53 protein-coding genes and 1 tRNA gene (2 of these 54 cut by a window edge) are annotated in these 57,671 nt (G+C 39.5%); 10 read left to right on the forward strand and 44 right to left on the reverse strand.

Translation table 11 applies throughout. The features are described 5' to 3' along the window. The 5 genes in view from AC2IOM_RS02475 to AC2IOM_RS02495 are tightly spaced (at most 1 nt apart) and all read left to right on the forward strand, a layout consistent with a single transcriptional unit that may run on beyond the window. On the forward strand, window positions 1-564 hold the 3' portion of the coding sequence (locus AC2IOM_RS02475) for a DegT/DnrJ/EryC1/StrS family aminotransferase (RefSeq protein WP_486359023.1). 516 nt of this gene lie to the left of the window's left edge; only the last 564 of its 1,080 coding nucleotides appear in the window; its start codon lies off the left edge, out of view; it ends in the stop codon at window positions 562-564. After that, window positions 564-1,229 carry an LbetaH domain-containing protein gene (locus AC2IOM_RS02480; protein WP_486359024.1) on the forward strand — a complete coding sequence of 222 codons (666 nt, stop codon included), beginning with the start codon at window positions 564-566 and terminating at the stop codon, window positions 1,227-1,229. Before AC2IOM_RS02475 ends, AC2IOM_RS02480 begins: the two co-directional genes overlap by 1 nt. A 1-nt stretch (window position 1,230) precedes the next feature. Then, window positions 1,231-2,760 (forward strand): class I adenylate-forming enzyme family protein, encoded by a 1,530-nt coding sequence (locus tag AC2IOM_RS02485; RefSeq protein ID WP_486359025.1) that lies wholly within the window; start codon window positions 1,231-1,233, stop codon window positions 2,758-2,760. Between the two features lies 1 nt (window position 2,761). Further along, window positions 2,762-3,904, forward strand: coding sequence for a Gfo/Idh/MocA family protein (locus tag AC2IOM_RS02490; RefSeq protein WP_486359026.1), 1,143 nt, complete (start codon window positions 2,762-2,764; stop codon window positions 3,902-3,904). Next, on the forward strand, window positions 3,894-4,130 hold the full coding sequence (locus AC2IOM_RS02495) for an acyl carrier protein (protein ID WP_486359027.1): 237 nt from the start codon (window positions 3,894-3,896) through the stop codon (window positions 4,128-4,130). Before AC2IOM_RS02490 ends, AC2IOM_RS02495 begins: the two co-directional genes overlap by 11 nt. On the opposite strand, the gene AC2IOM_RS02500 is transcribed toward AC2IOM_RS02495, so the two are convergent. The 23 genes from AC2IOM_RS02500 to AC2IOM_RS02610 form a co-directional block, all read right to left on the reverse strand. Then, complete coding sequence (locus AC2IOM_RS02500) at window positions 4,131-5,222, reverse strand: FkbM family methyltransferase (protein ID WP_486359028.1); 1,092 nt, start codon at window positions 5,220-5,222, stop codon at window positions 4,131-4,133. A gap of 3 nt (window positions 5,223-5,225) precedes the next feature. Continuing rightward, window positions 5,226-7,055, reverse strand: a complete 1,830-nt coding sequence (locus tag AC2IOM_RS02505) for a hypothetical protein (RefSeq protein ID WP_486359029.1) — start codon at window positions 7,053-7,055, stop codon at window positions 5,226-5,228. 9 nt (window positions 7,056-7,064) lie between these two features. Continuing rightward, window positions 7,065-8,144: a dTDP-glucose 4,6-dehydratase gene (gene rfbB / locus AC2IOM_RS02510; protein WP_486359030.1), complete on the reverse strand. Its 1,080-nt coding sequence runs from the start codon at window positions 8,142-8,144 to the stop codon at window positions 7,065-7,067. After that, the gene (rfbA, locus tag AC2IOM_RS02515) at window positions 8,137-9,015 is read right to left on the reverse strand and encodes a glucose-1-phosphate thymidylyltransferase RfbA (protein WP_486359031.1); all 879 of its coding nucleotides are present in this window, start codon (window positions 9,013-9,015) and stop codon (window positions 8,137-8,139) included. Before rfbA ends, rfbB begins: the two co-directional genes overlap by 8 nt. Window positions 9,016-9,020: 5 nt before the next feature. Then, entirely contained in the window at window positions 9,021-9,575 is a 555-nt protein-coding gene (locus AC2IOM_RS02520; protein WP_486359032.1) for a hypothetical protein, read from the reverse strand. Window positions 9,576-9,629: 54 nt separating this feature from the next. Next, on the reverse strand, window positions 9,630-11,036 hold the full coding sequence (locus AC2IOM_RS02525) for a hypothetical protein (RefSeq protein ID WP_486359033.1): 1,407 nt from the start codon (window positions 11,034-11,036) through the stop codon (window positions 9,630-9,632). 287 nt (window positions 11,037-11,323) lie between these two features. After that, entirely contained in the window at window positions 11,324-13,393 is a 2,070-nt protein-coding gene (locus tag AC2IOM_RS02530) for a type II secretion system protein D (protein ID WP_486359034.1), read from the reverse strand. Further along, window positions 13,380-13,865, reverse strand: coding sequence for a hypothetical protein (locus tag AC2IOM_RS02535; RefSeq protein WP_486359035.1), 486 nt, complete (start codon window positions 13,863-13,865; stop codon window positions 13,380-13,382). Before AC2IOM_RS02535 ends, AC2IOM_RS02530 begins: the two co-directional genes overlap by 14 nt. 1 nt (window position 13,866) lies before the next feature. Beyond that, window positions 13,867-14,415, reverse strand: coding sequence for a hypothetical protein (locus AC2IOM_RS02540; protein WP_486359036.1), 549 nt, complete (start codon window positions 14,413-14,415; stop codon window positions 13,867-13,869). Next, window positions 14,412-15,515: a hypothetical protein gene (locus tag AC2IOM_RS02545; protein WP_486359037.1), complete on the reverse strand. Its 1,104-nt coding sequence runs from the start codon at window positions 15,513-15,515 to the stop codon at window positions 14,412-14,414. The genes AC2IOM_RS02540 and AC2IOM_RS02545 overlap by 4 nt, the downstream gene beginning before the upstream one ends. Further along, entirely contained in the window at window positions 15,509-16,402 is an 894-nt protein-coding gene (locus AC2IOM_RS02550; protein ID WP_486359038.1) for a type II secretion system minor pseudopilin, read from the reverse strand. Before AC2IOM_RS02550 ends, AC2IOM_RS02545 begins: the two co-directional genes overlap by 7 nt. A 3-nt stretch (window positions 16,403-16,405) precedes the next feature. Next, window positions 16,406-17,098, reverse strand: coding sequence for a prepilin-type N-terminal cleavage/methylation domain-containing protein (locus tag AC2IOM_RS02555; RefSeq protein ID WP_486359039.1), 693 nt, complete (start codon window positions 17,096-17,098; stop codon window positions 16,406-16,408). Continuing rightward, the gene (locus tag AC2IOM_RS02560) at window positions 17,092-17,502 is read right to left on the reverse strand and encodes a type IV pilus modification PilV family protein (protein ID WP_486359040.1); all 411 of its coding nucleotides are present in this window, start codon (window positions 17,500-17,502) and stop codon (window positions 17,092-17,094) included. Before AC2IOM_RS02560 ends, AC2IOM_RS02555 begins: the two co-directional genes overlap by 7 nt. Next, window positions 17,489-17,899, reverse strand: a complete 411-nt coding sequence (locus tag AC2IOM_RS02565) for a type II secretion system protein (protein WP_486359041.1) — start codon at window positions 17,897-17,899, stop codon at window positions 17,489-17,491. The genes AC2IOM_RS02560 and AC2IOM_RS02565 overlap by 14 nt, the downstream gene beginning before the upstream one ends. Beyond that, entirely contained in the window at window positions 17,883-19,082 is a 1,200-nt protein-coding gene (locus tag AC2IOM_RS02570) for a type II secretion system F family protein (protein ID WP_486359042.1), read from the reverse strand. The genes AC2IOM_RS02565 and AC2IOM_RS02570 overlap by 17 nt, the downstream gene beginning before the upstream one ends. Then, window positions 19,082-20,740 carry a GspE/PulE family protein gene (locus AC2IOM_RS02575; RefSeq protein WP_486359545.1) on the reverse strand — a complete coding sequence of 553 codons (1,659 nt, stop codon included), beginning with the start codon at window positions 20,738-20,740 and terminating at the stop codon, window positions 19,082-19,084. Before AC2IOM_RS02575 ends, AC2IOM_RS02570 begins: the two co-directional genes overlap by 1 nt. Further along, window positions 20,740-21,135 carry a type II secretion system major pseudopilin GspG gene (gene gspG / locus AC2IOM_RS02580; protein WP_274760615.1) on the reverse strand — a complete coding sequence of 132 codons (396 nt, stop codon included), beginning with the start codon at window positions 21,133-21,135 and terminating at the stop codon, window positions 20,740-20,742. The genes AC2IOM_RS02575 and gspG overlap by 1 nt, the downstream gene beginning before the upstream one ends. Before the next feature lie 62 nt (window positions 21,136-21,197). Beyond that, window positions 21,198-22,349, reverse strand: a complete 1,152-nt coding sequence (locus AC2IOM_RS02585; protein WP_486359043.1) for a polysaccharide pyruvyl transferase family protein — start codon at window positions 22,347-22,349, stop codon at window positions 21,198-21,200. Window positions 22,350-22,353: 4 nt separating this feature from the next. Then, window positions 22,354-23,391, reverse strand: coding sequence for a nitroreductase family protein (locus tag AC2IOM_RS02590; protein WP_486359044.1), 1,038 nt, complete (start codon window positions 23,389-23,391; stop codon window positions 22,354-22,356). Window positions 23,392-23,444: 53 nt separating this feature from the next. Then, on the reverse strand, window positions 23,445-26,096 hold the full coding sequence (locus AC2IOM_RS02595; protein WP_486359045.1) for an SLBB domain-containing protein: 2,652 nt from the start codon (window positions 26,094-26,096) through the stop codon (window positions 23,445-23,447). 111 nt (window positions 26,097-26,207) lie between these two features. Beyond that, the gene (locus AC2IOM_RS02600) at window positions 26,208-26,984 is read right to left on the reverse strand and encodes a DUF481 domain-containing protein (RefSeq protein WP_100912542.1); all 777 of its coding nucleotides are present in this window, start codon (window positions 26,982-26,984) and stop codon (window positions 26,208-26,210) included. A 9-nt stretch (window positions 26,985-26,993) separates the two neighbouring features. After that, window positions 26,994-27,818, reverse strand: coding sequence for a mechanosensitive ion channel domain-containing protein (locus AC2IOM_RS02605; RefSeq protein WP_486359046.1), 825 nt, complete (start codon window positions 27,816-27,818; stop codon window positions 26,994-26,996). A 73-nt stretch (window positions 27,819-27,891) separates the two neighbouring features. After that, window positions 27,892-28,302 carry a YbaN family protein gene (locus AC2IOM_RS02610; RefSeq protein ID WP_336434386.1) on the reverse strand — a complete coding sequence of 137 codons (411 nt, stop codon included), beginning with the start codon at window positions 28,300-28,302 and terminating at the stop codon, window positions 27,892-27,894. 113 nt (window positions 28,303-28,415) lie between these two features. Between AC2IOM_RS02610 and AC2IOM_RS02615 the strand changes: the two genes are divergently transcribed. After that, a tRNA-His gene (locus tag AC2IOM_RS02615) sits at window positions 28,416-28,491 on the forward strand. Window positions 28,492-28,843: 352 nt separating this feature from the next. Here the strand turns inward: AC2IOM_RS02615 and lpxC are convergent. The 16 genes from lpxC to mraZ form a co-directional block, all read right to left on the reverse strand. Beyond that, window positions 28,844-29,755 carry a UDP-3-O-acyl-N-acetylglucosamine deacetylase gene (gene lpxC / locus AC2IOM_RS02620; RefSeq protein ID WP_010561162.1) on the reverse strand — a complete coding sequence of 304 codons (912 nt, stop codon included), beginning with the start codon at window positions 29,753-29,755 and terminating at the stop codon, window positions 28,844-28,846. Window positions 29,756-29,846: 91 nt separating this feature from the next. Continuing rightward, on the reverse strand, window positions 29,847-31,070 hold the full coding sequence (gene ftsZ, locus AC2IOM_RS02625) for a cell division protein FtsZ (RefSeq protein WP_100912539.1): 1,224 nt from the start codon (window positions 31,068-31,070) through the stop codon (window positions 29,847-29,849). Window positions 31,071-31,118: 48 nt separating this feature from the next. Further along, window positions 31,119-32,351 (reverse strand): cell division protein FtsA, encoded by a 1,233-nt coding sequence (gene ftsA, locus AC2IOM_RS02630; protein ID WP_010561164.1) that lies wholly within the window; start codon window positions 32,349-32,351, stop codon window positions 31,119-31,121. Between the two features lie 7 nt (window positions 32,352-32,358). Then, entirely contained in the window at window positions 32,359-33,147 is a 789-nt protein-coding gene (locus AC2IOM_RS02635; protein ID WP_010561165.1) for a cell division protein FtsQ/DivIB, read from the reverse strand. Then, on the reverse strand, window positions 33,148-34,062 hold the full coding sequence (locus AC2IOM_RS02640; protein ID WP_105171067.1) for a D-alanine--D-alanine ligase: 915 nt from the start codon (window positions 34,060-34,062) through the stop codon (window positions 33,148-33,150). Then, window positions 34,059-35,468 carry a UDP-N-acetylmuramate--L-alanine ligase gene (gene murC / locus AC2IOM_RS02645; protein WP_486359546.1) on the reverse strand — a complete coding sequence of 470 codons (1,410 nt, stop codon included), beginning with the start codon at window positions 35,466-35,468 and terminating at the stop codon, window positions 34,059-34,061. Before murC ends, AC2IOM_RS02640 begins: the two co-directional genes overlap by 4 nt. 34 nt (window positions 35,469-35,502) lie before the next feature. After that, complete coding sequence (gene murG / locus AC2IOM_RS02650; RefSeq protein ID WP_486359047.1) at window positions 35,503-36,561, reverse strand: undecaprenyldiphospho-muramoylpentapeptide beta-N-acetylglucosaminyltransferase; 1,059 nt, start codon at window positions 36,559-36,561, stop codon at window positions 35,503-35,505. Continuing rightward, entirely contained in the window at window positions 36,558-37,730 is a 1,173-nt protein-coding gene (gene ftsW, locus AC2IOM_RS02655; protein ID WP_336434382.1) for a cell division protein FtsW, read from the reverse strand. The genes murG and ftsW overlap by 4 nt, the downstream gene beginning before the upstream one ends. After that, window positions 37,727-39,034: a UDP-N-acetylmuramoyl-L-alanine--D-glutamate ligase gene (murD, locus tag AC2IOM_RS02660; RefSeq protein WP_486359048.1), complete on the reverse strand. Its 1,308-nt coding sequence runs from the start codon at window positions 39,032-39,034 to the stop codon at window positions 37,727-37,729. Before murD ends, ftsW begins: the two co-directional genes overlap by 4 nt. Beyond that, window positions 39,035-40,117, reverse strand: coding sequence for a phospho-N-acetylmuramoyl-pentapeptide-transferase (gene mraY, locus AC2IOM_RS02665; RefSeq protein WP_010561171.1), 1,083 nt, complete (start codon window positions 40,115-40,117; stop codon window positions 39,035-39,037). After that, on the reverse strand, window positions 40,111-41,496 hold the full coding sequence (locus tag AC2IOM_RS02670; RefSeq protein WP_100912533.1) for a UDP-N-acetylmuramoyl-tripeptide--D-alanyl-D-alanine ligase: 1,386 nt from the start codon (window positions 41,494-41,496) through the stop codon (window positions 40,111-40,113). The genes mraY and AC2IOM_RS02670 overlap by 7 nt, the downstream gene beginning before the upstream one ends. After that, complete coding sequence (locus AC2IOM_RS02675; RefSeq protein ID WP_486359049.1) at window positions 41,493-42,953, reverse strand: UDP-N-acetylmuramoyl-L-alanyl-D-glutamate--2,6-diaminopimelate ligase; 1,461 nt, start codon at window positions 42,951-42,953, stop codon at window positions 41,493-41,495. The genes AC2IOM_RS02670 and AC2IOM_RS02675 overlap by 4 nt, the downstream gene beginning before the upstream one ends. Then, a complete protein-coding gene (locus AC2IOM_RS02680; protein WP_486359050.1) occupies window positions 42,940-44,787 on the reverse strand; it encodes a peptidoglycan D,D-transpeptidase FtsI family protein in 1,848 nt (615 codons plus the stop codon). The genes AC2IOM_RS02675 and AC2IOM_RS02680 overlap by 14 nt, the downstream gene beginning before the upstream one ends. Next, entirely contained in the window at window positions 44,784-45,110 is a 327-nt protein-coding gene (gene ftsL, locus AC2IOM_RS02685; RefSeq protein ID WP_040641515.1) for a cell division protein FtsL, read from the reverse strand. The genes AC2IOM_RS02680 and ftsL overlap by 4 nt, the downstream gene beginning before the upstream one ends. Next, window positions 45,110-46,045, reverse strand: coding sequence for a 16S rRNA (cytosine(1402)-N(4))-methyltransferase RsmH (gene rsmH / locus AC2IOM_RS02690; RefSeq protein WP_054978926.1), 936 nt, complete (start codon window positions 46,043-46,045; stop codon window positions 45,110-45,112). Before rsmH ends, ftsL begins: the two co-directional genes overlap by 1 nt. Window positions 46,046-46,058: 13 nt before the next feature. After that, window positions 46,059-46,517, reverse strand: coding sequence for a division/cell wall cluster transcriptional repressor MraZ (gene mraZ, locus AC2IOM_RS02695; RefSeq protein ID WP_010561177.1), 459 nt, complete (start codon window positions 46,515-46,517; stop codon window positions 46,059-46,061). Window positions 46,518-46,906: 389 nt separating this feature from the next. On the opposite strand from mraZ, the gene AC2IOM_RS02700 reads away from it, so the two are divergent. Then, window positions 46,907-48,532, forward strand: a complete 1,626-nt coding sequence (locus AC2IOM_RS02700; protein WP_486359051.1) for a S41 family peptidase — start codon at window positions 46,907-46,909, stop codon at window positions 48,530-48,532. A gap of 90 nt (window positions 48,533-48,622) precedes the next feature. On the opposite strand, the gene AC2IOM_RS02705 is transcribed toward AC2IOM_RS02700, so the two are convergent. Continuing rightward, entirely contained in the window at window positions 48,623-49,510 is an 888-nt protein-coding gene (locus tag AC2IOM_RS02705) for a DMT family transporter (protein WP_486359052.1), read from the reverse strand. A gap of 94 nt (window positions 49,511-49,604) precedes the next feature. On the opposite strand from AC2IOM_RS02705, the gene AC2IOM_RS02710 reads away from it, so the two are divergent. Then, on the forward strand, window positions 49,605-50,345 hold the full coding sequence (locus tag AC2IOM_RS02710; RefSeq protein WP_486359053.1) for a ferredoxin--NADP reductase: 741 nt from the start codon (window positions 49,605-49,607) through the stop codon (window positions 50,343-50,345). A 20-nt stretch (window positions 50,346-50,365) separates the two neighbouring features. Here the strand turns inward: AC2IOM_RS02710 and pmbA are convergent, their stop codons facing one another. Continuing rightward, on the reverse strand, window positions 50,366-51,715 hold the full coding sequence (gene pmbA / locus AC2IOM_RS02715; RefSeq protein ID WP_486359054.1) for a metalloprotease PmbA: 1,350 nt from the start codon (window positions 51,713-51,715) through the stop codon (window positions 50,366-50,368). 175 nt (window positions 51,716-51,890) lie between these two features. Between pmbA and yjgA the strand changes: the two genes are divergently transcribed. Next, window positions 51,891-52,421 carry a ribosome biogenesis factor YjgA gene (yjgA, locus tag AC2IOM_RS02720; RefSeq protein WP_010561182.1) on the forward strand — a complete coding sequence of 177 codons (531 nt, stop codon included), beginning with the start codon at window positions 51,891-51,893 and terminating at the stop codon, window positions 52,419-52,421. A gap of 30 nt (window positions 52,422-52,451) precedes the next feature. Beyond that, window positions 52,452-54,992 (forward strand): Ig-like domain-containing protein, encoded by a 2,541-nt coding sequence (locus AC2IOM_RS02725; protein ID WP_486359055.1) that lies wholly within the window; start codon window positions 52,452-52,454, stop codon window positions 54,990-54,992. 60 nt (window positions 54,993-55,052) lie between these two features. Here AC2IOM_RS02725 and tldD read toward each other — a convergent pair whose 3' ends face one another. The 3 genes in view from tldD to AC2IOM_RS02740 are tightly spaced (each overlapping or abutting the next) and all read right to left on the reverse strand, a layout consistent with a single transcriptional unit that may run on beyond the window. Next, window positions 55,053-56,504 (reverse strand): metalloprotease TldD, encoded by a 1,452-nt coding sequence (gene tldD, locus AC2IOM_RS02730; RefSeq protein WP_105171158.1) that lies wholly within the window; start codon window positions 56,502-56,504, stop codon window positions 55,053-55,055. Next, a complete protein-coding gene (locus AC2IOM_RS02735; protein WP_486359056.1) occupies window positions 56,494-57,318 on the reverse strand; it encodes a carbon-nitrogen hydrolase family protein in 825 nt (274 codons plus the stop codon). The genes tldD and AC2IOM_RS02735 overlap by 11 nt, the downstream gene beginning before the upstream one ends. Then, window positions 57,315-57,671, reverse strand: the 3' end of a protein-coding gene (locus AC2IOM_RS02740; protein WP_486359057.1) for a YhdP family protein. The gene runs 3,570 nt beyond the window's last position; the window shows 357 of its 3,927 coding nt (coding positions 3,571-3,927); the start codon falls outside the window, past its right edge — the gene reads right to left on this strand; it ends in the stop codon at window positions 57,315-57,317. Before AC2IOM_RS02740 ends, AC2IOM_RS02735 begins: the two co-directional genes overlap by 4 nt.

Genomic DNA, 57,671 nt, shown 5'->3' on the forward strand with positions numbered 1-57,671 from the left:
GAATTTGGAGATATTCACTGTGTAAGTTTACATGCGACAAAACTGCTTCATAGTGTTGAAGGGGGGGTTATCACCTTTAAATATAAAGAAGATTTTGAGAGAGCAAAAAAGCTTATCAATTTTGGACAAGACGAAAATGGTGTTGTTGAAGAGCCGGGTATTAACGCGAAACTTTCAGAGTTTCACGCCGCAATGGGGTTATGTGTTAGCAAAGATATAGAAGAACTAATCAATATTAGAAAGAAATTAATAGCACTATATAAGCAAAACTTAGAAGACTTTTTCTTATTTCAACACGCAAGCTACGACAGCACTATTACACCCATGTATTTTCCAATAAAGTGTGAATCTAAGAAGCAACTTTTAAATATCAAGTCTAAATTAGCAGCTAATAATATTTATGCCCGTCACTATTTTGACCCTAGCAATTTAAAATTTTTGTCATCACTTACAATTCCATCAACATGTAATACAATAGCATCATCGGTATTGTGCTTACCTCTAAGCTCACAATTATCAAACGTTCAAGTAAATACTATCTGTAAAATAATAAAAGAAAGCTAATGGAAAACTTAATTATTTATGGTAATTCTAGTATGGCTAGAACTTACTACTCGTATTTGAAAAAACACTATAATATTTTAGGTTTTGCAATCGAAAATAATTTATTTACTCAAGATCAGCTTCTTTACGGTAAACCTATCTATGAATTTGAAACACTTCATTCAGTTATCAACCTACCATTCAAAATGATTATTGCTGTGGGTTATAATGAAATGAACGATATTCGAACTCGAATTTTCAATACAGCCATCGAACTTGGTTATCAGTTAACCTCATTTATTCATCCTTCAATTGAGATACATGAAAATCTATCCCTTGGTTTAAATACTGTCATTTTTGAAAATACATCCATCCATTGTGATACCCAGATCGGCAATAATGTTTTTATTTCATCTGGCGTAAACATTGGACATGATTGTAAAATTGGCGATAACTCATGGCTCAATTCAGGTGTAACGTTAGCTGGTTCAGTTACCCTATCTGAAAATACCTTCATGGGTATTAACTCATGCGTAGCACACAACATTCAAGTAATGCCATACAGTTACATCGGTGCTAATACCCTAGTAAACAAAAACACCCTCCCTCACAGCGTAACAATTTCCAAAGCTGGAGAAGTGTTTCCATTTAAAAGCAAAAAATTTCTAAAAATAAGTGAGTTATAATATGTCTCGCCTTATTCATCAAATACAGCAAGCCTATTTAGGGCAAGAAAACAAAATAGCAATCATTATTGATGACAAGCGCTATAGTTACGCTGAGTTAAATGAGCGTGCAGAACAAGTTAAATACTACCTAACGACTGAGCTTAAAATACAAAGTGATGACTTTATTGGTATCGTTTTACCAAATAATTTGGAGTTTGTGTTACTAACCCTTGTCGCTGCAGATATGAACTTAACATTAGTTCCATTAATGACAAATACACCTGTGAACACCTTGAGTAACACTCTTAAAAGCTTACCTATAAAGCATGTCATTACTGAGCCATTCACGAAAAGTTTCAATAATTACCCAGACCACTTAAACAACATTTCGATCTCTAGCATTAACAGCTGTGAGCTAACACAGAAGAGAACTGCTCTAGGGGATGATTTTTCTGATTCTCATAACAAAGCCCTAATTCTTACAATGACATCTGGCTCAACGGGCAATCCTAAACCTATAGTATTAACACAAGGTGTAAAAATTGAACGAGCCAAAGCAGCAGTCAAGCTCTACAATGTGAGAGCGTCAGACATTACATTAATCGCTACCCCCCTCTACCACTCATTAGCTGAACGGCTTTTATTTGTCTCTTTATTAAGTGGTGGTACAGCTGTAATTATGAGTAAGTTTGATATTGCAAAGTGGGTGGAACGAATCTCGACTCTACGAGTGACATTTACAATTGCCGTGTCGTCGCAGCTAAAACAAATTATAAATTATCAGCGTAACTATGATGCTGACTTTTCAACATTACGATGTTTAGTGTCATCTTCTGCTTTGCTTGACACACACACAAAGCTTCAATTGATAGAACTATTATCCTGTGAGTTTCATGAGTGCTATGGAACTTCTGAAATAGCAATTGCAACTAATGTGAAGTTTTCACCTGAAAAAAATTTACCAACTGTTGGTACCGCAATTGAGGGGGTTGATGTGAAAATTTTAGCTCCGAATGGCGGTTTTGCCAATGAGAATAGCAAGGGTGAAATTATATGTAAAACCCCGATGATGTTTAGAGGCTACTTTAATTTACCAGAGAAGACGAGTGAAGCATTTCATGATGGTTATTTTAAAACGGGAGATCTAGGTTACTTAGACGAAAAGGGAAATCTATTCTATTTGGGTAGGAGCAAGGATGTCATAATAACGGGTGGTATAAATGTCTACCCAAATGACATTGATGCACTACTAAATGAGCTAAATGAAATAACTGAATGCTATGCATTTCCAATGCAAGATGAACGACTAGGAGAGGTCGTTGCAGTAGCAATAAAGCCAAAGCTTAAAGATATTAACTTAAAAAAAATCAGTCGATATTGCATGAAAAACTTATCTGATGCACAACAACCTAGGCATTATGTTATATTTGATGAGTTTCCCAAAACTGCTCTGGGTAAAATAGAAAGATATAAGTTAGAAGAACTTGCTAATAAGATAATAGAACAAGACCCTAGCAAGCATACATCATTTAATTATCAGGTAAATTAGAATGGACTATTCCGAACCATTAAAAATTGCATTCATCGGTGGAGGTCTCAACTCAGCTGTAGGTTATGCACACTATTGCGCGTCTCACCTTGATGGCAACTTTGAATTAGTTGCTGGAGCTTTTAGTCAACAAGAAGAGATTAACAAGAAAACTGCAAAAAAGTACGGTGTAAAGCCCCAGAAAACATATGATTGTTGGCAAAACTTAATTACAAGTGAGAAAGATCATATTGACGCTATTGTAATTCTTACACCCACGCCTTTACATGAAAAAATGGTAATTTATGCCATTGAAAATGGCATACCTGTGATATGTGAAAAAGCGCTTACAACCTCTCTAGATTCCTTTAAAAATATCGAAAATGCTGTAAAAAAGAACAATGGCTACCTAGCTGTAACCTATAACTACTCAGGTTACCCAATGGTTAGAGAGTTAAAGAACCGCATTGAGAAAGGTGAATTAGGTAAGATTCACCATATTCAGATTGAAATGCCACAAGAAGGCTTTTCTCGCTTACTTGATAATGGCTCTAAGCCATGTCCGCAGAAGTGGCGACTTGAAGACGGGGAAATCCCCACTATTCACCTTGACCTTACCGTTCACTTGCAACATCTAGTTTACTATCTAACAGGGAAAAAACCTTTAAATGTAAGTGCTGAGCACAACTCCTTTGGTTGGTTTGAAGGAATAATTGACGATGCCTCAGCTACGGCTGAGTATCAGGATAATTTAAAATGCAGATACTGGGTAAGTAAGTCATCTTTAGGCCATAAGAATGGTTTAAAGATAAGCTTATATGGTGATAAAGGTTCCGCATTTTGGTATCAAGCAGACTCAGAATATTTGAAGTTAAGCTACGTCGACGGAAAACAAGAAATCATTGAGCGAGGTGGGATTTGTACTGTAGGGAATGAACCTACATACAATCGTTTTAAGCCTGGTCATCCTTCTGGTTTTATTGAAGCTTTTGCAAACATTTATACTGACTTCGCTGCATCTATTGTTAATTTCAAACAAGGCACTAAGGACCATGTAAGTAAAGAATATGGCTTAGAGCCAACGAAGCAAAGCTTTCTAATGCTTGATTCAATGGTTAAATCAGCAAAATCGAAATACTACGAGCAAATTTCTTATGACGAATAATGACGTACTAACCAAAATAAAAGCGATAGCAAATAAACTATCACCATGTGAACTAACCGAAAATTACATAGAAAGTGGCATTTTTGACTCCATGACTACCATGCGGTTTGTAATGGAACTAGAGGATGAGTTTGAAATCGATTTTGATGAAGCCGAACTGGGAAGTAGCGACTTTAAAACCCTGCAAGGATTAATAAGCATAATTGAAAAAAAGCTGACTAAATAGTCAGCTTTTAGGCTTAAAATACATCACTGTTTCTGTCCAACTTTCTGTGTAATGGCGTAGAAACAACTCGTAATCATCTCGCAAGCTGAGTATATAGTTACTTAATTCCAGAAAATCTTCTGGAGAATGATAAACAGCAATTGCAAGCTTTGGGTGATCTTCAACAATGTGTCTTCTAGCACCTTTTAGGGCGTTAAGCTCCCAACCTTCAAGGTCCATTTTAATCAATGTAATACGCTCTTTGACTTCCTTATCTATTGGTACGACGTTAATGCGAATATCACCATTATGATTAACTGTAGTAGAAGAACCATCACCTGAGAAGCACAACACCTCTTCTTTATCCGATACACCTTTTTCAATAAATTCGATGTTTTTATAAGATGACAATGCCTTCTTAGCTAAAGCTATATTTTGAGAGTTAGGCTCAAATAAATAAACTTTATGGTAGTCCGGATAACGTGCGCAAAACTCTTCTGACGTATCACCAATATAACCACCTGCATCAATAAACACTTCTTCTTTATAGTTCATAAAAGATTCAAAATATTGTTCTTTAGGCCTATAGTCATAATCAGCTAGTATAAGTGGATCACCTGTGATTCTATATTTTAAAATATCAAGTAAAACCCTCTGTGAATCACTATCTGTTAACTTATCATATAAAGAAGTCCACTCTGTTGCTCTAGTAAAAATACACTCTCTTGAATTTGCAACAAACTCAGGTAAAGGGATTTCATTATACACTCTGCAAATTTCAGAATAATTGATAAAGTTGTCAATTCCGGCTTCTTTTAAGCGCATCATAGCTGTACGCGGTTTTGTATTTAAAACACAGTTAATAACCACATAATCATTTTTATTTCTGAGCACTTGTTCAAGCGATACTATCGGTATACCACCATGCTCAGAATCAGGAGTAAAGTCATCAATATAACCTTTAATTGGTAGTACGTTTATTAAATTTGCAGATTGCTCATTTATACCAAAAAGATAAATATCCAACGCTTTAAATTTTTCAAAGCTGAACGGTAAAGTACTAGGTGCGTTATTCCATTCTTCTAAAAAGAGATTTAAATTATCTATTAACATTGTTTAGCATTCCAATAAACGTTCAAAGGCGTCAACCATTCTAAGGTCACCTTTAGTGCTTTCTAATGAGCTAAAGCTATGAGGGTCAATCATTTTAAGCTCAGAAGACATAGATTCAATAGCCTGTCGACTATTACTTAACTCGATCGCTTTATTTGTTAACTCTTCAACTGAACTACACAGCCCACCAAGATACCCTAAACCACTCCAAATTTGATAGTCAGTTGCACCAGAAATATCAGAGTCGTCTAAAATAAATAGCTTAGGCATATTTAGCAGCAGTAAATCGATATTACTGTTAGCGCCACCAAACGGGATTGTTGGAATCGCAAAGTCACACTGTGAAATAATTCCCATATACTCACTATAAGGAGCATAATTATGAACAACACTATTTGGAATTAAACGTCTAATCATGGATGTCATTGCGAAATATTCTAAGTCTTGCTTTGACGTTGCCATAAACATATGGAATTTAACTTTTTTCTGACTTTGTTCAGTTATCTTCTGACAAACATCAACTAAATCACTTGTAATTTTTTGCACAACACCATTAATAAGAATATTACACACAGAGTCGTCATATTCTTTATTAACTTTTTCAAATTCACGGATGTGCATTTTGGTGACACCTTCTGGCATTTCAAGCACTTCTTCAGAAAGCACTAAATTCCAATGCTCTGCAGTTCTTCCTAAATTATCCATAAAAAAGTAGTCTACGTTTTCAATATAACTACTCGATGGGTGACCACCGCACATAATTTGTTTTGGCGCCAAACGCTGTGTAGCCAATAAAGGCACCCAAGTCGACATACCTATTGAAGGGTATAAAACAATTTGAGGGTTATGAGCAATTATCTCTGGTAAATACGACTCAAACTCATACGGCTTATCGAATTTAATAACCTTATCAAAATCAAGCTCTGAGGTTTCAGTCAATTGCTTTTCTTCAGAAACACCAATTACAAAAAATCTATTTTTCAATTGAGATATCATAGCATGCCAGCAGCGATACATAGCATGTTGTGGTCTATAAACCTCATTGAAAACTACTATGACTGGTTTTCCATCAATAACCCCATCTCCACTTAAAGTACTAATCTGCTTTTTCAAGTCATCCGATAAAAAATTAGCCATGGATTTTTCGAGTGTTTTTGCAGCCCATTTTTTATAATTGTACTTATCTTCACCTGTAAAATTACTCACATGAAAATAAGCTCCCATCATTGACTCTAGAGACTGGGGCGATGATACTGTTAGAGGAGGCAACTTTTTAGCCATTGCACTCAACTTATTTAACGTACTAAGCACCTTTTGACTTAACAAAACAGTAGTACAACTCATTACTCCTAAGTACGTTTGTGCAGCTTCAGTAGGTAAGTGTTTTATCAACAATTCCCAAGGCATTTCAATATTAGAGCTTGGAATATAAAGTACCATCAGTCTTAAAATATCTTGCTTGGTGTGTTGTGTCTTTTTATCCAAGCCTAAATTTCGAATGATATGATCTGTATTTTGATAAGAACTTGCAGCAAATGTAAAATTTATTAAGCGCTTATTTTGCAAAAAATATGTAAGCATTTTACTAGAATAGACATACTTTTCATCTGAAAGTAACTGCGTTAATAATACTGCCAAACGCTCAACTAATTGGTATGACTCTAAATCAAGCTGTTCTTTGTTAAGCTCCCGTCCTGCCGGCGCTTGGTTAAAATTCAATTTATACAACATTTGCCCATTAAAAAGCTCTATTAATAACTTTTCTGCTGCGTCATATCTTTTTAAGTTTATTAAATAGTCTAATTCTGACAATGAAATAGGAGTTTGAGACATTTTATTTCCTTATTGATGGTAAAGCGGTAGCCACCAATTATTATTATTTAAATACCAATTAACTGTTGTTTCCAAAGCATTTGAAAAGTTGAAATGAGGACAATACCCGAGCTCATCCATTGCCTTTGATGCATCAATGGCATAGCGCACATCATGACCAGGTCTATCTTGAACAAATGTTATTAATTGCTCACTTTGTCCACTTATAGCACTTAGAGCATTTGGGTATTGTTCTTCTAAAGCTGTGTTATTGGCAAACATTTGGTTCATCATTTCACACAAGCGGTGTATTAAGTCAATATTTTTCAACTCATTGTTACCACCAATATTATATGTTTCCCCAACGATTCCTTTTTGCAAAATCAACTCTATGCCTAAACAGTGGTCATCAACAAATAACCAATCTCTTATTTGCTGGCCATTACCATAAATTGGTATTGGTTTATCATGTAAAATATTAAGTATCGCTAACGGTATCAGTTTTTCTGGAAAATGTAATGGACCGTAGTTATTTGAACAATTAGACGTAGTAACATTCAAACCATAGGTGTGGTGGTAAGCTCTTACAAGATGATCTGATGCAGCTTTAGACGCGGAGTAAGGTGAATTAGGCTGATACTGATTTGACTCTTTAAATGGCACATCATTACTTTCTAAACTGCCATAGACTTCATCTGTTGAGATATGGTGAAAACGATGGTTATCTTTAAACTTTGGATGCGTTAACCAAAACTGTTTTGCACATTCTAATAATTCAAATGTACCAACAATATTTGTAAAAATAAAAGGAGTAGCACCAGAAATCGAGCGATCTACATGTGATTCGGCAGCGAAGTTTACAATACAGTTTATTTCATGTTTTGCAAGTATTTCACTTACTAATTCTCGATCTGCAATATCCCCTTGGTAAAAAGAAAAACGTTTATTTGATTTAAACTTGGACAGACTACTTAAATTACCAGCATAGGTTAATAGGTCTAAAACAATAACGTTACCTTGATTATTCTTGAGCCAATAGTCGACAAAGTTAGAACCTATAAAACCAGCTCCCCCTGTCACCAATATGTTTTTTATTATTAACTTAGGCATTTGTCTCTTTTAAAATATTTAATAAGTATGCGCCATAGCCACTTTTTATCAATGGTTCCGCTATTTTTTTTAACTGTTCAGCATCGATCCAACCGTTTCTAAAAGCCTGTTCTTCAGGGCAATTTATTTTTAAACCTTGCCGATTATCAATAGTTTCTATGAATTGACTCGCGGCAAGTAAATCTGCATGAGTACCTGTATCCAACCATGCGATACCACGCCCCATAATTTCAACATTTAATTCTTGTTTAGTTAAATACTGTTTTAGCACATCTACAATTTCTAATTCGCCACGCTTACTCAAGCCGACCTTTTTTGCAAAACCAACAGCTTGTGAATCAAAAAAATAAATTCCTGGTATAGCATAATGGGATTTTGGCTGTTGCGGTTTTTCAACAATAGATTTAACCACTCCAGATTTATCAAACTCTACAACACCATAATTTTCAGGATGTGCAACATGGTAACCAAAAATAGTACAACCCGATGCTCTATTTGCTGCTTTTAATAAATTAGTCGGTAGAGTTTGACCATAAAACAGGTTATCACCCAGGATCATTGCAAAATTATCATTTTGAATATAATTCTCTGCAATAATAAGAGCATGAGCCAGCCCTTTAGGTTTGTGTTGAACCTGATACGATAAATTTATCCCTAATTGACTTCCGTCATTGAGCAACATCTTGAATGAGGGTAAGTCCTGCTCAGTTGAAATTATTAATATATCTTTAATTCCTGCCTGCATTAAGGTAGCAAGCGGGTAGTAAATCATTGGTTTATCATAAACTGGCATTAATTGTTTACTGAGCACAGCTGTAAGTGGATACAGCCGGCTACCAGTTCCCCCAGCTAAAATAATCCCTTTCATCAAAAAACCTAATTATTTTGTATTTTGAGTGAATTAATGGTGAATTCAAACTCTTTTAAGTTTAAAACTGAAGTACTTTGTAATCCAGCTACGGTAGTTATATATATTGTATTTAATTGTTTATCAAACAGATATAAGTTTAGATATTCAAAAGGTTGTGAATCTTGGTTTAGCGCCTTAATTTTATAAAAGTGGAATGGCAGTTTACCTTGGTAAGAGAAATTGGTTGCTTCTAACTTTTCTACGCTAAAATCTTTAAATCCCTTTTGCTTCAATTGAGAGAGAGAGCTTTGTACATAGCGTGCAACTTCCTCTGCATTTCCAGTGTAATCAGCACCATTTAAAGTTTGACAATTAACGCTATAAACAACTGTCTTACCTTTAATAACAGCTCTAGCTTTATACTGTTTTGTAAATAAACTAATCGATTCTGACAACGCGTGAGTATTGCGTGTTACTCTGGGGGAATTTTTAAACTCAGCACCAACACCACACAGTTCTTTAGCTGAAGTATAAAAACTTAAAAATAGAATAGGGATAAATATTAAAAATTTGTATTTCATTATTTCCTGCAAAAAAAAACCCGGTATAAACCGGGCTTTAATGTAATATAACTATTACTTACCGTCAACTTTGTACTGAGAGTTAGAAACTTCAGAACGACCAGTTGAGCTTTGTACTGTAGCGTTAGCTGCAACGTCATCAGCATCAGCATCGATGTTGAATGTTACGCTTAACTTACGGCTATCAGTAATTGAGAATAAAGCAGCAAGGTCAGCAGCTTTAACACGGTTAACAGTGTTAGCAGCAAGGTCTGAACCTAGGTCTAATGGACCATACTCAACACCTTTATCATCGATTGCAGAAACGATAACATCAGCAGTAGTGTTAGCTTCGTTAGCGATATGTACTTGTGATACAACACCTGAGAAGTTCACAGGGAAGTAAGGAACATTGATAACTACTGCATCTAGAGCCCACTGACCAGCATCATCAGTGATAACTTTAAAGTTATCTGTACCATCTGTGAAAGTTGCAGTTGCAATAATTTCACCAGTTACTGGAATAACAGTTGTGTTATCAGAATCAAATGTAACAGTACCACTTTCAACAGTACCGTCTACTGCGAAGTCGCCATCAGCTAAAGTGAAGTTAACAGCATCTTCGTCAGTGTTAACTGTAGCAGTTGGAGTTACAGCACCTGCGTTGTGGTTAACAGTGAAGTTAGCACCGTCTAAATCTTCGAAATTACCAGCAAACTTAATTTCAGCATCAGCATCTACAATAGCTGCTGGTAGAGATTCGTTAGAAGAAATTTTGTAAGTTAGAGTATCAGCGTTTGCATCACCAGTGTCATTGTCTTTTACGAAAGACACTTGCTCAACACGCTCGACAATACCATCCCACTCTGTAGAAACAGTGAAAGAGTACTGAGATACTAATTCAGAGATTGCAACACAACCAGTTTCGATTACGTCGCCTTTTTCACCCGAATTGTTTTCGAAAGAAGTGTAACAAACTTCTTCAGCACCAGTGATGCCAATGTCATTAACAGCATCTAAGCCAGCAACTGTTAAACGGAATGCTGAGTTAGCAACTAATGGGTTACCTAGGTTTACTTTAAAAGAAAGAACATCTTTCTTTTCCGAAGTATCTAGTTCAGCGTTATCAAATGTGAAAGAACCCGTACCGTAATCAAACGTCATGCTACCGTTAGCATCAGCAAGGTTAACATTACCTTCACCGTTAGTTACGTCGTTATCGATTGCTGAATCTTGAATAGCTACGTTTGACCAGTCAACACCTTCACTGAACTCTAGTTCAATAAAAGAAGATGCTGGAGTAAGCGCGCCTACTACAAAGTCAAGAACAAGGCTATTTGTAGTATTACCTACTGCACCAGAATTACCAGCAGCAACACCTTCTTCAGATAGTTTAATTTTAGCACTTGAAACGTCTACTGCGTGAGCAGAAAACGCACCAAGAACAGCTGAAGCTACTAGCGCTTTTTTGAATAGTTTCATTTTTTCCATTCTCCTAGTTTCATGAAACTGATGCACTGATTGGAGTTTCAATGCACCAAGATTTTATTATTTCGACAGGAGTAGTGTCGAATCATTGCAAATTTAAGTGTAACACTTAAACATGTCAAGTGTTAACTCTTTGTTTTTTGCTTTAGAAGCAGCCAATATTTATTTTTATTTACATTGAGCTTACTTAAAACCTTATTTGCAACTTATTATATTTATACAAATAAATTAGTGGGTAAAAACCCACGAATAAATTAACGATTTATTAGCAATTTATCAAGTTAAAACTTTAGGTTTTGTAAGCCTTTTTTAAAACTTTCAGTGATCATTTTCCAATCTTCAGAACTTTTTACGATTTTTGGTGTTACTAATACTACTAACTCGGTTTTATCTTGCTCTGAGCCATCAGTTCTAAACATATGTCCTAGCACTGGAATATCTCCCAGCAACGGAATTGAGTTTGATGACGTATTATAATTATCACTGATTAAGCCACCCAACATAACAGTTTCACCATCACCAGCAACCACTTCAGTGCTGATTCTACGTTCAAAAACAGAAGGAGAACCACTCAAACTTGGACCAGAGGTAGATACATTAGATATATTCTGCGAGATCGTCATAATCACAGTGCCTTGTGCATTAATGGTTGGTGTTACCGATAAGTCCACACCTGTTTTTCTATATTGAATCGTAGTTGTTTCTCTGTCACCACTAATTGGATCAGAAGTTGTTGCACCAACAGTTGGAATATCATTACCGACATTAATAGTTGCTGAAACCCCATCTCTGACGACCAATGTTGGGCGTGAAAGTACATTTATCATGCCATCGGTTTGATTGAGATTAATATTAAAATTGCCATTTAACCCAACAATTGAATAGCTAAACCCGCCTTCCCCATCAAAGCTAAAGGTATTAGTTTTATTGCCGGCAGAACCATTCCTTATTGCATATTCAACCCCCTTGGAAAAAGAGCCTGTCAAGTTTACTTCTGCAATAACAACCTCCATCATAACCTGTTTGGGCATCACATCGAGCTTCCTAATGATTGGCAAAAGCTCTTGATAATGCTTACCCGTTGAGTGAAATATTAATGCATTGGCTCGCTCGTCTACTACCATATTCATTTTATCACCGGTGATAAGTGATGATTGGCTTGAAGTACTTGAAGTTGTATTTTGGTTTTGCGAAGCTACAGGAACTGATGTACCACCAGTGCTTTGAGTTTGTAATGAATTCCCCCTTTGCTTAGCATTGATTAAAGGTGTCAGCGAAGCTCCTAAATCAGACGCCCTAGCAAACTGTGGATGGTAAATATAAAAGCTTTGCTCACTTCCAGTAGCAGGTTTATCAATTAAAATACTCCAATAGCGAACCCTCTCTAGCACTTCTTCGCTATTAGCAAATACAACAACCTGCCCAAGGTGCTCTATTGGAATGAAGTTTACATTGGCACTTTTTAAATTATCATAGTTTGTACTTATGCCATCTTGTCTTAATAATTCGGTAGACTTATTAATAAACGTATTTGAGTCTATATATTTAAAGCCTACGACTGCAACGCTTTTATTATAAAGTAGCTGACTATCAAAAATCTCAACTAATGAAAGGGCTCGTAATACCTGCTCTCGGTTACCATCAATCGTTAGAAAGCCATCTTCTTCATTTAAATATACTTTTGCTTCTACAAGTGATGATACAGCCGCTCTAATATTGTTAGTAGCTTTATACCTCAAAGGCACTGTATGACTAATAGCGCCTGAAGATAAAGGTACACTTTGCTCCGTTCTACCAAATCCAAATGCCTTTTCAGATTTCATTCCTCTCTTTGGTAAGGGAGAAATAAAATAAACACCTTCGCTACGCTGAATACCAACGCCATTATTAGTTAACACTTGGCTGCTTAGTTTAAAAATATCTTGCGCAGAAACATTATTTTTAATTTCTAGCGTGACAGAAGTTTTATTACTCTTAACTGCAGAGTCAACAACATAAGAAACACCCAATAATTCGCCAAAGGAATAATGTACAAATTCATTTAACGGCATTGCATTAACAGCTAATTTATATTTTGCTTTTTGATCAAATTCTTTAGCCAACTCTAAACCCAATTTAGCAGTTTCTTGCCTTGAATTAGCTAAAACTTCAAACTTTGATTCTGCTTCTGATTCCGTTCTACCTTCAATTTGGTCTTGAACATATTCATTTTTCTTATCAGCTTTAATAAAAGAAGGTGACACTTCTAACGGTTCTGTTTTCTTTGAATTCCCAGGACTAATTAGAGCACACCCATTTAGGCTCATAATTAACCCACAGAAAATAACACTTTTGGTATTAACTTTTATCATTGTACGTACTTTTGAATAATTCAAATTCTATTTTCTTCCCATCATTCATAAAAATGATGTACCTATCGTCCATTTCATTTAACTGAAAACCATCAATAATTTGCTCACCCACGTATACTTTCTTGAACTTAGAATTTTCAGTTTTGAATATGGCAAACGATTTTTCCGGTTGTTGGAAAATTCCCACAAGTGAAAAAACGTTACCATCTAACTCAAAAGCGAACTCGCTTCTTGGTTGTTTTTTTGGGGTATTAGAATCCGCCTGCTTAATAGAGAGTTCATGCTCTTTTTGTATTTTCAACCATTCCGACTCTACGTTTAGTAACTCTTCTTTAAGGCTTTGTGGGAGTTCTAATGTATTGGTATCTAAACTGCTTTCTGAGTTTAATTGCTCTTGGTTATTGCTTTGCAACTGAAACCAAGTGAATACAATTGCAATAACTGAAAATAATATTGCTAATTTATTTATCATTTTAAGCCTTATCTTGCAGAATTGTTAATTCAAGGATACCCGTGATTTTAGTTCTAACGGCTCCATTAATTCTCCTCGCCGTATATCTATAGTTATTTATATTCACGATTGGAAGAAGCGACTCTATTTTTCTACTTGCTTGAATAATGCAAACTGGATTGCCTTGATATCGTAAGTTCAAATTCCATCTATAGAGATGTTCCAAATCAACTTTTCCATTCCAATCGAACGTTTCGACTTCACAGCCCGCTTCCTGTAAGATTCCTTCTACCTGCTTTTGCAATTCTAACTTAAACTCTGACTCACTATTTGATTTATAAAAAAATGATTGTGCACTTTGTAATTCAAGTTTATTGTCAGCCAACAAGCTCGTAATTTGAGTTTCACTTTCAATAACTTTATTGATTTTAGATAATTTTTTTTCATTCAAAGCAATTTGGTTTTGCTGATCTAAAATTGAGTTAAAAATAGGCTCGGTTATATACAAGTAAATGAGTAAAGCACCAAGAGCAATAAAATAATGCTTATACTTTAACAAATCTTTTTTCATTTACTTACTCTCACTACTTTTAGGGTAAACGCGTCTTTCCTTCGAGATTTTCGAATCGGTGTGGTGAAAATGGCACTATCTACGATTTTTGATTCGTTCAGCTTTTCCAGCACTTCTGAAGCTTTGGGAGCAACACCTCTCATTTCGATAAATTCATCATTACCAACCAAGTTCTGTATTTCCATGCCTGAATCAATAGCTATTGATATGATATCCCAATCAGTGTGCTTTCGTTTTATTTTACTAAACTCATTATTCAGAGCCTCTACCTTCCCGCTCAATGAAATAAAGTTTTGACGTTTTTCAAGCACGCTTGAAGCTTCGGAATTTAAAGTTTCTGATTCAGAGCTAATTGCTTCAATGCGTAAATAATTAATACCATATAAAGCTACAAGAAAAAGTGACACAAAACTCAGAGGCGCTAAATATAAAGCATGTATTTTGCTTAAATTTAGAGATTGAGTAAAAAGAACTCTTGACGACCGAGCTAAATTAACTAGCGGCATTTCCTTAAGAAGTTTTTGTAGCAACTGCGCGTAATCTGTATTCGATATATAAACTGTTTGAGTATTATCAGAAAGACCAACGCTCTTAATAAATGTATCAACTGAGTTTAACAAGCCACCTTTATAATCACTAACTCCGCTTTGCAATGGTTTAGCAAAGTATAACTCCCCACCAGGTGTATTAATTGATAAACACTGTTTTTCAGAGCAATGATAGCTAAGAAGCTCTGTTTCAGGTAAAAGAATGGCTGATAAGGGTATGCTATTAAGTACAGTGCTATCAAACGTAATCGTTTTAACGTCAAAGCCATCTATTTGAGAGTTAATTGATATTTTTGAAATAGATAAACCACTCTGAGTAATAGTGTCGAGAGCAAGAATTGAATCCAAATCTTTTTTGCTAACAGATGAATATGACTTACGTACTTCTCTATAATGTTTCTTTGAGACTATAATCAACCTCGGCTGAAAACACTCATCCATGCCCTTGAAGCTATCTAGCCTTAGTAAGTGCTGATTAAAATACCCTACTTTATTACTTATAAATTTGTGTAAAAAAGATAGACGTTCCAATAAGCTTAAATTAATTACCACGATTTGTTCCAAATACGATTACTGAGCACTAGAGGAGATGTATTACTCAAAGGATTAATATCCGCAATAAACTCTTTTTTAAGTTTTGCATTTCCCTCGGAGGCCTCTAATATTACCCTTATTTTACGACCTGTTGCAAAGTTTACATAAATATCTTGTTCAATCCCTGTAAGCTGATAGAAGTCTAGCTCGCTTAAATTGCCTTCCCTTCTTTTATTGATTACATTTCCCGCAACATCTTGATTCACAACCATGACTTTTAACAATTCATCTGGCGCATTAAAAGGGTTTAACCCTTCCGTTAATGTTACAGTAAAAAATTTTCTTAGGTCATCTAATGGAACTATATCACTACCTCTAACTAACTTAACTTCTTCTAAATATTGTAAATAACCGTTCCTTGGAGCAACTAAACCTCTACTCTCGTAGAAAGCTTTTTCGGCGCCATTTAATCTATTTAAATCATCACGATCAATCCAATCTTTTAAGGAGTCTACAAATTCACGTTTTTGAGAGTCAGTCAGCTCATACTGTGACAGAAAACTATCAATAAGATTCTCGTTTACATAATTTAAATTTATTAACCCCTTCAAATCTTGCAATTGAACTTTCACACCATTGTTTAAAGTAAAAGGTGTATTGTGAAAATTCCATTTACTTGCAAGCCCTGAATCTAGATTATTTCTATAAAGAGTTTTTGAAAGAAGTTCAGACAGAATCAAGCTCTCTGCATTCTCAAGTTGTACCCTTAACTTGAACGCAGTCTTGACTTGTTCAGTAATGCCTATCTGTCTTTTCGTATTTTGGGAAATAAACATTGCAAGTAATGTAAGAACAATAGAGATTACTAGTACTTGAATGAGAGCAACACCACTTTGCTTAATCACGTTTTAAGCTCCCGATTCTGAGTACAAAAATAACTTTTTATGAGAATCACTTTTTAAACTTATCTCTAAGAAGTGCTGATTACCAACGAACAAATTTAGTTTCAGAGGCAAAATTTCATTTTCATTAAAGTCATATATTTGAAACACTTTAGGTTGCATAGCCTGTTGAAGCAATTCTAGTTTTAAGTTAGAGCTTTCATATTCAGTCACTGCCTGCCAAGAAGGCCAGCCATAGGCTGTAAAATAACTTTGCTCCTCCAGTTCCATGACAAAAATTTCATGTTGCCAATTTATCTCATCTACACTTGAGTAAATAGGCTCCTTGTTGAGTGACTTTTCTTTATAAAGCAAATTAAACTTATCGTCTTTATTAATTTCTAACTCTGCAATAGCAATACCACTGGAAAAAATTGGTGAAGTTGTTACAAAGCGCACACTTGAGGGAGTTAACGAAAAATAAACTGATGACTTCTTCTTATTATTAATAACAATGTAATCTGTTATGGCATTTATCGACCGATATACCGATTGAAGAGAAACTCCTTTTTGGGCTTGTTGCCAATAATATTGGGTTCTTTTTTGCCAAGAAGATGAATACAAACTATAGGCACTGTAACCTGAAAGCATAACCGCCAAAAGGATACTTGACGCAATAAGTAACTCGATTAAAGTAAACCCTTTGATGTTATTCACCACACAAAAGCCTCAAAGTTAAAGTTCTGGCGGAACCCATCTTGTTCAGCTTGTACACTTATATTGTAGGTATAAAATTTAACAGGGTATGGGGTAGTATCATCAAACTGCATTGGTGGCCTCAAGCTATTTTTTCGACTTGCTTCCCAGTAAAAAGTCCCTCCAGCGATATTTAGCCTACCACTGAGCTCTTTGCTTTGTTGCAAACTACTTGCTCTTACTTTCTCTTTGATTTGGTCTAACGCGATAGGTGCCACCTGATACAAGTTTGTGACAATCGTTGCTTTACGCGAACTCAGAGAAGCAGCAGAAAATATATCAGCCACAACAGCAATTGATGAAAATAAAATAACTGCGGCGATCAACACCTCAATTAGAGTAAATCCTGACGAGTTAGAGTTTTTCATTGTTTTTGTATGGACTAGGAAGAGTATTTGGCAATATTTCATCTCCCTTTATAGTTTCAAAATATTCACGGCTCGATGTACCATTTGAATATATCTCTAATTTTTGAGGAGAAAAAACAAGCTGTTTAAATATATACTCTTTTTTTTCATTTTCCCCTGTTAATAAAATTCTATTTTCAACGAAGTCTAAGTCGAATTTACTACCTGAATAAAACGCTTTGTATTTTAAAGACACAACGAGTTGTTTAACCTTTTCGATTTCCACAAAGCGTTCTTGCTTGCTTACTACATTAGTAACCAATCCACCTGTTAAACTCATAGAAACAGCCATAATAGCAAGTACCACCATTAACTCTATGAGCGAAAAGCCACACTGATTATTAGAGCGGAACATCATTGATTGATACCATACTCATCAACATTGTAATTACAATTCCACCAACAAAGCCACCCATAAACAAGAGCATTAACGGCTCTAACATAGTGGTAAGCTTTTTAATAACTTGTTCTAAATCAGTGCGTGAACGATTTGCAACTTCACTAAAAACACGGGGTAAACGCCCTGTTTCTTCACCTACTTTAATAATCGATAAAAAGAAATCAGGGAAAATACGCGTTTTACTTAATACAAAACTGAGTTGTTTACCTGACTTTAACTGTTTAAGTGCCTGTTTAGCATCACGTTTATAATCAGGGTGTTTTAAGGTTTCTGATGTTAGCTCTAGGGTTGTATCTAATTGCAAACCTGCCTCTAACATCATCGACATACTTTGCGCAAATCGAATACGTTCAGCAGTTGTAATTACATTACCAACAAGGGGTAATTTAGAGCCTGTTACATAAAACCAATTTTTCACTTCTGGTTTTTGTAAGGCATAAACCAGTAAACCGATACCACCAATAACACCACCGACTATTAATAGCTGATAATCGATGAAAAAGTTACTGGTGTTAATGATCATTTGCGTATACCAAGGTGCCTGTTCTAGGTCGGTAAAAATGCCCGCCATTTTTGGCACAATGAAGGTAAGAACAAAATATACCGCCATAATACACACAAAAAAGATCACTGATGGATAAGTGAGCGCAGTACTTATTTGAGAGCGAAGGTCTTTTTGAAACTTTAAATCAGCAGCAAGGCGATTAAGCACTTCTGGTAGATTACCCGATGTCTCACCAATTTTTAATAAACTGATGTACAAAGGGCCAAATAAGTCTTCATGTTTACTAAAAGCATCACTTAACGAATCACCTTTTTTAAGTGAGCTTGCAATTTGATTGAGTAAACGACTAAGGGCTGGATGAGCATTCGATTGGCGAATAATATCAATACCCTTATCAACACGGACACCGCTTTCAAGTAGCAATGATAATTCACTGGTGAAAAACTCTAGCTGATCAAGCGTTACTTTTTGGCCAAATAGATCAGCTAACGTTGTACCTGAAGTAATCGCTTTAAGCTCGATTGGATGCAGCCCATCAGCGACAAGTTTTTGTTGAGCTTGCGGTTTATCATTGGCTTCAATAGTGCCTTGATGACGCGCGCCCGAATTATCTATCGCCTTATACTCAAACTCCATTAGCCCGCAACCCTTAGCACTTCATCAATGGTGGTTACACCTGTAATCACTTTATAAAAGCCATCTTCCATAAGGTTACGACGTTTTAAACTTTCGTTATGTGCTTGCGCTTTTGGAATAAACTGGTCGTTTTTAGGCGTCGCCTTTATTTCATCATCACAGCGCAAATATTCGTTTATTGCAATTCGCCCTTTATAACCTGAGTTATTGCAATGCTCACACCCTACTGCTTTTTGGATAGTTAAATGTTGAATGCCTGCATTCTCAGCAACTCGTTGCAGTGGGTATTTAGCTAACAATTCATTGGCATTTTCGTCCGGTGCTGCACAGTGCTGACATAAACGTCTAGCGAGTCGTTGTGCAACTACAGATACAAGTGCCGCATTTAGTAAAAACTCTTCAACACCTAAATCAAGTAAACGAGTATAAGCACTTGCAGCATCATTAGTGTGCACAGTACTGAATACAAGGTGACCTGTCAGCGCTGATTGAAGGGCGATTTGTGCGGTCTCTTTATCACGAATTTCACCAACCATGATGATATCGGGATCTTGACGAACAATTGAGCGTAGTCCTGCCGCAAAATCAAAACCGATTTCACTGTTTACTTGCACTTGGTTAATACCTTCGAGCTGGTATTCCACAGGATCTTCAAGTGTAATAATTTTTACATCGGGGTTGTTAAGCTCATTTAAGAAGGTATACAGCGTAGTTGTTTTACCTGAGCCTGTTGGGCCTGTTAGTAAAACTACACCAGTGGTTTTTTTAAGATCTTCACCAATTAATGTTTGCGTATCACGTGACAATCCAAGCACCGACATATCATAGCGAATAGAGTCTTTACGCAAGAAACGTAATACAATACTTTCGCCTTCGTTTAAAGGCAGTGCCGATACACGAATATCTAGTTCTTGATTGGCAATTCGCATTTCAATTTTACCATCTTGAGGACGACGCTTTTCGGCGATATCCATACCAGATAATATTTTTAAACGCGTTGTAATTGGCAATTGCATTTTAGGCGCAAGTGAGTCTACTTCATGTAGTACACCATCTATACGATATCGCACTCTAAAGCGACTTTGATAGGGTTCTAAGTGCATATCAGATGCACCACGCGCTAACGCTTTAGTGATAAGTGAATTTAGTAAGTTAACCGTAGGCGCTTCAGATGCGAGTTCTCTTAAACGCGCTTCTTCATCACCTGTTAATTCTTCTATTTCAACATTCGCTTCTGTTTGGCTTTGAATTTCAAAGAAAAAAGCTTGTAGTTGAGATTCAGTAGCAACTAAAACTTTTAATTCAACATTATGCGATAACAAATATTGTGACAGTTCAATACTTAAGGGATCTTTACATGCAAGTGTCCAACAATCCGCGCTAGCTTCTACCAGTAATGCATCATATTGTTTTAACTGTTCATATACTGAAATAGTTATCTGTTCGTTTAATTGCCAGTTTGGGTAATCCTCTGGATCAAAAAGCGAATAACCAAGCAGTTGATGATATAAAGGTGCCAAGTCGTCCTCTGTCAAACACCCCATATTAACCAATATATTCTCTAAACGACCACTGTACCTTTCTTGATAGGTAGTCGCTTTTTCTAAATCGGATTGGCTTACTGCAAACTGCTCAGTAAGTAGCTTTTTAATATCCATCATTGATGAACAACATCCTCACTTTCGCCTTCTCCGCCAGGCTGTCCATCTAGACCATAGGTCATTAACCCATAAGGATTTCCATTTTGACCAGGAACGGTATAAACATAAGGCTTACCCCATGGGTCCATAGGGATTGCTTTTGGTAAATACGGACCATCCCATCCTGGTGCATCACCAGTACGTAACTCTTCTAATTTAGTTGGTACTGTACCCACATCTAAACGATATGTATCGATAGCTGTTTCAAACATTTGCATTTGAGCAACTGCTGTTTTCTTTTTTGATGAACTTACTTTAGAAAAAAGTTTAGGTGCTACTAAAGAACCTAAGAGACCTAAAATAATTAGTACGATTAATAGCTCCATCAAGCTAAAGCCGCGCATCTTTTTCATTTTTACAACTCCCATAAATTCGACTTGGCAGTTTATCAAGGGCGATTGCCTATGTCGATAAGTCACGATTTGATGATTGCAACAACTTGTTGCCACATCTTTTTGTTCTGTAATTTAACTTTTTCAGCGTGTTCTAGACTGACACTTGCCTGATTAGTCAAGTCATTCAAAAACTGGTTCAATTTATTTTTTAATTCATCGGTTTCAAGTTGGAAATCAATCACATTTTCAGTTAAACCATATTCTCCGTAGAGCATCTCGTATTTATGACTCCAACTTGTGGCTAAGCAAGGAACCCCCTGACAAAGTGCACTTACGCAACCATGAAAGCGACTGCTTACTACGGCATCACAGCTGCCAATAAGAGCTTTAATTTCAGTTGAGCTTAAACCATCTATCAAAGCTATTTGCTCACTGCAAATAGCGTCTAAAATTGCGCTGCAAATATCCCTATCTTCTTTGCCTTCATGGTTTAATAGTTTTACAAAAAAACCTTTATCGATAAAAAACTTTGCAGTGTTTATCCAAAAGTCATAATACGCTTTCTTTTGCAGCTCTGCATTCGCGTGATTAAATTTAGACACCATTTTATTGTTAGGAATTAAACAAACAGTCTGCTGCTCTGTTGTGTTAAATCTTTCCACTTCAAGCAATGCTGTAAAGTCAGGACTTTGAAACAATTTATTGCTTTTATTTAATTTTTCACATTCAGCAAACGAAGTATCATCTCTTGCAAAAGTAAGAGCAGTATCGTTGATCAACACCTCTGCAAACTCTTTTAATTCCTCACGCTGAAACGGGCCTAATGCTTGAGGCAATAGAATGTATGGCTTACCAAGCTCTTTAAATCGTTTAATTTCTTTAGCTGTATTTCGCAGATCAGCCAAAGGCCACTGGTCACCATAAGCAAAACCACTGGCATTAAGAATAACATCGACATCAGCCTCAGTTACGATGCCATAGCGCTTAAGAAAATTACGAATTTTCTTTGGTAACTTTGCAAAGATACCCGTCAAATCTATATTGCCACGGCGAAAGCTAAGCTTTTGCCATGCACCTAATTTGGCTCTTTTTACATACGGTAGGTTACGTCCTGGAGAAAGTGTAAGCTGATACTCATCTAGATGTAGGTCCAGCTGTTGCAATATTGCTTCTAACATTAACTCAGCCCCTTTATTCGAGAACTGAACACCTTTAATTTCAATATTTAGCAACAACTTACTCCTTTATATAACTTATCAACTGCTGTGCTGATTTTTTTTCTGAAAATGGAATTCCACCGGAAGGTTTTGCATAACCAATAGCAATAAACATTACAACCCGTTTGTATTGAGGTAGCTTTAGTAACTTGCTAACTTTTTCATCGAGCTTTTCAAGTTCTGGCCAATTAATTGCACATGTAGACAAGCCAAGTGTTTCAGCTGCAAGCATTAATTGCATACTCGCCAAGCCTGAATCAATATAAATAACATGCCTATCTCGATCCATGGGATAGTAAGATTGATCACCAACAACAGCGATTAAACAAGGGATATTGTCTGAAAAACCAACTGTGCCACCTGGCAATTTTGCAACTTTCTTTCTAAAGCTATCACCTTCGATAACAATAAACTCAAACGGTTGGCGATTACATGCACTTGGTGCTTGTGATGCGATAGAAACTATTTCCTCAAGCTTTTCTGACTCAACTGGTTTATTTAAAAACCAACGAGTTGACCTACGAGCCTGGGTTAAATTAGAAAATGATTCAAAGTCGACATTATGTGGTTTACGACTTTCACTTGAGTAAGGCTTTGATGAAATATCAACTCGTGGAGAGGCAGACTCAAAGCGTTGTTTAGCTCGAAGCACCTCTGTATGGGTTGTTTTAACCGCATCAAAGTATTCAATTAAAACAGAGTGAGCCCAGTCTAATTCTGTTGTTGAAAAATCAGCTGATTCACTCGCAAGCAAGTAAACATCGACTGTTTCGAAAATGTAGTCCAAGGCAAACAAATCTCGTCTTGGCTCCATTATCAAGCCTTTTTCTAAGCGATGAATATTTCTGCGTAATAAAGAGCTTGTACCATTTTGAATACCTTCTTTGGCAAAATAAGCAAGTTTAGCCTTTATTAATGCCTGTTGCTCGTAACCAAAACCTCTATCAAAAAAACAATAATATATTCTACAAAGTAAACGAGATTTTGCGGCAAGCGGCCAAATTAACTTCTGGCCTTCAACAATTAAATGTTTAACGAACTTTTTTAGCTGTATCAAAACCGCCCCACAGACTTAAGTTAAGGCCCTATAGTTAATAGGGCCGAACATGATTACAGTGCTGATACAGCAGCTGCAGCTAAACCTAATTGATAAATAATCTGTGTCGCTGTACTCCACAGCGTTAATTGGTTCATATATTCTGCATCAAGTGGTACAACAATTGTGTCACCCGGTTCTAAGCGGTTCTTTGAGTTATTAACAGCAAACCAACTTGAATCATTTGGAATATATACTGAGCCATTTGCCTTGATGACATATATACGTTCTTCATCAGCTCTTTGTTTTAAGCCACCACTATATTCAAGGTAATCCTCAACCGATAAATTATCGCTATATAAGTGAGATGTAGATACGTTTACTTCACCAATTACACTTACCGTACTTTGTTTAGCCGGAATGTAGAGCGCATCACCTTTTTCTAATTCTAACGACACAGCTCCAGATTGGATTTTTGGTAAATCAATAACCAAACGTCCTAAAGCTTGTACTTGCCCCAAGTCTTTTAATAACTTATCCATATCATCGTAACTTAAAGATGCATCTGTTACTGAATTAGAAAAGCTTTTAGATGCAATTTCACGGCGTAAGTCATCTGACAATTTTTGTAATTGTGCACGCTCTTTTGTGCGTATTGATTCTCGAGTGAAAATCGCACCATTTTCAGCAGCAAAGTCTGTTAACCCACCTGCGCGTTCCAATACATTCTCTAAGGTTTCGCCACGTTTAATCGCATAAGTACCCGGAAAACGTACTTCACCGAATAAACTAACTGTTCTTTCTTCAGACCAATTTGGCGTAGGAAAAATATTAAGGGAATCTTTACTTTGTAAAGTAAACTGTTCAGATGATTTCATCGCATCATATAAATTGACCGCGATGTGTTCCACACTTGTGCTTTCGCCTTTAACGACACGCGTAACTTCTGCATTTTGCATATATGCAGATTCGAGTAATCCACCTGCAGCGTTTACAGCTAGTTTAACTGAAGCATTTGACACTAGCGGATAAACACCTGGGTAACGTACACGACCATTAACAGCAATAAGGGAAATATCCTCAAAAACGGACGCTTGCTTTTGTAACTTTAAAATTATTGGCGCCAATAATTTTTTACGGCTGAATACTGAATACTCGTCTTCTTCCAATTCTTCAGTTTGACCTGTCAGCAATTTTGTTAAATTATCAAGTTCAGTTACATCTTCTTCGTCAACTTCTTCTTGCTCTTCGCCAATAAACTCTAAAAATTTGCGGTTCTCAAATTTTTGCCATTGTTCTACTTTTGCTTGGAGTGCAATTTCTTTTTCACTTAAAGCGAGATCAGATAACAGCCTTTTTTCTTCGGCCATTTCTTCAAAGCGACTGAATACTATAATTATATCGCGTGGTTTCAATTCAAAATTAGCTGTTTGTTTTTCCAATACATCAACTAATGAGAATTGAAGTAATTCGATATCACCACGAATGTTTTTCTCTCTCACGATTAGTGAATAATCAAAATCAGCAATAGGCAATACATCTGATTTCAAAGATGTGATTAAGTCAGAAATTCGGTTACCTTGTTTCCATTGGTAATTGCCAGGATGAGAAACCGCTCCCATGATAGTTACGGCGTTTTCCAACTGCTCGCTTGAACCTTGTACTTTAATTACATCGCCATCATGTGGCTTGTAGCCGATTTCTTTTTGTGAAAAATCTCTCGTTAAAACTGTTTTAAAGCTATTACCCGCATAGCGTTCGATAACTGTTTTTTGTGGAAATGCTTCAGCCTTAAAGCCGCCTGCTAAGCGGATTAAGTCTTCTGCTGTTTCGCTTTGTTTAAGCTCAAAAATAGCGGGACGTTTCACTAAGCCGGAAACTGTTACTTGTTTACCAACAGACGGGATAAAAACTACATCACCAGATTGTAGTACAATATCGTTTGAGCTATCCCCCTTGGTAAGAAGATCATATAGATCTAGAGCAGCCACAACCTTACCACGGCGTTTCACTTGAATATTACGAAGTGAGCCAATTTCAGTAATACCACCACTAACAAATAATGCATGAGTTACTGATGCGAGTGACGTTACACTGTACGCACCAGGTTTGTATGCTTCACCTAGAACTAAAATACGCATAGAGCGTAAGCGCCCCATTGAAACAAACGCTTGAACGCCAATAATCTCTTGTTCAATTTTAGCTTTTACTAAATTCTTTACTTCTGAGAACTGCAAGCCAGCTACGTTAACAGGGCTAAGCTTTGGAATTGTTAAACGTCCTTCACGGTCAACTTCTACTTCAAAACTATCACTTTCTTTACCATAAAAATTAATTTGAAATTCGTCACCAGGACCTACAATGTAAGAATCAGGAATTGCCGCATTTTCACTTGGCATAAACGACATAGGCTCACCCGCAAACAGCTCATAACCAAATGGCTTTAATTCTTCCATTTGCGGCTTGAATTTTTCTTCCTCTGTTTTTTCTTCTTCCTCAGAACGAGGTTGTACTAATAAGCTTTCATCTTGCAGCGCCTCTTCGACTTCTTTACTTGATTTATCAAGTTGTTTTAAATCGATCCCATATTGCTTAGCAAGTGCTTTTTGTTGCGATTTTGGCAGCTTTTTAAATTGCTCAATTTGCTGCGGTGACGGAGTCATAGCATGTGACGGCTGGCTAAATGATACGACTAACAAGCAAAGAAATAGCTTTAGATAATGCACAGGATCCCTTTAAAAATTTCAGTTCAAATACAACCCTTTATTCTACCTGAGTTCATACACAAAAAAAAAGAGCGTTAAACGCTCTTTTACAATTTAGTTTAAGCCTACAACTTAAAAGCTATACACCAAGGTCAATACTGTCTCAGTGTCTGTATTTACTTTATCAGCATCAACTTCTGAGTTGTGAGTTACGTTAAAGCCAACTTTCATTTGTAATGAGCCGTTGATCTTAGTCAGTAATGCAGTTTCAGAAATGCTTTTGGTATTGGTACTACCTGATTCAACTTTAACGCGTTGGGTAAACTTAGCGTTATCGCTGATTGTCCAGCTAAAGTCAGCTTTCGCTAGTGCAATCCATTCATCATCGCGCTCACCTGCTTTAGGGCGACCATCTTTGAAAAGCTCTTGGTTTTTCTCTGAGTACTGGAAATATTTGTAACCCGGACCAAAGTCAAAACCAAGAGTCATATTTGACTCATCAATCAAACGAAAACCATAACCGCCTGAAAGCACTGTTTCGTGACGGTATGCACCAAAGTAATCGCTATCGTGCGTTAAACCAACGAATAAGTGAGAGTGCTTTTCACCAAGGTTGTAGTTACCTTGAATCGCCGCACCGTATTTTTCGTTGGTGCGCTGTGTGTCTTTTAAACCACTATCAAGCGTCACTTCGTCTTCTTTATAAAGTGCATTTAACTTGTATTCATTGGTCCATTTACCAATATCATGTTTTGCATTTGCACCGAACTTAAACGTGGTAGTTTCGGTATTACCACTGGTAATAATGGCACCAAGCTCGCTACTTGCTTCCCATGTTTTATCTTCGTCAGCAATCGCTTGATTCGTAAGTGCAATTGCTACAACTGACGCTAAATATCTTAATTTCATTATAAAAGCCTACTTCTCGCTGATTTTATTTAAATGAACATCCATTTGAGGGAAAGGAATCGAAATACCCGCTTCATCTAATGCAAGTTTGAAGTTTTCTTGAAGGTAAAAATAAACTGCCCAATAATCTTCAGTTTTTGCCCAAGAGCGCGTTACAAAGTTAACGCTTGAGTCACCTAAAGTGTGAACACCGATGAAAAATGCAGGGTCTTTAAGTACTTTATCATTTGATTTGATTACATTTTCAAGCACTTCACGCGTTTGCTTTAGACATGAGTCGTAGCTAACACCAACCATAATATCAACACGACGCGTTGCTTGACGGCTGTAGTTTACAATAGCGCCACCCATAATTGCCGAGTTTGGTACTATGATTGTTTTGTTATCAGGTGTTAACAGTTCTGTTGAAAAAATCTCGATTTTAGAAACACTACCAGAATGACCCGCAGCATCAATAAACTCACCTGATTTAAATGGACGTAGAATAATAATAAGCACGCCTGATGCAAAGTTTGAAAGAGAGCCTTGTAACGCTAAACCAACCGCTAAACCCGCTGCACCCAAAATTGCAATAAACGATGTTGTTTCAATACCAACTTGAGAAAGTGCCATTAGTACTGTTGCCGCAAATACAAGTGCGTACACAATATTTGCTAAAAACGAACCAACCGCTTTATCTACTTTTTTCTTTTCGATCGCTTTTTTGGTTAATTTTTCACATACTTTTGCTACACGAATGCCCACGAGTAAAATGACAATCGCGACTACAGTTTGTAAGCCGTAATGTAAAAGTAAATCAGAGTTTTCGTTCAACCATTTAGCTGCAGAATCCATGAGTATTCCTTTTGTCGTTGATTTAGGTAATTTTAAGAATTATAAAGATTTTTGAAATTTACGTCACTTCTTTTCACAGTTTAAGCGGATCTTTAACTTGATTGTCACTTGGTTTTGAAGGTCTACTCCAAATAAACAACAAAACGCTTACAATACTGATCACAACAATCGCTTTCAGCCATATTGGGAAGGCAATAAAGAGCAACGGGTAGGAAACTAGTAACAACATGGAGCTAGTCGCGATTACTTTAATTTTTGTTCTTATTACACCATGCGCTTCCCAATCCGTTATTAATTGACCGAATATTCGATGATTCAATAACCATGAATGCATTCGCGTTGACGATTTAGAAAAGCAAAATGCCGATAACAATACGAAAGGAGTGGTCGGTAGTAACGGAAGAAATACCCCAAGCACTCCCAGTAATAAACTGACCAAACCAATTACTAACCAAACTGAACGAATAACAGTCTTTTTTAACACTACAAAATCGCAAACTAAATTTATTTAGCTAAAAGCATAACATAAGTCTTCACACGGGCATGTTTTTTATGTATTATGCGCGCCACACCAAATAAGGTGTTTCAAATTTTGTGGCGGCTGTAGCTCAGTTGGTAGAGCCCTGGATTGTGATTCCGGTTGTCGCGAGTTCAAGTCTCGTCAGTCGCCCCACTTCTTCTTAAAAATTCCTTTTTTAACTTCAAAAATATAACAACTAGCTAAACAAAATGTATGTGCTTAGCAAGTTACCTTCTTTCGTTTCTAATTAAATTAGTAAATACACGATAAGTTTGTCTCGAACGTTCACTTTTGAAGCCTAACGCCAACGTCATTAGCATTTTAAAGTTTCATACCTTCAGCATAGAAAAAGCATATCTGCTCATTGTCTATTAGCTGCTATTAACAAGTTAACGGCGTTTAACGTACTAGAATGCACACACATGGCGACGCTGGAAAACATTATTTTAGGCAATAAAAAACGCGACTTAAGTCGCGTTTTATAATTTGATTAATTTTGAAAAAACTAAGCTGTTGCAGTTTCTAAACCTGGTGCAGCCATAGTGACAGACTCTTCAAATGTTGCCCATTCCCAAGCTGATTCAGTCGCCATCAACTTACGAAGTAGCTTATTATTCAGATCATGGCCTGATTTATATGCAGTTACTTTACCAAGCAAGTTATGACCCGTCATAAACAAGTCACCAACACAGTCTAAAATCTTGTGTTTTACAAACTCATCAGGGTAGCGCAATCCATCAGGGTTAAGTACTTTAAAGTCATCAAGTACAACAGCATTATCCATACTGCCACCAAGCGCTAAGTTGTTAGCGTGCATGTATTCGATATCACGCATAAAGCCAAATGTACGTGCTCGGCTAATTTGCTCGATAAAATTCTTAGCTGTAATGTCTAAACCAATACGTTGGCGACTTTCGTTAATTGCTGGGTGGTTAAACGCAATTTCAAAGTCGATATGAAAACCATCATATGGTTCAATCTCAGCCCACTTATCGCCGTCTTCCACGCGCACCGTTTCGGTAATGCGAATAAAACGTTTAGCTGCATTTTGTTCTTCGATGCCAGCCTTTTGAATAAGGTAAATAAATGGTAATGAACTACCATCCATAATTGGCACTTCAGGGCTATCTAATTCAACAATTAGATTGTCTAAGCCTAATGCTGCAATTGCAGCGATTAAATGCTCAGTGGTCGATAAGCGAACGCCATCTTTATTAATTAAGCATGTACATAATTGAGTATCGCCCACGGCCTCAGGTGTTGTTTCAAAATCAACAACAGGATCAAGGTCTACCCGGCGAAATACAATACCTGTATTCGCACTAGCAGGTCGGAGAGTGATAGAAACCTTTTCACCCTTATGCAATCCAACACCTACGGCACTGACTTTTTCAGTTATGGTACGCTGCTTAATCATAGGCTATCCACTTATTCGTTAAAATCGGCCGGCTATCTTACCACAGATAAGACCAGCTTGCCAAATTATGTCTATTTTTCAAACAATCTTATTAATCAGCTTGATTACGTAAGAAAGTTGGTACGTCAAAATAATCAGCTTTGTCTTGCTTTTTGTCTAATGGCGCGCTTTCTTTGACTTCGTTTTGAACACTTGGTTCAACAGTCTCAGGCGTTTCTACACTGCCCGACTGTGCAAAACTTGGTACAAATACACCTGGTGTTGCAGTTGCATTGCTCGGAGCGCTTGTTGCTTGCGCTGTATCAGAGCCAGACACTTTTTTGATATCTGCACCTACAATACCAAACTGAGGCTTGCGTTCACCGCCAAGGCCAGTCGCAACAACAGTCACACGTAACTCTTCAGACATATCAGGGTCGATAACCGCCCCAACAACAACCGTCGCATTTTCTGATGCTAATGCCTTAACGTGGTTACCAACTGTTTCAAATTCTTCAATCGCAATGTCCATACCCGCGGTAATGTTAACAAGAATGCCTTTCGCACCTGTTAAATCAACATCTTCAAGTAACGGGCTTGAAATTGCAGCTTCTGCGGCTTCTTGTGCACGATCAGGGCCTTTCGCTGACGCTGTGCCCATCATTGCAGTTCCCATTGCAGACATAACAGTACGTACGTCGGCGAAATCCACATTGATCAGACCTGAGCGAGTAATTAACTCAGCGATACCTTGTACGGCACCAAATAACACATCGTTCGCTTTAGCGAATGCGTCTAATAATGTCGTACCTTTGCCTAAAACTTTAAGCAATTTATTGTTAGGAATTGTAATAAGTGAATCAACGTGTTGAGACAACTCATTAATGCCATCTTCTGCTGCCGATGCACGCTTTTTACCTTCAAATTCAAAAGGTCGTGTTACTACTGCAACAGTTAAAATGCCCATTTCTTTAGCAATACGTGCCACAACAGGTGCAGCACCTGTACCTGTACCACCGCCCATACCGGCAGCAATAAAGATCATATCTGCGCCTTCAAGGCCGTTACGAATCGTTTCTGCATCTTCTTCTGCAGAATCACGACCCACTTCAGGGTTTGCCCCAGCACCTAAACCTTGTGTAATTTGCGTACCTAGCTGCACTGTTACATCAGCTGATGATTTACGCAGTGCTTGCGCATCGGTATTGGCCGCAATAAATTTTACGCCTTCAATTTGCTTTTTAACCATGTGCTCAACAGCGTTACCACCGCCACCGCCGACACCGATTACTTTAATTACGGCTTCTTCACCGTGCTGTTCCATTAAATCAAACATGTTTAACTCTCCGACTAACTACCTTATGAAAATTCACAAGGCAAAAGCTTAAAACTCCCCTTGAAACCATTTTGTTAAACGGTTCCACCAATTTCCATTACCAGATTCTGTGGTGCGGCTGCTCTGGCTATGCTGCATAGTTCGACCATACTGCAACAACCCAACTGACGTTGCGAATGACGGATCATTCACATAATCAGTAAGTCCAGCTATCCCTACTGGTTGACCAACGCGCACTGGCATTTGGAAAATTTCTTCTGCTACTTCAACAACACCTTGCATCTTGGCGGTACCGCCTGTCAGCACGATGCCTGCAGCTATTTGTTCTTCTAAACCTGAGCGACGAATCTCTTTCATCGCCAACTCAAAAATCTCTCTCATGCGCGGCTCTACAACTTCAGAAAGTGTATGGCGCGACATAATACGTGCAGGTCTACCACCTACACTTGGTACTTCAATACTGTCTTCTTGACTTGCTAAGCGACTTAGTGCGCTGGCATATTGTACTTTAATTGCTTCAGCATGCGAGATAGGCGTGCGAAATATTTTCGCAATATCGCCAGTTACTTGATTTCCCGCAACTGGTAGCACCGCCGAGTGGCGCAAAGAGCCTTGCGTGTATATGGTAATATCCATAGTGCCACCACCAATATCAACCACTGCAACACCAAGCTCACGCTCATCTTCAGTTAAAACTGAATCGCCCGAAGCCAGCGCCGAGAAAATAAATTGGTCAACACGTAAGCCACAACGCTCAACACATTTTTCAATGTTTTTCGCCATATCATTTGAGCACGTAATAATATGCGCTCGCGCTTCCATACGTACACCACTCATACCAAGAGGATTACGAATGCCTTCTTGCATATCAACAGTGTATTCTTGTGGTAACGCATGCAGCATCTTGCGTTCAGCTGAAATAGGGACGGATTTAGCGATATGAATAACATTATCGATGTCGTCATGGGTGATTTCAGCGTTGTTAATCGCCACTACACCATTTTCATTTTGACACTGAATATGTTTTCCAGATATGCCTAGGTACACCGAGCTAATACGGCAATCTGCCATTAATTCAGCTTCATCTAACGCACGCTGAATCGACTCAGACACTAAATTAAGATCGTTAACACCACCTTTATCCATGCCTTTCGCGTTTTGACTGCCAACGCCTACAATGCTCAGCTGATTATCAGGTGTTACCTCACCGACAACAGCAACAACTTTAGACGTTCCTACGTCTAAGCCGATAATGAGATTACGTTCAACTGCCTTGGTCATACCCTAGTTATACCTTATTATTTTTAGTTTGCTCTTGCACTGGCTGAAGCCAGCTCACAGCTAATCCCGTATCATACCTTAAATCTATCGACTCTACCTCTTTATCCGACGAGTTTTTTATCTCTGGATATAAATCGATAAACCGCTGCACTCTAAGCGCAATATCTTTGCGTCCTAGGTTTAATTTAACACCACTATTTAGCCATAATTTCCATGAAAAACGCTCTGACAGCGCAAGGCTACTTAACCCGATTTCATGTAGCGCTAATAACTCTTTAAATGTTTTAAAGGTTTTCCACGCTTCATTTTCACTGCCTTCAGGCCCATACAACATAGGTAACTTGTTAAAAAACTGCTCTGCCGGTGCCTGAAAGATGTCGCCATGGGTATTTAGCAGTAAATCTTGATTCCAAATTGCCACTGCCTGATGCTCAGTAACATAAACACGTAGTGTGTCTGGCCACTGTTTCCGTACCGATACACTTGCTACCCAAGGCAATTCCAGCAATTTTTCTTGCACTTGGTTTACATCTACATCAAAAAACGTTTTAACTTTTAATGACTTAATCTTATCAACAATTGCTTGCTCACTTGTATATACAGGGTCACCATGAACCAATACTTTGCTCAACTTACTATTTTGTTCTGTTGCTAAGTAATCGGTTAAGGCATTCACCCCTTGCCACGTAATAAACAAGGTCAAAACAAAAAAGCTTACTCCCATTAGCAAAGACCAATTAGTTGCAGCAACTAATCGCTTTGTTAAATTTGCTAATGTAAGTAGTGTTTCTTTCATTTACAGTGTCGAATCTAAAATTTCTAAAACTAACTGAGCAAAATCTCTACCTGAGTCTTTTGCAGCCATAGGTACCAATGACTTTTCTGTCATGCCCGGCACAGTATTCACTTCTAACAAATAGAATTCACCGCTTTGGTCACGCATCGCGTCCACTCGGCCCCAATCTTTAGCACCAACAAGCGCAAATGCCTGCGTTGCGATCATTTGTAAATACGCAGTATCGGCGTTTGATAAATCAGCTGGGCAATGATAACTCGTAGTAGATGACTTATATTTCGCTTCGTAGTCATAAAAACCACGTGGTGTTTTCATTTCAATCACCGATAGCGGCTGGTTGTTAAGCATGCTAACGGTATATTCGGTGCCAGTGATCCACTGCTCAAGCAATACTTCATCATCAAATTTAAAGGCATTTTCAAGCGCACTTTTTAATTCTTCACTCGTGCTTGCTTTAGCCATACCGATACTCGAACCTTCGTGGCTAGGCTTAACCATTACCGCGCCAAATTCGTTAATAATCGATTCAATACTAAAACTTTCACCTTTTTTAACCGTGGTAAATTTAGCGGTTGGTAAGTTGCTGGCAACGAACAATTGCTTACAACGTACTTTATCCATAGCTAACGCACTGCCTAACACGCCGCTACCGGTATAAGGCAAGCCCATAAATTCAAGTGCACCTTGAATCGTACCGTCTTCACCGCCACGACCATGCAACGCGATAAACACGCGATCGATTCCTAATGTTTTAAGCTCAGCAAGCTCTCGTTCTTTTGGATCAAATGCAATCGCATCAACACCATTGGTAATCAGGGCGTTTAATATGGCACTTCCCGAATTGAGTGACACCTCACGCTCAGCCGAATTACCACCTAATAAAACGGCGACTTTACCATACTGCTTTTGGCTCATTGTGCTACCTGCTTTAGCTTAGTTATATTCATTTCTGTTTCAGCAATTTGTTTTACCAATTGACCTATATTGCCCGCACCTTGCGTTAACACTAAGTCATTATCTTTTACCGCGTCAGCCAATGCTGTGAATAGCTCATTCGGCGTGGCGATATATCTAGGCTCTTTACCACGTTGTCTTAAGCTACGACATAAACTCTTGCTGTCTGCGCCAACGATAGGTTCTTCACCTGCAGCGTACACTTCCAACAACAATAATTCGTCTACCTGACTTAACACATCTACAAATTCTTCGTAAAGGTCACGCGTGCGCGTAAAGCGGTGAGGTTGATACGCCATTACTAAACGTTTATCAGGCCAACCTTGCTTTGCCGCTTTAATTGTTGCGGCGACTTCAGATGGGTGATGACCATAATCATCAACCAACATCACGTTGCCCACTTCGTTATTGAACTCGCCATAATGTTGAAAACGACGACCAATACCTTCAAATTCTTTTAGTGCTGCTTTTATTGCGCTTTCACTTACGCCTTCCTCAAACGCCACCGCAATTGCCGCTGTTGCATTTAAGGCATTGTGCTTGCCCGGTAAATTCAGGGTGATCGCCAGTGTTTCACCATTTGGCAATACAACTTCAAAGGCACTGCAGCTAGCTGATTGTGAGAAATTAATGAGACGGTAATCTGCGTCTTGCGATTCACCATAAGACACATATTTACGGCTAAAGCGCGGCAATAACTCGCGAACTACTGAGTCGTCTATACAAGCTACGGCTAACCCATAAAAAGGAAGGTTATGGATAAATTCAATATAGGTGTCTTTCATATTTTCAAAGTCACCTTGATACGTATCCATATGATCCGCTTCAATATTTGTAATAATGCTGATCATTGGGTTTAAGTGTAAGAAGCTTGCGTCACTTTCATCTGCTTCAGCAATGAGATATTGACCACTACCTAACTTCGCATTGGTACCCGCGCTATTTAATAAGCCACCAATCACAAAGGTGGGATCAAGTTCGGCTTTGGCAAAAATACTTGCTACTAAACTCGTCGTTGTGGTTTTACCATGCGTACCAGCAACCGCAATACCCTGCCTAAAGCGCATTAACTCAGCCAGCATTTCCGCACGGCGTACAATTGGGATGTGTTTTTCTTTCGCACAAATGATTTCAGGGTTGCTTTCATCAATGGCACTTGAAACAACTACTACGTCTGCTTGCTCAACATTTTCTTCTCGGTGCCCGATAAAAACGTTTGCGCCCGCTTTACTCAAACGCTCTGTCATTGCGCCTTTGTTTATATCTGAGCCGGTAATTTGATAGCCTAAATGTAATAGTACTTCTGCAATTCCGCCCATACCTGCACCACCAATACCAATAAAGTGGATAGTGTTGATTCGTCTCATTGCAGGTAAATTATCTTTTTTCAATGTTCTACTCTTACTTACTAAATTCGATACATAAATTTGCAACATCGCGTGTTGCATCTAATTTGGCTGCCGCTTTTGCTTTTTCAGCCATTTTTAATACCCGTGACTTATCTTGAACATAAGGTTTTAGCAAGGCAACCAGGTCGTCTTGCGTCATATCTTTTTGCTGAATAAGTAACGCAGCTTGTTGCGCTACAAGGTAATTGGCGTTTGCAGTTTGGTGATCATCAACAGCATATGGAAATGGCACAAATACAGCCATTTTCCCCGCGGCAGCAACTTCGCTAACCGTTAACGCGCCTGCGCGACATACAACAATATCTGCCCACGCATAAGCTTTATCCATATCATGAATAAATTCGTTCACCTGTGCGTTAAGCGCCATTTTTTCATAACGTTTGGTTACTTCCGCCAAGTGACCTTTGCCAGTTTGATGGAAAATAGCCAATTTACTTTCTTTTGCCAGCGTTTTAAACACATCAGGTAATTGATCATTAAATACTTTTGCACCTAACGAGCCGCCAACCACCAAAATATTGCAGCATTCGCTGTCTTTCTCTACTTGAGCTGTTGCAACACTGCTGCGAACGGGATTACCAATGATTTTGCATTTTGCACTATCAAATGCCGAAGGAAACGCCGCCATCACTTGATTTGCAATTTTGGCAAGCAACTTGTTGCTAAGGCCTGCAACCGCATTTTGCTCATGAATTAGCACCGGAATACCTAGTAACTTTGCCGCTACACCAGCAGGTCCAGTTACATAACCACCCATGCCAAGTAATACATTTGGCTTTTCTTGTTTCATCACTTTACGTGCTTGCAATATCGCTTTAGCCACCATAAAAGGCGCTTTTAGCAAACGCATAATGCCATTACCGCGCACCCCTTTGACATCAATGAAGCGAATATCAATGCCGTGACGCGGTACAACATCCGCTTCCATTCGATCGGACGTGCCTAACCACACTACTTGCCAACCTTGCTCTTGCAGATAATTTGCTACGGCGATCCCGGGGAAAATATGCCCCCCTGTGCCACCAGCGACGATCATTATTTTCTTACTCATGATTTTCGCCCTCTTACAGTGGCTTGTTTCGTCGCCATTTTCACCTCAAAATCAACACGCAATAAAATGCCGGCTGCAACCGTCATTACTAATAAACTTGAACCACCATACGATACGAACGGCAAAGTCAGACCTTTGGTAGGTAAAATACCCGCACTTGCCCCAACGTTAACCATACTTTGAAAGGCGAACCAAATTGCGATACCTAGCGCCAAATAACCTTCGTAGTCTTTGCCAGCTTTAAGGGCATTAAAGCCAATATTTAGCGCTCTAAAAATCAGCACAAATAACACAGTTAAAACGCTAAATACGCCGATAAATCCGGTCTCTTCGGCTAAAATCGCAAAAATAAAGTCGGTATGCGCTTCAGGCAGATATTGTAGTTTTTGCACACTATTACCTAACCCTTGGCCAAACCAATCACCGCGGCTGTATGCCATTAACGACTGAACCAATTGATAACCCTTACCAAACGGGTCATCCCAAGGATCCATAAAGCCAGTAATACGTGCACGACGATAAGGTGAACTGGCGATCAGCAATACCACTAAGCCAACACCTGCCATCATCAAAGCAAAGAATTGCCACAAACGTGCGCCCGCTAAGAACAGCAAACCCACAGTTGTAACAAACATTACTACTACCGTACCTAAATCGGGTTGCATCAAAATCAAAAATGCATAAACCGTAAATACAGCTAGTGGTTTAATAAAGCCTTTTAAGTTTTCTTGCACTTCAGATTTTTTGCGAACCAAGTAACCAGCGAGATAACAAAAGAAAAATAACTTAGCAACTTCAGATACTTGAATATTAATCGGCCCTAAACCAATCCAGCGCGTTGAACCATTTACTTCACGACCAATAACCAATACCGCGATTAACATAGGTACACCTGCCAGCAACAGCGGTAAATTGGCCTTTTTCCAAAAACTCATCGGTAAGCTGGTTGAGATCATCAACAAACTCATACTCAACACTAAATACACCACGTGGCGAATGGTAAAATGGAAAGGGTTATCAAACATACGAATTGCAGTAGGCATCGACGCGCTGGTAACCATAATAAAACCAACACCAATCAAAATAACCATGCAATAAATAAGAGGAATATCGTAAAGTGTATTTGAGCGCACATGAAATTGCGCTTTTAAAAACTCAAGCACCTTCATGATTTCACCGCCTTGTTAACCAACTCAACAAATACATCGCCACGATGTTCAAAGCTGTTAAACATATCAAAACTCGCGCACGCAGGCGCAAGTAATACGATATCACCCGAAACAGCGATAGCCTTTGCCTGTAATACAGCATCTTCAAGTGAATTTGTCTGGATTGCGTTTTCACATAACGCTGCTATCTGAGCTTTATCTTTACCAAAGGTTATAAGCTGTTTAACGGTCGTTTCAATATCAACTTTTAATGGTGAAAAATCAGCACCTTTGCCAACACCGCCCGCTAATAAAATAATATTTTTACCTTTAGCTAAGCTTGTTAATGCAGCTTGTGTTGCACCAACATTCGTCGCTTTGGAGTCATTAACATAAAGTACGCCGTTATCTTCACATACTAATTGGCAGCGATGAGCAAGCCCCGAAAACTGATTAAACGCCGTTTTAAACACATCAACTGGCAGTTTAAGATTTTCTAACAGCGCCATAACTGCGAGCGCGTTAAATTGGTTGTGTAATCCAATCACTTTTAGCTCGTCAGTACTCAACATTTGTTTGCCGTGTACATTAAAGTATTGCTGCGAAATCGTGTAATCACCTTGTTGCGCACCAAAACTAACACCTGGAGTTTGTTCACAATGAGTTAATGCATCATCAAAATTAACAACCACATGTTTACTGTGTAAATGAATGCGCTGTTTAGCGTAAGCATAATCACCAAGGCTGTCGTAACGATCCATATGATCTTCACTAATATTTAGCACGCAACTTGCTTCACACACTAACGAATGCGTTGTCTCTAATTGAAAGCTCGATAGCTCCAATACATAGCAATCGTAATCTTGGTCAATAACATCCAGTACCGGTGTACCAATGTTGCCCGCAAGCGCCACTTTATAACCCGCTTGCTTTAAGACATCGCGCGTTAGTGTAACCACAGACGACTTGCCATTAGAGCCTGTTACCGCATACACAGCTTTGGTATTAATCCGAGCAAATAGCTCAACATCGCCAATCACTTCTACACCACGGGTTATTGCATCTTGTATATACATGTTAAAAAGCGCAATACCTGGGCTAATAACGATTAAATCAACGTTTTTAAACAACGTATCATTAAGGGCACCAAAATGTGTATCTGTCGCAAGCTGTGTAGCAATATCAGCGTTAGGTGGCAAGTCACGACTATCCACAACGCTAAACGCAATATTTTTACGAGCGAAAAAACGCATTGTGCTCAGACCGGATACACCCAGCCCAAGCACAATAATTTTTTTGTTTTTAAGTTCGTCTAAATAATTCATTTATCTCAGCTTTAATGTTGCTAAACCGGCTAAAACTAAAACCACCGAAATAATCCAAAAACGCACAATAACGCGTGGCTCTGGCCAACCTTTTAATTCATAGTGATGGTGTATGGGTGCCATGCGAAATATACGTTGGCCGCGTAACTTGTATGAGCCCACCTGCAAAATAACCGATAGTGCTTCCATTACAAAAACACCACCCATAATCACGAGTACCAATTCTTGTCGTACTAATACCGCGATAATGCCAAGTGCACCACCTAGCGCAAGCGAACCTACATCGCCCATAAATACTTGCGCAGGGTATGTGTTAAACCATAAGAAACCTAAACCCGCCCCCACAATCGCAGTACAAAGAACAACTAGTTCACTCGCTTCTGGGATATAAGGAATATGTAGGTAGTTAGCAAAATTAACGTTACTGGTTACGTACGCAATAAATGCAAATGCACCCGCAACTAAAATCGTCGGTACAATAGCTAGTCCGTCTAATCCATCTGTTAAGTTAACGGCGTTTGATGTACCAACAATTACAAAGTAAGCCATTACAATGTAAAACAAGCCAAGCTGTGGCATTACTTCTTTAAAGAAAGGTACAACAAGCGCAGTTTCTTGTGGTAACGCAGCACTGTAAAATAAAAATGCACCGGCAGTTAAAGCAATTACCGACTGCCAAAAGTATTTCCAACGTGCAATCAGGCCATCAGTGTTTTTGCGTACTACTTTACGGTAGTCATCAATAAAACCCACTACACCAAGTGAGCCGATAACAAATAATGTGACTAATACATAACGGTTGCTTAGGTCAGCCCATAACAATGTGCTGGCAAAAATAGAACCTAAAATCAAAATGCCGCCCATTGTTGGCGTGCCTGATTTAGATAAATGCGATTCTGGACCGTCATCACGTACAGTTTGGCCAATTTGCATTAGCTGCAAACGACGAATCAATTTTGGACCAAAATAAAGCGACAGCATAAGTGCGGTTAACACACCTAGAATAGAGCGAAACGTTAAGTACGAAAAAACGTTAAAGCCTGAGTAAAATTGTGTTAAATATTCAGCCAACCACATTAACATGACTGTTCACCTTTCTTATTATTGAGCTCGTCTACAAGTAGTTCCATTCGAGAACTACGCGAACCCTTTATCAAAATTGTTGTACGTTCATTGCCGCTAGCTGCATCGTTAAGTAACGCCTGCTTTAACGCATCGACAAGTTTTTCGCGGGTTGAGAAGTGGCGGCCAGGTTGTTCAAATACATCACTCGCCGATTGACTAAGCACACCTAATGTATATACATGGTCTATGCCTTTGTCTCTGGCGTATTCACCTACTTCTTGGTGGTAGACACGTGCATCTTCACCAAGTTCAGCCATATCACCTAAAACCAGTATTTTTTTGCCATTAATGCCGCTTAGTAGGTCAATTGCTGCACGAACCGAACCTGGATTAGCATTGTAGCTATCATCGATAAGAGTTAGCTTTTGCGAGACCTCAATAATATTCACGCGCCCTTTTACCTGCGGCATATTACTTAAGCCCGAAGCGACTTGTTTTAAACTAACGCCCAGCGGAAGTACCAGCGCTGAAGCGACTAAACTGTTAGTGACATTGTGTGAACCTGGGATCGGCAAATCAACTCGTACCGCTTCACCTTTATAAACAAGGTCAAAGCTTGCACGACCAAAATCATCTAATATTATGTTTTCAGCCCAAATATCTTTGTGCTGTGTGGCTGAGAATTGAGTTACCTGTTTGTCTTCAAGGCGTGCTAACCAATAGTCAATAAACTCACTATCGGCATTTACCACTGCCACTCCGTTTTCAGGTAAGCCTAAGAAAATTTCGCCTTTTGCACGCGCGACACCAAATAGATCGCCAAAACCTTCTAAATGCGCTTCCGCCACATTGGTAATCGCCGCTACATGCGGTTTTACTAAATCAGTGGTATAGGCAATTTCACCTAGGTGATTTGCACCTAATTCAATCACCGCATACTGGTGCTTTTCTTCTAATCGCAACAGCGTAAGTGGTACACCAATATCGTTATTAAAATTGCCATCGGTCGCCAGTACTTCACCAAGCTGCGATAAAATCGCCGCGGTCATTTCTTTAACTGTGGTTTTACCTACACTTCCCGTCATCGCAACAGTTTTAGGACTTACTTTAGCCATCACAGCGGCGCCTAATTTACCTAATGCAAGACGAGAGTTTTCAACGATAAACTGAGGGATATCGACATCTTGTTCTACTTCAACAATCAGCGCTTTAGCACCTAATTCTTGTGCTGTTTGGGCAAATTTATGGCCATCAAAGTTTGGTCCTTTAAGTGCTAAAAACACTTCGCCTGCTTGTAATTTTCTTGAATCGGTTACAATTGTTGAAAATGCTACATTTTCGCCGCGGTATGACACACCTAAGACGTCTGCAATCCAGTTTAGATCAGCCGTAATCATGCGCTTTCCCCTTTTAAAATCTGCTGTGCAACTAAGCTGTCACTAAAGTGCAGCGTGCTAGTGCCTATTATTTGGTAGTCTTCGTGGCCTTTGCCAGCAATTAACACAATGCCATCAGCAGAGGTGGTAGCAATCGCATGCGCGATAGCTTGATAGCGATCATGCTCAACCACAGCTCGTTCAGCAGCTGCAAATCCAGCTAAAATGTCTGCGGTAATTGCTTTTTCATCCTCTGTACGCGGATTATCATTAGTAACTATTACTTTATTTGCATACTTTTCAGCTATTTGCGCCATAAGTGGGCGTTTACCTTTGTCTCTGTCACCACCACAGCCAAACACACACGTGATATTGCTGCCAACATGTTCCGACAATGCAATCAATGCTTGTTCAAGGGCATCTGGTGTATGGGCATAATCGACAATACAGGTAGGTTTATTATCTGCGCTGAAAGCTTGCATTCTTCCGACTACCGCATCTAATTGGTCAATTTTATCAATTAACCAATTAAAGTCATATGTTAAATTCAGTAATGTCGCGAGTGCTGCGGTTAAGTTATATAAATTAAACTTACCAAACAAAGGTACAGTAACTTTTTGGCTTCCCCAGCTCGAGCGAATATCACAACATAAGCCTTGTTTTGAATACTTTGCATTATCAAATGAGACAAACGGATAGCTAATATCGGTTGGCAGGTTTTCACCAAATAGAACTGGATTTGGAATACGACCTTCTACGAGCCATTGCTTTACTTGCGCATCGTCAAAATTAACGACATTACATTTAGTTGAGAAATTGGTTAGTAGTGATAATTTTGCCTCGCCATACGCGAGCATAGTGCCATGATAATCAAGATGATCACGACTTAAATTAGTAAACACCGCAATATCAAATGCACTATGCGCCACTCGCTGTTGCACTAAACCATGAGACGACACTTCCATTGCCACTAATTCATAGTCGCGCATTTGCCAAAATAAATCTTGTAGGTCAATGGCTGAAGGCGTGGTGTTAGCCAGTGGCGTAAGCTTTTCGGTTTGACCCCAGCCAAGTGTGCCAATAACACCTGTTTTTTGCTCGGATGCACTGGCCAGATTTGCGATCATGCTCGTTACGGTGGATTTCCCATTAGTGCCTGTAACGCCAACTAATTTAAATTGTGTACTCGGCTCGCCATAAAAAGCACTCGCAAAAACGCTCAGTTTGTTCGCTAAGTCATCAATAACGTATACATTCGCTCGATTTGGTTGATATTGACATTCGCTATCAACAAGCACTAGCGCAGCGCCAGCCGCCAAAGCGTTATCGATAAAACGTGAACCATCGAGTTGATGACCTTTAATCGCAATAAACGCAGTACCGGGCGCTATGGCCCGGCTGTCTAAAGTCAGTTTATGTGTTTCAATGCCGCAGCTAGGTTCACCTATTGCGAGCAATGCGCGATCAATAGGTAACATAGTCCCGCCGTTGATTTAGTTGCGCGACAGCTTCAAGATCTGGTGCAACATTTAAGATTCGCAGCGATCCCGACATAATTTCAGAAAACGCAGGGCCGGCAACATCACCACCATAATAAACGTCACCGCCCGGTTCATTGATCATAACAACAACCGCTAAACGCGGATCAGATACTGGCGCAATACCTGCGAAGTAACCGACATATTCATCACCATAACCGCCAAATGCAGCTTTTTTCGAAGTACCTGTTTTGCCACCAACGCGATAACCATCTAGTTTTACACGTGTAGCAGTTCCGCCTCGCTCAAAAACGCTTTCCATCATTTCTAGTACAGCAAAAGCATTACGCTCTTCAAACACACGTTCACCGTGTACTTTGCCTTCTTGTTTTAAAATCGTCAGCGGACGGTTAATACCACCAGAACCGATAGCTGCATAAGCACGTGCCATTTGCGCAGTACTTACTGAAATTCGGTAGCCATATGCTAATGTTGCCACCTCAAAATCAGACCAACGGCCGTGCGGTGTAAATAAGCCATCACTTTCACCAACCATACCTGTGCCAGTTTCCTCGCCAAACCCTAAACGTTGGAAGAAACCGATAAAGTCTTGCTTAGGCATAGTTTGCGCTATTTTTGATACACCCACATTTGACGATTTTTGCAATATTGTACGCAGATCCATTGGACCATTGTTCTTACCGTCAGTAACAATACTACCGCCAACACGCATCCACCCTTTGGTTTTTATCACGGTATCAAAATCGATGGTGCCATATTCTAGTCCAGCTAAAACTGAAATAGGCTTTAACGTTGAGCCTGGCTCAAATAGGTCGGTAATTGCGCGGTTACGGCGTTTATGTGGCGCCGCATCTTTTAAATTATTTGGATTGAACGACGGGCTATTCACCATCGCCAAAACTTCACCGGTCGTTACATCAACAACCATAGCGCTACCCGATGTTGCTTTATAACTCAGCACCGCTGATTTTAAAGAACGATAAGCCAGTGATTGAATGCGCTGATCAATGCTCAGTTGGATATTTTCAGGTTCAATACGCGCGCGTTCATCAAGAATTTCAATTTCTCGACCTTGTGCGTCTTTGCGAATGGTACGTTTACCCGCTTCACCTGTTAACGCTTCATTATAGAGTTTTTCTATGCCTTCGATGCCTTCACCATCGATGTTAGTAAAGCCAAGTACGTGGGCAGTGACTTCACCCGCTGGGTAGAAGCGTTTTGATTCGTCGAGTAAGTAAATTCCTGGCAATTTCAATTCTGAAATATAGCGTGCTACTGGCGGAGTCACCTGACGTTTTAAATACACAAAGCGACGAGTATTGTCGCTTGTTAGTTTTCCATCAATTAACGGCTTTTGCAGGCGTAATACTTCAGCGAGATCCTGCCAGCGTGAATCGCTGTTAAAGATTTCAATTTTTTCTTTTGCGACGCGTGCGGGATCACTATCTAATGCTTTGACCGCTTGTTTAATATCAAGCTGATTTTCTCTCGCATGCTTGCGCGCAAGACTATAAACCTTGGCTGTTAAGGCCTTATCAAGTTGTTTTGGGTCACCATAAACACTTACTACCGGTACGCTAATCGCCAGTTCGTTACCATGGCGATCTAAAATTAAACCACGCTGTACATTAACCTTTTCTACGCGTACCGTGCGTTTATCATTTTCAGACACGGCAAAATCAGGTTCGATAACCTGAATATAAGCGGCACGTGCAACCAGAGTTGCAAATACGGCAAAAATCGTGGCACATACCAATAAGTATCGCCAGCGGATTAAGCTGCCTTGTTTTGGTTTAGTACTATGTCGTTTCATGGTAACACCACCAGCTTTTCATCCTTGCGTTCTGGTCGTTTCATATCAAGTTTTTTCTTGGCGATATCTTCAACTCGGGCATGCTGTGCGTAGAATTCACTTTCTACAACCAAGTAGCCCCACGCCAAATCTAATTCATCTTTTTGTTGTAACAACGTGTCTTGTTTGATCACTTCCGCACGTGATGCATCGGTAACCATCACTACGGCAAATGCCGAAGCAAAAATAGAAAAAAGCAGCCCCAAAGTGACTTTCTCCCTAAAAAGTCCCTTAGTGATCTCGATAAACAGGTTTGGCTGACGTGTATTATTTTTACTAGCCACTACAACCTCTTAGCGATCCTAAGTACGGAGCTGCGCGCACGGCTATTGCGAGCTATTTCTTGCTCGCTCGGTTTAATAGCCTTACCTATCGCTTTTAACGTTAGGTTTTGTTTTAACTGTTCATCAGTAAGCGGAAGGCCTCGCGGTACTGCTTCGCCTTTGCTTTGCTTTTTAATAAATTGCTTAACAATGCGATCTTCGAGTGAATGGAACGAAATTACCGCTAAACGGCCATCTTGCTTGAGTACATCAAGCGAGCCTTGTAATGCTGTGGTGATTTCTTCAAGCTCACTGTTGATATAAATTCGAATTGCCTGAAACGTACGCGTTGCTGGGTGCTTGTGCTTATCTTTTACTGGTACTGCTTCATCAACTAACTTTGCTAATTGCTTAGTCGTTGTGATTGGATGCTCATCGCGCGTTTCAATAATTTTGGTCGCAATACGGCGGCCAAATTTTTCTTCGCCATATTTCTTAATAACAAAAGTGATGTCTTCGAGTTCCGCTTCTGCCAACCACTGCGCTGCACTGCGGCCAGAACTCGGGTCCATACGCATATCCAGTGGACCATCATGCATAAAGCTAAAACCACGGTCTGCTTCATCAAGCTGCGGACTTGAAACACCAATATCTAGCAAAATACCATCAACCTGATTTAACAAATTGAGGTTTTCAGCTACCTGGCGGATATTTGAAAAGCGATCATGCACAATCTGAAAACGCGCATCATCGGCAAATTTTTTCGCCGCTTCAATTGCCGTTGGGTCGCGATCTATCGCAACTAGTCGCCCTTGCTCACCTAGGCGTTTTAAAATTTCACCCGAATGACCGCCACGACCAAAGGTACCATCGATGTAAATACCGTTTGGCTTAATATCTAAAGCCTCGATCGTTTCGTCGAGTAACACGGAAATATGCTGTTGGCTTTGAGACATAGGGCGCCTATTATTAAAAATTGAAATCTTGTAGTCGTTCGCTAACGGTCAGATCTTTTTGCTGTTCTTGGGCGATATCTTGTTGTAATTTTTCATTCCAAGTATCTTCATCCCAAAGCTCAAACTTATTGAGTTGACCAACTAACATTAATTTTTTATTGAGCCCTGCATGTGCTCGAAGTGGAGATGACAATAAAATTCTGCCGTTTTTATCAAGCTGACATTCCATCGCACTACCAAGTAAAATACGTTTAACGCGGCGTTCCGCTTCAACCATATTCGATAACTGACTCAGTTTTTGCTCAACTTCTTGCCATTCACTTAGCGGATACAACAAAAGACAGGGATCTTTTAAGTCAATCGTGCACACTAACTGGCCTTCGCAATCTGCCTGTAATAAAGCACGAAACTTGGTTGGTATTGCCAAGCGTCCTTTATCGTCGAGGTTAATTGCATGTGCGCCACGAAACATGTAAGCGTTCCCATTTTGTTATTAGTGCCGATCCACTGAGATCCATTTTTTACCACTTTTCTCCACAACGTTAGAGTCTAGGGCTTGACACAGGTATTTGTCAAGAATTGTAACAATAATATTTTTCTCGCTAGCCCTTTATTGATAAGGGCTAGAGCAAAGTTAATGAATTTAGTGGAAAAATGTGGAGGGAGATCTTAGATCAGGCCTTTACTAGCCTAGCATTGAAACTTTTTGCACAAAAAGCGATCGAATATTTATGGTTTAAGAAAATAAGCATACGCATAACAGATCGTGCTTTTACAAACTTTAACTGTAAACAGTTGTTGTTATTTTGACCCTCTGATATTTTGTTACGATAAATTGCGATCTTATTTAAGGAAATATTTATGAAGTTCAGCAAATTGCAAAAAGGAATTACCTTAGCGTTATCAATGTCAATGTTAGTAGCCTGTAATGGGGACTCAGACTCAGATAATGATATTGGTAGCGGCGATAATTCATGGGTTGCCGGTGAATTTAAAGCAAAAGAGATATTTGCGAATAAATGTGCCGTTGTTCGTACGGGGTCTGATCCTTATACCAATGAAGTATATAAAGATCGCGCTGGTACACTCACAGATGAAAAAATGTGGTTACGTTCTTGGAATCATGAATCTTACCTCTGGTTCGATGAAGTGGAAGATGTCGATCCTGCCAATTACAGTACACCACTGGCTTATTTCGAGGTACTTAAAACGTTTGCCAAAACCAGTTCAGGTGCAGATAAAGATAATTTTCACTTCGCACAAGATACCGCTGAGTACCGTAAACGCACGCAAGGCAGTGCATCTTCAGGATATGGCATTCGCTGGCAAGCGCGTAACCTCGATGCAGAAGGTCGTTTCACGCTTCCACGCACATTGTATGTGGCAACTATCGAACCAGGTTCACCTGCAGATACAGCGGGCTTTATACGTGGCGATCAGATCATCAAAGTGGATGGTGCTGATTTCTTAAATGGCAATGATGTTGAAACGCTTAATGCCGGTTTGTTTCCGACAAATAATGGTCAAAGCCATGACATCACAGTAAAAGATGTATTTGGCGCAGAAAGAACCATTACAGTTACATCTGGCAGTTATGATCTTTCGCCTGTTAAAGCGACCAATACCTTTGTCCACGCAGGTAAAACTGTTGGCTATATTCAATTCGATACATTTAATATCAGCGACGCACAAGATGATTTAATCAACAAGTTTACCCAGTTTAGGAACCAAAATGTTAGCGAGTTGGTAGTTGATTTAAGATACAACGGCGGTGGTTTGCTCGCGCTTTCTTCACAGCTGGCTTATATGATTGCCGGTGATGTGAATACGCAAAACCGAGATTATTATACGCTTAAGTACAATGGCAAATGGGACGCAGACAACAATGGTAAAGCAGAGCCCGATACCCCGATCCAATTCTATGACAAAAAGATCGATTGGCAAAAAGGCATCTTAACCAATACAGATCTACCAACCGTTGGACTTAATAAAGTATACGTTTTATCAAGTGCGTCGACCTGCTCTGCCAGTGAGGCATTAATTAATGGTTTAAAAGGGATTGATCTCGATGTTGTACTAATTGGCGGTCAAACCTGTGGTAAGCCTTATGGCTTTGAGGCAACCGATAATTGCAGCACAACCTATTTCACAATTCAGTTTAGCGGTGTAAATGATAAAGGTTTTGGTGAGTACTCTGATGGACTAATCCCTAAGCAAAATCCTAACTTCCAAAACGAAGTGCGTGGCTGTACGGTAAGTGATGACTTAACTCGTCCACTCGGTGATATTTCAGAAGGCATGCTATCAGCTGCGCTTTACCACATCGAACGAGGCAGCTGCCCGCCAATTGCAACAAACTATGCACCAAAGACATCAACAACCGCTAAACAAGTTGTTGGTGAGCCTCTTAAAATGCCACAAGATCGTACGCAACAAATGATTGAAAATAATGCGATCTTTACGCCTCTTGAGACTACAAACAAATAAACGGCGGTTTATTTATTAACGCTAGAAAAAGGTGGCCATGCCACCTTTTTTATTTATATCCCTTCTTCACAGCATTTGTTTTCATACCAATTACCGGAAAATAAAAAACAACGAAATCCCGCCAACCGCAAGCACAGTGCCAAACAGCGTTTTTCCAGAAGGAATTTGCCCTTTTAAAATTGAAAACAACAAAATAAATAAAGGCGATGTGGCAATTAACGTTTGCGCTACAGCCGGATTCGCATATTTAAGTGCAATTTGCTGCAACCAAAGTGTTAAGAAGGTCCCCACCACAATGGCAAGTAACAGTAATACAAACTCACGCTGCGCCATTTTTGAAAAACCTGTAACTAGCTGGGCTAGCTGTTGTCGTTTAATCAGTACAAGGGTTAAGAGCAGCACGCCCACACCTGCAAGTAGTCTAAGCACTGCTCCTAGTAACGGCTCAATATCGCCAGCGACAAGGGCATAATGAGAAATCACCACGCCCGAGGCTTGGCAAACACTGGCTAATAAACCAAACCCTATGCCAGCGGCATTCACTTTTTGGGTATGGGTTTCAGGCTGCATCACCACTAAGGCTACCGCAAAGGTCGTTACTAACACTCCTAACCAACTCTGCCAAGTTAATAAGCTACCAAGTATTAATACCGCTAAAATACCGGAAAGTGGCGGAGCTATTGATTCAAGCAAGAGAGTTTTATTTACGCCTATGCGCTTTAATGATGCAAAATAAGCACTATCACCAATAGCAATACCTATCACACCTGAAAATAACAAAATCCCTATATGCTCAGGCGATAAAGAAAATTCCACATTTGGCAGTAAAGGCAGCGTAAGCAACATTAATGATGCAGCAATAACACCTTTAACAAAATTAAGCTGCAAAGCACTAAAGTGATGACTAAAGCGACCATACAGCAGGCTTGCTAAAGCCCAAAAAAAAGCCGCAGCTAACGCTGCCACTTCACCTAACATACTATTTCCTCAATAAAATTCTTTCCACTAGATTGAAATTCTCAGCGCAGCTGCCACAGTTAAAGTAGCCCCAAATAAACGTTGAGAGCAAATTATGGCAAATTGGATTGATGGACAAGTTACTCATATCAAGTGGTGGAACGACAAGCTATTTAGTTTAACCGTGTCTGCATCATTACCAAGTTATAAAGCAGGGCAATTTACTAAACTTGCAATGACAATTGAAGATAAAAAAATCTCCCGTGCATATTCTTTCGTCAATACCCCATCAAACAACAACCTTCATGAGTTTTTACTGGTTACTGTGGAAGACGGATTACTTTCACCACCGCTTTCTGATTTAAAAAAAGGGGATACATTGCAAATCGCTGAGCAAGCCTCTGGTTTTTTTACGTTAGATGAGGTGCCAGAATCTGACACATTATGGCTATTAGCAACAGGCACGGCGATTGGGCCTTTTTTATCTATGCTAGGTGATGATGCGATTTGGCAAAAGTATAAACATGTTGTGCTTGTTCACGGGGTACGTAAACACACAGACTTGGTTTATCAGCAGCAAATTTGCGATCTGTGTAGCAATCATCCACTGACGTTTGTGCCCGTTATCAGTCAAGAGAAGTGGCCCAATGGGCTGCAAGGTCGCATTACTAATGCGATAACCTCAGGTGAGTTGTTTAGCCATGTTAAAATAACGCCAACGCCACAAAACAGTCAATTTATGCTTTGTGGAAATCCAGAAATGGTCAAAGAAACAACGCAATTACTATTAGATTTAGGCTTTACGCGAAATCGCCGCGCAAAGCCTGGAAATATTACCGTGGAGCAATATTGGTAAGGTGTCGTAATTAAGGCCGACTACTCACCGGCAATAGACATACTCTCAATCAAAATTGAGCCTGTTTGAATGCTGCCGCGCACATCAACATCACCGCCAATTGCCGCCACTTTTAAGAACATATCTTTTAGGTTTCCGGCAATGGTAACTTCACTTACCGGGTATTGAATTTCACCATTCTCTACCCAAAAGCCAGCTGCACCGCGTGAATAGTCGCCGGTAACAATATTAACACCTTGACCCATAACTTCAGTTACTAACAAACCTGTGCCCATTTCATTAAGCACATTTTTTAAGTCTTGATGCGAGGCTTCTACTAACCAGTTGTGAATACCACCAGCATGACCTGTTGCCTGCATACCAAGTTTGCGTGATGCATAACTTGCTAATAAGTAAGTTTGTAACTCACCACCTTTAATGATTTCACGATCTATGGTTTTTACCCCTTCACTGTCTACAGCAGAAGATGCTAAACCACCTAAAATATGCGGACGCTCTTGAATATTCACTTTATCGCTAAACACTTGGCTACCTAAGCTATCAAGCAAGAAACTCGATTTGCGATAAAGTGCACCACCACCAATGGCTGAAACTAAATGACCAAATAGCGAGCTGGCGATATCAGCGCGAAACACAACCGGATACTTACCCGTTGGTATACGGCGACAATTTAAACGTGCGATTGTTTCTTGTGCCGCTTCAATACCAACACTTTCAGCGCTACTTAACCCTTCTTGTTTACGTGCGATGGTATACGCTGAATCGCGTTGCATAATGCCATTTTCTTCGCCAATCACCATACAGCTAATGCTATGACGACTGCGCGGAAATCCCACTAATTGACCATAGCTATTGCCATATACACGCAGACCATTGTGGCTAGAAAAACTAGCGCCATCTGAATTACTAATACGACTATCAAACTGCATTGCCGCCGCTTCAGCTTGTTTGCACAAGTCAATTCCTTGTTCAGCAGTTACTTGCCATGGGTGATACAAATCAAGGTCTTGCGGGGCAAAGTCAAGTAACTCTTTATCAGCGATGCCATTACATGGATCTTCTGAAGTATATTTAGCAATCTCAACTGCTTTCGATACAACTGTTTTTAACGCCTCAGGGCTTAAATCTGCGGTTGACGCTGAGCCTTTTTTATTTCCTACATAAACACTAATGCCAAGGGCACCGTCTTGGTTATATTCAATCGTTTCAAGTTCGCCTAAACGGGTTGAAACAGATAAACCTGAGGTACTCGACATTGCCGCTTCAGCAGAGCTTGCGCCTAACTGTTTTGCGTAATCGAGCGCTTCGCTCACCGCTTGCTTAACTTCATTAAGGCGCTGAAAAATTGGATCGTTAGAGTCTGCTTGCATAGGAAAATGAGTTTAAATTTAAATATTTTTTTAAGCATATCAAAAATACCGTCATAAGGCAGAGCATCGAAACAGATTTTTCACGTATAATATAAAGAAATTACGCAATTAGACTTGGGTAGATTCACTCAAAACAGACTAACAATGCGTGACATTACTAATTTGTGGAGAAACCATGGCCAAAAAGAACAAAGTTGATTTCGATACGCCAGAGGAAGAAATTATTTACGTATCACGTGCAGAACTTAAACGTGATGCCAAAGAGTTACATGGACTTGGTGCCGATATTGCTGGACTAAGCAAAAAGCAACGTAAAACAATTCCTTTAAATGATGAATTGATTGAAGCGATGGAGCTTGCAGATCGCCTTAAAGAGAAAACAGAAGCTTACCGCAGACATTTAAACTACATTGCAAAATGTTTACGCTTAGCAGCAAATATTGAAGAGATCACCAAAGCGGTAGATATTCTGAAAAACAAGCATGCGCAAGGCAATGTGTTGTTTCATAAACTTGAACATATTCGCGATGAGTTAATTGAAGTTGGCGACAATAAGATCAATGAGTTAGTATCAGAGTATCCCGAACTTGATAGACAGCGATTACGTCAATTAACACGCCAAGCAAAAAAAGAAAAAGAAGCAAATAAGCCAGCTAAAGCTTATCGTGAAATTTTTCAGTGTTTAAAACAAGTAATCACGCACTAACAAAACAAACAGCAACGGTTAAGGATAAGCATGAGAACAATAAGGCAACTTGGTATTTTACTCACTGCATCTGCGCTTGCAGCATGTAATGGCTCATCGGGTAAAAACGATGAAGTGACACCGCCAGACCCAAATGCGCCAACGCTATTGACGCTTTCGGTACTTGATGAAAACTGCCAAGCGCTTACCACACCTTCTCTCGTTGCTGGGTCAACATTTTGTGTACAGGCTTTTCTAAGTAAAAATAGCGAAGCCATAAGCAATACCAGTGTTAGTTTTGAAACCGCGCTAGGCACATTGTCGCCAAGTAGTAAATTAACCAATGTTGATGGCATTGCGCAAGTATTACTCAGCAGTACCCCTTCTGATATTGGCGCAGCTGACATCACAGCAACATCGCAAGATGCGAGCGCTAGCACAAGCTTTGAGTTTTTACGTGACACTAGTCAAACAACGCTTCTTCCTGTTGTAACACTTACCAGCTTAGTTGGCGATTTAGCGGTAAACAACGCTAAGCAAGGCGAAGTTATTACGCTTAAAGCCAATTTGCTCGACAACCTCAACAACCCAATTAGCCAAGTACCGATTAGTTTTTCTGCTGAGATTGGTGAACTTAATGCCGCATCTTGGTTAACCGACGCAAATGGTAATGCCAGTGTACAGCTAACGCTCGCTTCCGACAGTCCTATCGGCGCGGCCACAGCCGTAGCAACGTACCAAATTGATGAAACTAATAGCGTAAGTTCACAAATAAACTATCAAGTATTAAGTGCCGATGATATTGATACACCGGTTGTACAAGCGGGTTACTTTGATAGCAATGGCAATTTTGTTGCTAACCAATTGAAACTGAGCGTTGCGCGCCAAGGCGATGGCTCGGTAGATTTAGCGGCTGGCGGTACTCTCGGCCTATCACTAGTATTAGTAGACGAGAACCAGCAAGTAATCACTACGCCAACAGCTGTTAATTTTAGCTCCAGCTGTGTAATTAATGGCACAGCTAGCATTGACCAGCAGGTTCTCACAATAAACGGTGAAGCTAATTCAACGTACAAAGATATAAACTGCGCTGGGGCCAATGGTAATCAAGATCAAATCATTGCAAGTGTTACCGTAAACGGCGAAAACATTATTTTAACGCAAGATGTAAACCTCTCTGGCGAAGCACTCGGCGCCATTGAATTTGTATCAGCAGATCCGACGTCAATCGTGATTAAAGGTACTGGTGGCGTAGGCAAACAAGAAATTTCAACCATCACTTTCCGCGTGAAAGGCAAACAGGGTAATTTACTGGCTCAACAGTTAGTTAATTTTAGTGCAAGTACCGATGTTGGCGGTCTAGAAATTTCTCCTACTTCCGCAATTACTAACTCACAAGGTGAAGTGAGTACCAAAGTAATCTCGGGTACTGTGCCAACACCGGTTCGCGTTACCGCAAGTGCCACAACGACTAACGATGCAAGCGAAAGCGTCGAGATTATCAGTCAATCTGATTTGCTCTCGGTGAATACCGGTCTTGCCGACCAAAACAGTATTTCTTTATCCGCAGAAATTCTTAACCCTGAAAGTCACAATACAAATGGCGTAACAAGTGAGATTACTGCATGGCTAGCAGACAGTTTCAATAACCCCGTGCCCGATGGCACTACAGTGAACTTTACCACTGAAGGCGGTCAAATAGAGCCAAGCTGTCAAACTACCAATGGTTCATGTTCAGTTACTTGGCAAAGTAGCAACCCTCGCGTGTTTAACCACAGATCTACCATTCTGGCTACCGCGATTGGCCATGAAACCTTTTTTGATACCAATGGTAATAACCTATTTGATAATCAAGATGGTAGTGCCGTAGAAAACGAAAAAGTATCAAGCGGGTTTGGTCGTGCTGAATATTTACCTTCAGGTTTTATCGATATGTCGGAAGCGTGGCGCGATGACAACGAAAACGACCAATACGACCAAGGCGAAACTTTTATCGACTTTGATAATAATAAAACCTTTGCCAGCGCTGATGGTATGTTTAACGGCCCACAATGTTCTGGCGATTTGTGCTCAACAAAAAGCTTAATTAATGTGCGTAAGTCATTGGTACTGATTATGGCAAGTGGCAATAGCTATTGGTCATTATATGAAACAGTGGAAACCACACCCGGTGAATTTAGCGAAACTATAGTCGCGAGTAATCGTGATAACGTAAGTATATTTAGAACACCCATTGCACGCGGTGCTAGCCAATCTTATTCGCTAAGCTTTGCTGACACTGCATTACAAACCTTACCCCAAGGTAGTACTGTCAGCGTAAATACCGATGTTGGCGAGCTAGTTGGTCAAACAAGTTTTACGGTAGGTAATACCAATGGAACACCAAACCCAATTAGTCAAACTGACTTAGATACTAATATTACTATCTCAAGTGCAAAGAGTAAGAATGTATTTGGCGGCGATACGATAGGCTTTACGCTAAAAAATACGCTCGCTGAAGGTGATGATGCAACTACCGCGAACTTAACGATTGAAATAACAAGCTCCGCTGGCGTGGTCACATCACAGTTTATTACGGTCGACTTACAATAAAGCGAATAAAAAAACGCTGCAATTGCAGCGTTTTTTGTTTTCTAAAATCAGTGTAACAATTTAAGCAGCTGTACCGCCAACTGTAAGTTCATCAATTTTAAGGCTTGGCTGACCGACGCCAACTGGCACACTTTGACCATCTTTGCCGCACACGCCAACGCCATTATCAAGTGATAAGTCATTACCTACCATTGAAATTTTGTGCATTACGTCTGGGCCGTTACCAATTAGGGTAGCCCCTTTGATTGGTTGCGTTACTTTGCCATCTTTAATTAAATACGCTTCTGATGCCGAGAACACAAACTTGCCTGATGTAATATCAACTTGGCCACCTGCAAAGTTCGTCGCGAAAATACCGTTTTCAACACTTTCTAAAATTTCTTGTTGCGTACTTTCACCCGCTAGCATGTACGTATTCGTCATACGCGGCATAGGTAAATGGGCATATGATTCACGGCGACCGTTACCTGTAGGCGCTACGCCCATTAAACGCGCATTAAGCTTATCTTGCATATACCCTTTCAGCACACCGTTTTCAATGAGCACGTTGTAACCCGCAGCAACACCTTCATCGTCAACGTTTAATGAGCCACGACGGTTGTCCAGCGTACCGTCATCAACCACAGTACATAAGCTAGAAGCCACTTGCTGGCCTACTTTACCACTGAAGGCCGAAGAACCTTTACGGTTAAAATCGCCCTCTAAGCCATGACCTACGGCTTCGTGTAGCAGCACACCAGGCCAGCCACCACCGAGTACCACAGGCATAGTGCCCGCAGGCGCTTCAATTGCGGCAAGGTTAACATTTGCTAAACGCACTGCTTCGTCGGCATAAGTCATCCAACGTGGTTTGCCATCAACCATTTCATAAAAATAACCATAATCTAAACGCGCACCGCCACCAGCACTGCCACGCTCACGCTTGCCATCTTGCTCAAGTAGTACCGATGCGTTTAAACGAATAAGCGGGCGCACATCTGTTGCAAATGTGCCGTCACTCGCGGCAATAAGCACCTCTTCATAAACCGCTGCCATTGAACACACAACTTGCGATGCATTTGGCGCAATTTTGCGGATGTACGCATCAATTTGTTTTAACAAATCAATTTTTTCGCCATCCGTTAAGCTGCTAATTGGCATAATCGGCTGAATAATATTCTTATCAAGCTCCACTACCTGGATTTTGCTGGTGCTTAGTGCCGCACTATTTTTATCAGCAACACTTCGTGCTGCCAAAGCCGCCTGTGTAATAGCATTTTTATTAATTGCATCAGAATACGAGAAACCAGTCTTTTCACCAGATACAGCTCTTACACCAACCCCACGCTCAATGTTGTAGCTACCATCTTTAACAATGCCGTCTTCGAGTACCCAAGATTCATGATGACTTGATTGAAAATACAGATCAGCATAATCAATTTGGTGTTCTTGAATTAAAGACAAACTATCGAGCAAATCTTGGCGTGAAAGGCCGCTTTGCGCTAGTAAATGCTGTTCTACGTTATTGCTCATGTTTAAACTCATAATTAAATTGGTTATGTGACAACAGTGGCATTTTTTGCCTTACGTCTGTCAATTTATCCATATTGGGTAAGTATACGATATTGTTAGCTTCATCACCTAACATCGCCTCTATCTCACCCCAAGGTGAAATAATCACGCTATGGCCATACGTTTGTCTGCCATTGTCATGTGTGCCTGTGGTAGCAGCAGCAACTAGGTATACTTGATTTTCAATCGCTCGCGCTTGTAGCAACGGCAACCAATGTGCTTTGCCAGTAGGTACGGTAAATGCCGATGGCACTAAAATAATCTCTGCCCCTAAAGCTCTAAGTGCGCTAAACAAGCCCGGAAAACGCATATCATAACAAACCGTTAAGCCGATTTTACCAAACGGTGTGTCAACTACGACTAAGTCTTTGCCGGCGATTGTGGTATTAGATTCACGATAATTTTGCTTTGCATCGTCAACATCCACATCGAATAAATGGATTTTGTTATAGCGTGCAACCACTTCACCTAACTGGTTAACCATTAAAGAGGCTGCGTAATATTTTGTCCCTTCGGCGATTGGGATAGTGCCGGCGCTTATCCAAACGTTAAACTGTTTTGCCAACTGACATACTTGATCAATAAATGGCGCACTATTATTGGCAAACGCCATTAAGTCATGGGCTTTGGCATCAAAACAAGCAAACCCTTCTGGCAAACAAACCAGCAAAGGAGCATTTACATGCTCGTCGCGCAAGGCAATTAACTGCTGGCGCAAATAATCCAAGTTGCTACTTGGTTTAGCGCTTACCGTCCATTGCAAAACAACAATCATTGATTTTGACCTTCTGTTTTATCAACTTTAGATTGCTCATTTGGCATAGTTGCATCACTTAGCGGCACTATTTTCTTTTCAGCTGGCAACACATCTTGTTTGGGTGTACCAGGCAAAGTCGATTGTGGAATTTCAATTTCACGGCTCTTCTTGCCTTTTTCTGTAACAACTGGTTGCTCGAAGGTGCCGGTAATGGTGTATTCAATTTCAGAAATAACGCGCGCTGAATGCAACACTTTATCTATCGCGAGTGCAGCTAAACCTGTTACAGGGTTTACCATCCAAGCAACAATTACTGGAATACTTGAAGTTACCTCTGGCGCAACCCACATGGTGTAATCAATTTTTTGCGT

This window comes from Pseudoalteromonas sp. NS-SX12 (assembly GCF_057367955.1).

Bases quoted from the DNA above. Each gene is read 5' to 3' on its own strand.
- AC2IOM_RS02725 (WP_486359055.1), top strand. From the start codon at position 52,452: ATGAGAACAATAAGGCAACTTGGTATTTTACTCACTGCATCTGCGCTT.
- AC2IOM_RS02500 (WP_486359028.1), bottom strand. From the start codon at position 5,222: ATGTTAATAGATAATTTAAATCTCTTTTTAGAAGAATGGAATAACGCA.
- pmbA (WP_486359054.1), bottom strand. From the start codon at position 51,715: ATGCAAGCAGACTCTAACGATCCAATTTTTCAGCGCCTTAATGAAGTT.
- AC2IOM_RS02710 (WP_486359053.1), top strand. From the start codon at position 49,605: ATGGCAAATTGGATTGATGGACAAGTTACTCATATCAAGTGGTGGAAC.
- yjgA (WP_010561182.1), top strand. From the start codon at position 51,891: ATGGCCAAAAAGAACAAAGTTGATTTCGATACGCCAGAGGAAGAAATT.
- AC2IOM_RS02735 (WP_486359056.1), bottom strand. From the start codon at position 57,318: ATGATTGTTGTTTTGCAATGGACGGTAAGCGCTAAACCAAGTAGCAAC.
- AC2IOM_RS02705 (WP_486359052.1), bottom strand. From the start codon at position 49,510: ATGTTAGGTGAAGTGGCAGCGTTAGCTGCGGCTTTTTTTTGGGCTTTA.
- AC2IOM_RS02605 (WP_486359046.1), bottom strand. From the start codon at position 27,818: ATGGATTCTGCAGCTAAATGGTTGAACGAAAACTCTGATTTACTTTTA.
- AC2IOM_RS02700 (WP_486359051.1), top strand. From the start codon at position 46,907: ATGAAGTTCAGCAAATTGCAAAAAGGAATTACCTTAGCGTTATCAATG.
- ftsZ (WP_100912539.1), bottom strand. From the start codon at position 31,070: ATGTTTGATTTAATGGAACAGCACGGTGAAGAAGCCGTAATTAAAGTA.
- AC2IOM_RS02530 (WP_486359034.1), bottom strand. From the start codon at position 13,393: ATGATAAAAGTTAATACCAAAAGTGTTATTTTCTGTGGGTTAATTATG.
- murG (WP_486359047.1), bottom strand. From the start codon at position 36,561: ATGAGTAAGAAAATAATGATCGTCGCTGGTGGCACAGGGGGGCATATT.
- AC2IOM_RS02675 (WP_486359049.1), bottom strand. From the start codon at position 42,953: ATGTTACCTATTGATCGCGCATTGCTCGCAATAGGTGAACCTAGCTGC.
- ftsW (WP_336434382.1), bottom strand. From the start codon at position 37,730: ATGAAGGTGCTTGAGTTTTTAAAAGCGCAATTTCATGTGCGCTCAAAT.
- AC2IOM_RS02490 (WP_486359026.1), top strand. From the start codon at position 2,762: ATGGACTATTCCGAACCATTAAAAATTGCATTCATCGGTGGAGGTCTC.
- rsmH (WP_054978926.1), bottom strand. From the start codon at position 46,045: ATGTCTCAAAGCCAACAGCATATTTCCGTGTTACTCGACGAAACGATC.
- AC2IOM_RS02565 (WP_486359041.1), bottom strand. From the start codon at position 17,899: ATGATGTTCCGCTCTAATAATCAGTGTGGCTTTTCGCTCATAGAGTTA.
- AC2IOM_RS02635 (WP_010561165.1), bottom strand. From the start codon at position 33,147: ATGAAAGAAACACTACTTACATTAGCAAATTTAACAAAGCGATTAGTT.
- mraY (WP_010561171.1), bottom strand. From the start codon at position 40,117: ATGTTAATGTGGTTGGCTGAATATTTAACACAATTTTACTCAGGCTTT.
- AC2IOM_RS02540 (WP_486359036.1), bottom strand. From the start codon at position 14,415: ATGAAAAAAGATTTGTTAAAGTATAAGCATTATTTTATTGCTCTTGGT.
- tldD (WP_105171158.1), bottom strand. From the start codon at position 56,504: ATGAGCAATAACGTAGAACAGCATTTACTAGCGCAAAGCGGCCTTTCA.
- lpxC (WP_010561162.1), bottom strand. From the start codon at position 29,755: ATGATTAAGCAGCGTACCATAACTGAAAAAGTCAGTGCCGTAGGTGTT.
- murD (WP_486359048.1), bottom strand. From the start codon at position 39,034: ATGAATTATTTAGACGAACTTAAAAACAAAAAAATTATTGTGCTTGGG.
- AC2IOM_RS02535 (WP_486359035.1), bottom strand. From the start codon at position 13,865: ATGATAAATAAATTAGCAATATTATTTTCAGTTATTGCAATTGTATTC.
- AC2IOM_RS02505 (WP_486359029.1), bottom strand. From the start codon at position 7,055: ATGTCTCAAACTCCTATTTCATTGTCAGAATTAGACTATTTAATAAAC.
- murC (WP_486359546.1), bottom strand. From the start codon at position 35,468: ATGAGACGAATCAACACTATCCACTTTATTGGTATTGGTGGTGCAGGT.
- rfbB (WP_486359030.1), bottom strand. From the start codon at position 8,144: ATGCCTAAGTTAATAATAAAAAACATATTGGTGACAGGGGGAGCTGGT.
- AC2IOM_RS02600 (WP_100912542.1), bottom strand. From the start codon at position 26,984: ATGAAATTAAGATATTTAGCGTCAGTTGTAGCAATTGCACTTACGAAT.
- AC2IOM_RS02575 (WP_486359545.1), bottom strand. From the start codon at position 20,740: ATGGATATTAAAAAGCTACTTACTGAGCAGTTTGCAGTAAGCCAATCC.
- AC2IOM_RS02570 (WP_486359042.1), bottom strand. From the start codon at position 19,082: ATGGAGTTTGAGTATAAGGCGATAGATAATTCGGGCGCGCGTCATCAA.
- gspG (WP_274760615.1), bottom strand. From the start codon at position 21,135: ATGAAAAAGATGCGCGGCTTTAGCTTGATGGAGCTATTAATCGTACTA.
- mraZ (WP_010561177.1), bottom strand. From the start codon at position 46,517: ATGTTTCGTGGCGCACATGCAATTAACCTCGACGATAAAGGACGCTTG.
- AC2IOM_RS02480 (WP_486359024.1), top strand. From the start codon at position 564: ATGGAAAACTTAATTATTTATGGTAATTCTAGTATGGCTAGAACTTAC.
- ftsA (WP_010561164.1), bottom strand. From the start codon at position 32,351: ATGACCAAGGCAGTTGAACGTAATCTCATTATCGGCTTAGACGTAGGA.
- AC2IOM_RS02670 (WP_100912533.1), bottom strand. From the start codon at position 41,496: ATGATTACGGCTGATCTAAACTGGATTGCAGACGTCTTAGGTGTGTCA.
- AC2IOM_RS02640 (WP_105171067.1), bottom strand. From the start codon at position 34,062: ATGAGCCAAAAGCAGTATGGTAAAGTCGCCGTTTTATTAGGTGGTAAT.
- AC2IOM_RS02525 (WP_486359033.1), bottom strand. From the start codon at position 11,036: ATGAAACTATTCAAAAAAGCGCTAGTAGCTTCAGCTGTTCTTGGTGCG.
- AC2IOM_RS02680 (WP_486359050.1), bottom strand. From the start codon at position 44,787: ATGAAACGACATAGTACTAAACCAAAACAAGGCAGCTTAATCCGCTGG.
- AC2IOM_RS02560 (WP_486359040.1), bottom strand. From the start codon at position 17,502: ATGAAAAACTCTAACTCGTCAGGATTTACTCTAATTGAGGTGTTGATC.
- AC2IOM_RS02520 (WP_486359032.1), bottom strand. From the start codon at position 9,575: ATGAAATACAAATTTTTAATATTTATCCCTATTCTATTTTTAAGTTTT.
- AC2IOM_RS02495 (WP_486359027.1), top strand. From the start codon at position 3,894: ATGACGAATAATGACGTACTAACCAAAATAAAAGCGATAGCAAATAAA.
- AC2IOM_RS02485 (WP_486359025.1), top strand. From the start codon at position 1,231: ATGTCTCGCCTTATTCATCAAATACAGCAAGCCTATTTAGGGCAAGAA.